This window comes from Candidimonas humi, assembly GCF_019166065.1.
GTDB classification, from domain to species: domain Bacteria; phylum Pseudomonadota; class Gammaproteobacteria; order Burkholderiales; family Burkholderiaceae_B; genus Candidimonas; species Candidimonas humi.
Map to the genome: position 1 here is coordinate 1 of NZ_JAHTBN010000017.1, position 57,671 is coordinate 57,671.

50 protein-coding genes, 1 tRNA gene and 1 pseudogene (1 of these 52 running past the window's edge) are annotated in these 57,671 nt (G+C 64.1%); 28 read left to right on the top strand and 24 right to left on the bottom strand.

Annotated elements, in window-relative coordinates:
* Positions 1-181: 181 nt before the first annotated feature.
* The 3 genes from KVP10_RS20495 to KVP10_RS20505 form a co-directional block, all read right to left on the bottom strand.
* A tRNA-Met gene (locus tag KVP10_RS20495) sits at positions 182-258 on the bottom strand.
* 92 nt (positions 259-350) lie between these two features.
* A complete protein-coding gene (locus tag KVP10_RS20500; protein WP_217966617.1) occupies positions 351-1,349 on the bottom strand; it encodes a Bug family tripartite tricarboxylate transporter substrate binding protein in 999 nt (332 codons plus the stop codon).
* A gap of 103 nt (positions 1,350-1,452) precedes the next feature.
* On the bottom strand, positions 1,453-1,656 hold the full coding sequence (locus KVP10_RS20505) for a ribbon-helix-helix domain-containing protein (protein WP_217966618.1): 204 nt from the start codon (positions 1,654-1,656) through the stop codon (positions 1,453-1,455).
* Positions 1,657-2,085: 429 nt separating this feature from the next.
* On the opposite strand from KVP10_RS20505, the gene hyfB reads away from it, so the two are divergent.
* From hyfB to KVP10_RS20540, 7 genes are all read left to right on the top strand, one after another.
* Positions 2,086-4,077 (top strand): hydrogenase 4 subunit B, encoded by a 1,992-nt coding sequence (hyfB, locus tag KVP10_RS20510; protein WP_376811004.1) that lies wholly within the window; start codon positions 2,086-2,088, stop codon positions 4,075-4,077.
* 267 nt (positions 4,078-4,344) lie between these two features.
* Complete coding sequence (locus tag KVP10_RS20515; protein WP_217966620.1) at positions 4,345-5,295, top strand: respiratory chain complex I subunit 1 family protein; 951 nt, start codon at positions 4,345-4,347, stop codon at positions 5,293-5,295.
* Positions 5,296-5,955, top strand: a complete 660-nt coding sequence (locus KVP10_RS20520) for a formate hydrogenlyase (RefSeq protein ID WP_217966621.1) — start codon at positions 5,296-5,298, stop codon at positions 5,953-5,955. It begins immediately after the preceding gene.
* Positions 5,948-7,414: a hydrogenase 4 subunit F gene (locus KVP10_RS20525; protein WP_217966622.1), complete on the top strand. Its 1,467-nt coding sequence runs from the start codon at positions 5,948-5,950 to the stop codon at positions 7,412-7,414. The genes KVP10_RS20520 and KVP10_RS20525 overlap by 8 nt, the downstream gene beginning before the upstream one ends.
* Before the next feature lie 12 nt (positions 7,415-7,426).
* The gene (locus KVP10_RS20530; RefSeq protein WP_217966623.1) at positions 7,427-8,974 is read left to right on the top strand and encodes a hydrogenase large subunit; all 1,548 of its coding nucleotides are present in this window, start codon (positions 7,427-7,429) and stop codon (positions 8,972-8,974) included.
* Positions 8,974-9,588 carry an NADH-quinone oxidoreductase subunit B family protein gene (locus tag KVP10_RS20535; RefSeq protein WP_246600891.1) on the top strand — a complete coding sequence of 205 codons (615 nt, stop codon included), beginning with the start codon at positions 8,974-8,976 and terminating at the stop codon, positions 9,586-9,588. Before KVP10_RS20530 ends, KVP10_RS20535 begins: the two co-directional genes overlap by 1 nt.
* A 350-nt stretch (positions 9,589-9,938) precedes the next feature.
* Positions 9,939-10,121: a hypothetical protein gene (locus KVP10_RS20540; protein ID WP_217966624.1), complete on the top strand. Its 183-nt coding sequence runs from the start codon at positions 9,939-9,941 to the stop codon at positions 10,119-10,121.
* A 59-nt stretch (positions 10,122-10,180) separates the two neighbouring features.
* On the opposite strand, the gene KVP10_RS20545 is transcribed toward KVP10_RS20540, so the two are convergent.
* The 4 genes from KVP10_RS20545 to KVP10_RS20560 form a co-directional block, all read right to left on the bottom strand.
* Entirely contained in the window at positions 10,181-10,885 is a 705-nt protein-coding gene (locus tag KVP10_RS20545; RefSeq protein ID WP_217966625.1) for an ABC transporter ATP-binding protein, read from the bottom strand.
* A complete protein-coding gene (locus KVP10_RS20550) occupies positions 10,872-12,713 on the bottom strand; it encodes a branched-chain amino acid ABC transporter ATP-binding protein/permease (RefSeq protein WP_217966626.1) in 1,842 nt (613 codons plus the stop codon). Before KVP10_RS20550 ends, KVP10_RS20545 begins: the two co-directional genes overlap by 14 nt.
* Positions 12,710-13,576: a branched-chain amino acid ABC transporter permease gene (locus KVP10_RS20555; protein WP_246600892.1), complete on the bottom strand. Its 867-nt coding sequence runs from the start codon at positions 13,574-13,576 to the stop codon at positions 12,710-12,712. The genes KVP10_RS20550 and KVP10_RS20555 overlap by 4 nt, the downstream gene beginning before the upstream one ends.
* A gap of 120 nt (positions 13,577-13,696) precedes the next feature.
* Complete coding sequence (locus KVP10_RS20560; protein ID WP_217966628.1) at positions 13,697-15,055, bottom strand: substrate-binding protein; 1,359 nt, start codon at positions 15,053-15,055, stop codon at positions 13,697-13,699.
* Between the two features lie 808 nt (positions 15,056-15,863).
* On the opposite strand from KVP10_RS20560, the gene KVP10_RS20565 reads away from it, so the two are divergent.
* The 5 genes from KVP10_RS20565 (at position 15,864) to KVP10_RS20585 (ending at position 20,749) form a co-directional block, all read left to right on the top strand.
* Positions 15,864-16,145, top strand: coding sequence for a hypothetical protein (locus KVP10_RS20565; RefSeq protein WP_217966629.1), 282 nt, complete (start codon positions 15,864-15,866; stop codon positions 16,143-16,145).
* A gap of 330 nt (positions 16,146-16,475) precedes the next feature.
* The gene (locus KVP10_RS20570) at positions 16,476-17,456 is read left to right on the top strand and encodes a Bug family tripartite tricarboxylate transporter substrate binding protein (protein ID WP_217966630.1); all 981 of its coding nucleotides are present in this window, start codon (positions 16,476-16,478) and stop codon (positions 17,454-17,456) included.
* Positions 17,457-17,539: 83 nt separating this feature from the next.
* Entirely contained in the window at positions 17,540-18,469 is a 930-nt protein-coding gene (locus KVP10_RS20575) for a LysR family transcriptional regulator (RefSeq protein WP_217966631.1), read from the top strand.
* 140 nt (positions 18,470-18,609) lie between these two features.
* Positions 18,610-19,533 (top strand): hydroxymethylglutaryl-CoA lyase, encoded by a 924-nt coding sequence (locus KVP10_RS20580; RefSeq protein ID WP_217966632.1) that lies wholly within the window; start codon positions 18,610-18,612, stop codon positions 19,531-19,533.
* A 16-nt stretch (positions 19,534-19,549) separates the two neighbouring features.
* Positions 19,550-20,749, top strand: coding sequence for a CaiB/BaiF CoA transferase family protein (locus tag KVP10_RS20585; protein WP_217966633.1), 1,200 nt, complete (start codon positions 19,550-19,552; stop codon positions 20,747-20,749).
* A gap of 274 nt (positions 20,750-21,023) precedes the next feature.
* On the opposite strand, the gene KVP10_RS20590 is transcribed toward KVP10_RS20585, so the two are convergent.
* Together KVP10_RS20590 and KVP10_RS20595 are read right to left on the bottom strand one after the other, a co-directional pair.
* Entirely contained in the window at positions 21,024-22,640 is a 1,617-nt protein-coding gene (locus KVP10_RS20590) for a phospholipase D family protein (RefSeq protein ID WP_217966634.1), read from the bottom strand.
* Between the two features lie 77 nt (positions 22,641-22,717).
* Entirely contained in the window at positions 22,718-22,990 is a 273-nt protein-coding gene (locus tag KVP10_RS20595; protein ID WP_217966635.1) for a hypothetical protein, read from the bottom strand.
* A 251-nt stretch (positions 22,991-23,241) separates the two neighbouring features.
* Between KVP10_RS20595 and KVP10_RS20600 the strand changes: the two genes are divergently transcribed.
* The 3 genes from KVP10_RS20600 to KVP10_RS20610 all read left to right on the top strand — a co-directional run bounded on the left by KVP10_RS20600 (position 23,242) and on the right by KVP10_RS20610 (position 24,881).
* Entirely contained in the window at positions 23,242-23,433 is a 192-nt protein-coding gene (locus KVP10_RS20600; protein ID WP_217966636.1) for a hypothetical protein, read from the top strand.
* A gap of 209 nt (positions 23,434-23,642) precedes the next feature.
* Positions 23,643-24,137 (top strand): hypothetical protein, encoded by a 495-nt coding sequence (locus KVP10_RS20605; protein ID WP_217966637.1) that lies wholly within the window; start codon positions 23,643-23,645, stop codon positions 24,135-24,137.
* A gap of 51 nt (positions 24,138-24,188) precedes the next feature.
* Positions 24,189-24,881: a cytochrome b/b6 domain-containing protein gene (locus KVP10_RS20610; protein WP_217966638.1), complete on the top strand. Its 693-nt coding sequence runs from the start codon at positions 24,189-24,191 to the stop codon at positions 24,879-24,881.
* 181 nt (positions 24,882-25,062) lie between these two features.
* Here the strand turns inward: KVP10_RS20610 and KVP10_RS20615 are convergent, their stop codons facing one another.
* Entirely contained in the window at positions 25,063-25,965 is a 903-nt protein-coding gene (locus tag KVP10_RS20615; protein WP_217966639.1) for a LysR family transcriptional regulator, read from the bottom strand.
* Positions 25,966-26,073: 108 nt separating this feature from the next.
* On the opposite strand from KVP10_RS20615, the gene KVP10_RS20620 reads away from it, so the two are divergent.
* Genes KVP10_RS20620 through KVP10_RS20630 form a run of 3 tightly spaced genes read left to right on the top strand, consistent with a single transcriptional unit; the run spans position 26,074 to position 29,604 of the window.
* Positions 26,074-27,123: a Bug family tripartite tricarboxylate transporter substrate binding protein gene (locus KVP10_RS20620; RefSeq protein ID WP_217966640.1), complete on the top strand. Its 1,050-nt coding sequence runs from the start codon at positions 26,074-26,076 to the stop codon at positions 27,121-27,123.
* A gap of 4 nt (positions 27,124-27,127) precedes the next feature.
* Positions 27,128-28,570: an MmgE/PrpD family protein gene (locus KVP10_RS20625; RefSeq protein WP_217966641.1), complete on the top strand. Its 1,443-nt coding sequence runs from the start codon at positions 27,128-27,130 to the stop codon at positions 28,568-28,570.
* A 44-nt stretch (positions 28,571-28,614) separates the two neighbouring features.
* Positions 28,615-29,604 (top strand): quinone oxidoreductase family protein, encoded by a 990-nt coding sequence (locus tag KVP10_RS20630; protein ID WP_217966673.1) that lies wholly within the window; start codon positions 28,615-28,617, stop codon positions 29,602-29,604.
* A gap of 8 nt (positions 29,605-29,612) precedes the next feature.
* Here the strand turns inward: KVP10_RS20630 and KVP10_RS20635 are convergent, their stop codons facing one another.
* On the bottom strand, positions 29,613-30,323 hold the full coding sequence (locus KVP10_RS20635) for an ArsR/SmtB family transcription factor (RefSeq protein ID WP_217966642.1): 711 nt from the start codon (positions 30,321-30,323) through the stop codon (positions 29,613-29,615).
* 116 nt (positions 30,324-30,439) lie between these two features.
* On the opposite strand from KVP10_RS20635, the gene KVP10_RS20640 reads away from it, so the two are divergent.
* Positions 30,440-31,879: an MFS transporter gene (locus KVP10_RS20640; protein WP_217966643.1), complete on the top strand. Its 1,440-nt coding sequence runs from the start codon at positions 30,440-30,442 to the stop codon at positions 31,877-31,879.
* Positions 31,880-32,174: 295 nt separating this feature from the next.
* On the opposite strand, the gene KVP10_RS20645 is transcribed toward KVP10_RS20640, so the two are convergent.
* Together KVP10_RS20645 and KVP10_RS20650 are read right to left on the bottom strand one after the other, a co-directional pair.
* On the bottom strand, positions 32,175-32,414 hold the full coding sequence (locus KVP10_RS20645; protein WP_217966644.1) for a hypothetical protein: 240 nt from the start codon (positions 32,412-32,414) through the stop codon (positions 32,175-32,177).
* Positions 32,415-32,729: 315 nt separating this feature from the next.
* Positions 32,730-33,125, bottom strand: coding sequence for a SecDF P1 head subdomain-containing protein (locus KVP10_RS20650; RefSeq protein WP_217966645.1), 396 nt, complete (start codon positions 33,123-33,125; stop codon positions 32,730-32,732).
* 253 nt (positions 33,126-33,378) lie between these two features.
* On the opposite strand from KVP10_RS20650, the gene KVP10_RS20655 reads away from it, so the two are divergent.
* The gene (locus KVP10_RS20655; protein ID WP_217966646.1) at positions 33,379-34,266 is read left to right on the top strand and encodes a serine-rich family protein; all 888 of its coding nucleotides are present in this window, start codon (positions 33,379-33,381) and stop codon (positions 34,264-34,266) included.
* A 431-nt stretch (positions 34,267-34,697) separates the two neighbouring features.
* Here KVP10_RS20655 and KVP10_RS20660 read toward each other — a convergent pair whose 3' ends face one another.
* From KVP10_RS20660 to KVP10_RS20690, 7 genes and pseudogenes are all read right to left on the bottom strand, one after another.
* Positions 34,698-35,249, bottom strand: coding sequence for a SecDF P1 head subdomain-containing protein (locus KVP10_RS20660; protein ID WP_217966647.1), 552 nt, complete (start codon positions 35,247-35,249; stop codon positions 34,698-34,700).
* A gap of 19 nt (positions 35,250-35,268) precedes the next feature.
* Positions 35,269-36,054 (bottom strand): OmpA family protein, encoded by a 786-nt coding sequence (locus KVP10_RS20665; RefSeq protein WP_217966648.1) that lies wholly within the window; start codon positions 36,052-36,054, stop codon positions 35,269-35,271.
* Between the two features lie 32 nt (positions 36,055-36,086).
* Positions 36,087-41,264: a YadA-like family protein gene (locus tag KVP10_RS20670; protein WP_376811005.1), complete on the bottom strand. Its 5,178-nt coding sequence runs from the start codon at positions 41,262-41,264 to the stop codon at positions 36,087-36,089.
* Positions 41,265-41,276: 12 nt separating this feature from the next.
* Positions 41,277-41,651, bottom strand: a pseudogene (locus KVP10_RS21620) (hypothetical protein); the annotation flags it as partial.
* 12 nt (positions 41,652-41,663) lie between these two features.
* Positions 41,664-42,554: an ESPR domain-containing protein gene (locus KVP10_RS20680; RefSeq protein ID WP_217966650.1), complete on the bottom strand. Its 891-nt coding sequence runs from the start codon at positions 42,552-42,554 to the stop codon at positions 41,664-41,666.
* Positions 42,555-42,772: 218 nt separating this feature from the next.
* Positions 42,773-43,801, bottom strand: coding sequence for a helix-turn-helix transcriptional regulator (locus tag KVP10_RS20685; protein ID WP_217966651.1), 1,029 nt, complete (start codon positions 43,799-43,801; stop codon positions 42,773-42,775).
* 487 nt (positions 43,802-44,288) lie between these two features.
* The gene (locus tag KVP10_RS20690) at positions 44,289-45,269 is read right to left on the bottom strand and encodes an ATP-grasp domain-containing protein (RefSeq protein ID WP_217966652.1); all 981 of its coding nucleotides are present in this window, start codon (positions 45,267-45,269) and stop codon (positions 44,289-44,291) included.
* Between the two features lie 378 nt (positions 45,270-45,647).
* Here KVP10_RS20690 and KVP10_RS20695 point away from each other — a divergent pair, with 378 nt between their 5' ends.
* From KVP10_RS20695 to KVP10_RS20725, 7 genes are all read left to right on the top strand, one after another.
* Entirely contained in the window at positions 45,648-46,415 is a 768-nt protein-coding gene (locus tag KVP10_RS20695; RefSeq protein ID WP_217966653.1) for an SDR family NAD(P)-dependent oxidoreductase, read from the top strand.
* A gap of 57 nt (positions 46,416-46,472) precedes the next feature.
* Positions 46,473-47,669: an acyl-CoA dehydrogenase family protein gene (locus tag KVP10_RS20700; protein WP_217966654.1), complete on the top strand. Its 1,197-nt coding sequence runs from the start codon at positions 46,473-46,475 to the stop codon at positions 47,667-47,669.
* A 4-nt stretch (positions 47,670-47,673) separates the two neighbouring features.
* Positions 47,674-48,747, top strand: a complete 1,074-nt coding sequence (locus KVP10_RS20705; protein ID WP_217966655.1) for a phosphotransferase family protein — start codon at positions 47,674-47,676, stop codon at positions 48,745-48,747.
* Positions 48,722-49,144 carry a DUF6285 domain-containing protein gene (locus KVP10_RS20710; RefSeq protein WP_217966656.1) on the top strand — a complete coding sequence of 141 codons (423 nt, stop codon included), beginning with the start codon at positions 48,722-48,724 and terminating at the stop codon, positions 49,142-49,144. Before KVP10_RS20705 ends, KVP10_RS20710 begins: the two co-directional genes overlap by 26 nt.
* Positions 49,145-49,235: 91 nt before the next feature.
* Complete coding sequence (locus KVP10_RS20715) at positions 49,236-50,858, top strand: AMP-binding protein (RefSeq protein ID WP_217966657.1); 1,623 nt, start codon at positions 49,236-49,238, stop codon at positions 50,856-50,858.
* A 90-nt stretch (positions 50,859-50,948) separates the two neighbouring features.
* Entirely contained in the window at positions 50,949-51,674 is a 726-nt protein-coding gene (locus KVP10_RS20720; RefSeq protein WP_217966658.1) for a 2-phosphosulfolactate phosphatase, read from the top strand.
* The gene (locus KVP10_RS20725; RefSeq protein ID WP_343218785.1) at positions 51,667-52,500 is read left to right on the top strand and encodes a TetR/AcrR family transcriptional regulator; all 834 of its coding nucleotides are present in this window, start codon (positions 51,667-51,669) and stop codon (positions 52,498-52,500) included. The genes KVP10_RS20720 and KVP10_RS20725 overlap by 8 nt, the downstream gene beginning before the upstream one ends.
* Before the next feature lie 30 nt (positions 52,501-52,530).
* On the opposite strand, the gene KVP10_RS20730 is transcribed toward KVP10_RS20725, so the two are convergent.
* From KVP10_RS20730 to KVP10_RS20740, 3 genes are read right to left on the bottom strand one after another with little or no spacing between them, the layout of a single operon-like run.
* A complete protein-coding gene (locus KVP10_RS20730; protein ID WP_246600893.1) occupies positions 52,531-54,222 on the bottom strand; it encodes a gamma-glutamyltransferase family protein in 1,692 nt (563 codons plus the stop codon).
* Positions 54,219-55,202 (bottom strand): Bug family tripartite tricarboxylate transporter substrate binding protein, encoded by a 984-nt coding sequence (locus KVP10_RS20735; protein ID WP_217966660.1) that lies wholly within the window; start codon positions 55,200-55,202, stop codon positions 54,219-54,221. The genes KVP10_RS20730 and KVP10_RS20735 overlap by 4 nt, the downstream gene beginning before the upstream one ends.
* Positions 55,203-55,253: 51 nt before the next feature.
* The gene (locus KVP10_RS20740) at positions 55,254-56,168 is read right to left on the bottom strand and encodes a diiron oxygenase (RefSeq protein ID WP_217966661.1); all 915 of its coding nucleotides are present in this window, start codon (positions 56,166-56,168) and stop codon (positions 55,254-55,256) included.
* Between the two features lie 226 nt (positions 56,169-56,394).
* Between KVP10_RS20740 and KVP10_RS20745 the strand changes: the two genes are divergently transcribed.
* On the top strand, positions 56,395-57,285 hold the full coding sequence (locus tag KVP10_RS20745; protein ID WP_217966662.1) for a LysR substrate-binding domain-containing protein: 891 nt from the start codon (positions 56,395-56,397) through the stop codon (positions 57,283-57,285).
* Between the two features lie 100 nt (positions 57,286-57,385).
* Here the strand turns inward: KVP10_RS20745 and KVP10_RS20750 are convergent, their stop codons facing one another.
* Positions 57,386-57,671: the final stretch of an isocitrate/isopropylmalate dehydrogenase family protein gene (locus KVP10_RS20750; protein ID WP_217966663.1), read on the bottom strand. 776 nt of this gene lie beyond the right edge of the window; the window shows 286 of its 1,062 coding nt (coding positions 777-1,062); the start codon falls outside the window, past its right edge — the gene reads right to left on this strand; it ends in the stop codon at positions 57,386-57,388.

The window sequence follows — 57,671 nt, forward strand, 5'->3', positions numbered from 1 at the left end:
GCGCCGGGCGTATGGCTTCAGGAATTTTGAGAATTACCGCATGCGGGTCTTGGCCCAGTGCGGTTGGAACGGGGTGATTAACCGAGTGTGATGAATGCCCGTATCCCCCGATTATGGGGTAGAGCCATGAATGCCCGTATCCCCCGATTATGGGGTAGAGCCGATATCTCTTAGGAATTCTTGGTGGCGCATCCCTGATTCGAACAGGGGACCTGCGGATTATGATTCCGTCGCTCTAACCGGCTGAGCTAATGCGCCAAAGCGCGACACTATAGCATAATTTGGCCGCGCTGTGCCGCGCCTGCATGGGACCGCGCTCTCGGGCGATCAATGCTTGATTCTCAAGCAGCTTACACACTCACGCCGGCGGTCTTGATCACCCGGCCCCACTTGACGCTTTCCTCTTGTATTCTCCGGCCATAGCTGGCCGAGCCTCCCATCAGGGCCTCGGCGCCCTCGACCACCAGCCTGGACTGGAATTCGGGCGTGGCGGCCACATCCAGGATTTTCCGCTCGAGGTCGGCAACCACATCGGCCCCTACGGATTTCGGGGCGAGGATGCCGTAAGTCAGCGTGCTCTCGAAACCCTTGAGCTCGGGCACTCCCGATTCACCCATGGTCGGAACGTCCGGCAGCAAGTTCATGCGCTTCGGACTGGTCACGGCCAGCGCACGCAGCTTTCCGCCCTTGACCATGGCCATGGCCGCGGGGATGACGCTGAAGCAGAAATCCACCTGCCCGCCGGCGACATCCGTCAAGGCGGGCGCGGTTCCTTTATACGGGACATGTAGCGCCTTGGCGCCCAGGACCTGGAGCAGCATCTCTCCGGTCAGGTGGCCGCCCGTACCGGTGCCGCTGGAAGCAAAATTCATATCGCCCCCTTTGCGGCGCAGGGTATCGGACAGTTGCTGGACGCTGCGGATGGGGGATTTTTCCGGCACGACCAGAAGCAAGGATGAAGACGCAAACATGGCCACAGGCTGCAAATCGGTAGAGGCATCGAACTTCAGGTTCTTGTACAGCACGGGGTTGATCGACACGGTGCCGGTGTGCCCCAGCAGGAACATATTGCTTCGGGCCGATGCATGCACCACTTGCTCGGTGCCCAGGTTGCCGCCAGCCCCCGGCTTGTTTTCGACAATCACGTCCATCTTGAACATCTCGCCCAGGCTGTGCGCCATTTGCCGGCCCAGGACGTCATTGCCGCCCCCCGGAGCGAAAGGCACGATGAGGCGCATGACGGGGTTGCCGCGCTGTGCCCAGGCCGGGGCAGCCGCCACAGCGGCGAGGCCCAGCGCGGCAGCCAGCGCGCGGCGGCGGGACGGAAACGGGACGGCGGAACGAGCCATAGGGTCACCTCTGAGCTGTATCAGCTATATACGTTGTCGACATCGAGGCATTATCACCCAATCCGAAGCAGCGGCCGCCGCCCGGGCACGCATGCAGGAGCCCCTATTTCGCGGGATCCTTGCTGCGCTTGCGCGCGCCGATGCTGCTTTGCGTTTTATAAGTGACGCCGTGCTGCGCCAGGTATTCGCGTATCAACTGCCGCACTACTTGCGACGGCGTCAGGTCTTGCGCCTGGCACAGTTTTTCGAATACTTCTTTTTTTACGGGATCTACCAGAACCGTCAATCGGGCGCTCTTTGTTTCCATGGCTTTATCGGGCTATATGTTAATAGAATTATAATGATCGAATCGCCCGGCGCAAGTCTTCGTGCCGGCAGACTCGCGCCGCAGGCCCGCGCGGCCTGATACCCGCTACGCACTCCCCGCTCTCCAATATTCCCCCCAACCGACTCCCACGCCGGCACGGCAGCACTCGCGCCCGAGAGTTGCAGCCCCGTCAATAATCCACTCCAGGTCCGTGTACGGGACGCCTGCCGGCATGCACAAAAAATATAATGATATGATAATGTTCTTATCATATTCCACCCATACTCTACCAATCTCATGCACCTATGAAGCCGCGCATGTCCAAGGGACTCATCGGCGGGCGATTGGAGCGGATCCACTCGTGCCCTAAGCGTGGGCAAGGGGAAACACCGCGATGAGGAAGCCGCCGCGATGACGCACTTTCCGGTCATGCAAGCCGTGCTGCTCGCGGTCGCGGGCTGGCTCGTCGTCGCGTTGCTGGGACTGGCGGCGCTGCGCCGCACGCGCCTGGTGGCGCACGTGCTGTTTCCACTGGGTGCGGCCTGCGGGCTGGCGCTGTGCGTGCTGGGCCTGGCCGGAATATTCGGCCCCACGCAGCGCATGGTGCTGCCGCTGGGCCTGCCGGGGCTGCCATTCCACCTGCGCCTCGACAGCCTGTCGGCCTACTTTCTCGCGGTGCTAGGCATGGTCGGCACCGGCGTCAGCATTTTCTCGGCGGGCTATTTCCGCAAAGGCGAGGGCACGCCCGCGGGGCTGCTGTGCTTCGAATACCATGTCTGCCTGGCCAGCATGGCCCTGGTGCTGCTGGCCGACGATGCATACAGCTTCATGGTCTGCTGGGAAACCATGACGATATCGGCGGTCTTCCTGGTAATGGCCAATCATCGCAGCGCCGAGACTCGCCGTGCCGCCTTCCTGTATTTCCTGATCTCGCATGTCGGCGCGCTGGCGCTGCTATTGTGCTTCGGCCTGCTGCAGGCGCATTCGGGCGATTACACCTTCGACGCCTTGCGCGCGCAGCACTTGCAAGCCTCGTGGGCCTCGGCCGCGTTCCTGCTGGCTCTGTTCGGCTTCGGCACCAAGGCGGGCCTGTTTCCCCTGCACGTCTGGCTGCCCGAAGCGCATCCCGCCGCCCCCTCGCCGGTATCGGCGGTGCTCAGCGGCTTCGTCCTGAAGACCGCGCTGTACGGCATGCTGCGCGTGGCGTTCGACCTGCTGCACGTGCAACTGTGGTGGTGGGGCGTGGTCGCGCTGGTGCTGGGGCTGGCCACCGCCCTGCTGGGGGTCGTGTTCAGCACCATCCAGACGGACATGAAGCGGCTGCTGGCCTATTCGTCGGTCGACAATATCGGGCTGATGTTCGTCAGCCTCGGGCTGGCGCTGCTGTTTCGCGCCTACGGCATGAACACCTTGTCGGCCCTGGCCATGACAGTGCTGCTTTACCAAGTGGCCAGCCACGCGGCCTTCAAGAGCCTGCTGTTCATTGCCACCGGCTCGGTGCTGCACGCCACGGGCGAGCGCAACCTGGGGCGCCTGGGCGGCTTGATCCGCTACATGCCATGGGTCGCCTGGGCCGCGCTGGTCGGGGCGCTGGCCAGCGCCGGACTGCCGCCGCTCAGCGGCTTCGTATCCGAATGGCTGCTGCTGCAAAGCTTCCTGTTCACCACCGGCCTGCCGAATACTTTCCTGAACATGGCGGTGCCGCTGGTGGCCGCGGTGATCGCGCTGGTGGCGGCCCTGGCGGGCTATGCCATGGTCAAGTTCTTCGGCATCGTGTTCCTGGGCCAGCCGCGCGAGGCCCGGCTTGCACAGGCCCGCGACGCGGGCCGCTGGGAACGCGCCGGCTTCGCCTGGTTCGCGGCCTTGTGCGCACTGCTCGGCCTGCTGCCCGCGACTTTCATCGGCCTGCTGGACCGCGTGACGCATTTGCTGGTAGGTGCAGGCATGGGCCAGACAGCGGCCGAACGCGGCTGGCTGATGCTGGCGCCGCTGAATCCCGGGCGGGCCAGCTATATGCCGACGGTATTCTTGCTGTTCTTGCTGGCCTGCGCCGCGCTCACCTGGGCGGTCATGCACCGCAAGGGCCATGCGGCGCAACGCCGTGCAGCGCCCTGGGCCTGCGGCTATCCGGATTTCAACGCACGCATGCAAGACACGGCCGAAGGTTTCGGCCAACCGATACGCCGGGTATTCGAGCCGCTGTTCGGCATCCGTCGCCACCTGCCCTCCCCGTTCGACACGCAGCCCGAATACCGTGTCGAAGTGACCGACCGCAGCTGGCCGCTGTTCTATGACCCGATCGTGCGGCTGACGGCGCGCGCGGCGGCCTGGGTAGGCAAGCTGCAGGCCGGCCGCATCGCCGTGTATCTTGCCTATAGTTTCGCGGTCCTGGTCGCGCTGTTGCTGTGGGTGCGGCACTAGGGCCTGTTCACACTAAAAGGGGTACCACATGGTCACAAAACAAGCTGTCCATCAAGGCGCGAAGCGCAGCCGTGGTGGTTCCACGGCGAGCATGAGCAACGCCGAGGGGCGGGTTGTTTTGTGGCCACCCTGCGGGCTGGCGGGCAGAAGCACGCCATGCGTCGTTGCGGACTCGTTGCGTGGGGCGGCCACGCGGCCTCGCCCGCGCCTAGCCTGGCGGGCTTCTGCCCGCCAGTGTGGCACCCCTTTTAGTGTGAACAGGCCCTAATGGCCTCCGTCTACGCCTGGGTCTCGCAGGCCCTGGAGATCCTGCTGGCGCTGGCCGCGGCGCCGCTATTGACCGGCTGGGTCAACATCTGCCGCGCGCGCCTGCAGAATCGAGGCGCGCCCAGCATCTGGCAGCCCTACCGCATGCTGCGCAAGCTGTTCCGCAAGGAATCGGTGCTGGCCGAACACGCCAGTCCGATCTTCCGCGCCGTCCCTTATGTCGTGTGGTCGTGCATGCTGCTGGCGTGCGCGATCATACCCATGCTGTCGACCGACCTACCGCTGTCGCCCGCCGCCGACACCATTGCGCTGGTGGGCCTGTTCGCCGTGGCTCGCGTGGCCATTTCTCTGGCGGCCATGGACGTAGGCACGGCCTTCGGCATGCTGGGCGCCAGGCGCGAGATGCTGGTCGGCTTCCTGGCCGAGCCGGCGCTGCTGATGGTGCTGTTCTCGGCATCGCTGATCACGCAATCGACGCAACTGGCGCACATCGTCGCAGCGTTGAGCCATAGCGAACTGGCCATCTACCCCAGCCTGGCCTTCGCCGGCATCGCCTTCACCATGGTGTCGCTGGCCGAGAACGCGCGCATGCCGGTCGACAACCCGTCCACGCATCTCGAACTGACCATGATCCACGAAGCGCTGCTGCTCGAATATTCGGGCAGGCACCTGGCTCTGCTGGAATGGGCCGCCAGCCTGAAGCTCTATGCGTATTCCTGCATAGGCCTGGCGCTGTTCGTGCCCTGGGGCATCGCCCAGGCCCGCGACCCGTCCGCCATGCTGATGGCGCTGCCGCTGCTGTGCCTGAAGCTGCTGGCGGGCGGAGCCGCGCTGGCCCTGATCGAAACGCTGAACGCGAAGTTGCGGCTGTTCCGCGTCCCCGAGTTTCTCACCACGGCGTTCCTGCTGGCGGTGATCGGCATGCTCACCCACTTCCTGCTGGGGGCCTGAATGCACGGCTATACGACCCAGATCATCAACCTGCTGGCCGCCATCCTGCTGATGCTGTCGTTCGCAATGCTGGGACAGCGCCGCACTTTGTCCTTGATCCATCTCTATACCCTGCAAGGCCTGGCCTTGGCCGGTGCCAGCCTGGTGCTGGGCCATGCCTCGGGCGATCCGCAGCTGTACCTGTCGGCGCTGCTGACCCTGGCGCTCAAGGTCGGCTTGATTCCCTGGATCCTCTATAAGCTGGTGCGCCGGCTCGATTTGCGCGGCGACGTCGAGCCGCTGCTGAACATTCCGGCCACGCTGCTGCTGGGCATCGTGCTGGTGATCGTGGCGTTCAACGTCGCCGCGCCGGTCAGCGAGCTGTCTACGTCCGTGGCGCGCGCCGCGCTGGGCATCGCGCTCGCCTGCGTGCTGCTGTCGTTCATGATGATGATCACGCGCTCCCGCGCAGTGCCGCAGGTGATCGGCTTCCTGTCCATGGAAAATGGGCTGCTGTTCGCCGCCTCGGCCGCCACCAACGGCATGCCCATGGCCGTCGAGCTCGGCATAGGCCTGGATGTGCTGGTCGGCATCCTGATATTGGGCGTGTTCATGTTCCAGATCCGCGAACAATTCGACAGCCTGGATATCCGCCATCTCGAGAAGCTCAAAGATGATTGAAGCAAGCGCCCTGCTCCTGGTCCTGGGCGTCCCGCTGGCTGCGGGCGCATGCCTCGCGCTGGCGGGCCATCGCCGCCGCGCGCCGGAATTCAATATCGCATGCAGCTTCCTGACCCTGTGCGCGGCGCTGCTGCTGGCGGCGCAGACCGCGCGGCACGGCCCCGCGCTCGCGCTGGACGGGCTGTTCTTCATCGATCCGCTCAATGTGTTCCTGGTCTGCCTGACCGCCTTCGTGGGCTGGACCACCGCGCTCTTCTCGCGGCCCTACATGCGCATCGAACACGATCGCGGCCGCATGACCCTGCCGCGCATGCGCCTGTACCACAGCATGTACCAGTTGTTCCTCTTCGCCATGCTGCTGGCCCTGCTCACCAACAACCTGGGCATACTCTGGGTGGCGATGGAAGCGGCCACCCTGGCCACCGTGCTGCTGGTAAGCGTGTATCGCAGCCCCGCCAGCCTGGAAGCCGCCTGGAAGTACTTCATACTGTGCGGGGTCGGCATCGCGCAGGCGTTGTTCGGCACCATCCTGCTGTACCTGGCGGCGGGCAAGCAGCTCTCGGGCGCGGACGCGCTGCTGTGGACCAGCCTGGACGCCGTCAAGATCCATCTGGATCCGACGATCATGTCGCTGGCCTTCGTGTTCCTGCTGGTGGGCTACGGCACCAAGGTGGGCCTGGTGCCCCTGCACAACTGGCTGCCCGACGCCCACGCCGAGGGCCCCACGCCCATCTCGGCCGTGCTGTCCGGCCTGCTGCTCAATGTCGCCCTGTATGCGGTGCTGCGCTGCAAGGTCCTGGCCGACGGCGCCCTGGGCAACGGCCTGCCGGGCCGCTTGCTGATAGGCTTCGGGCTGCTGTCGGTGCTGGTCGCCACCTTGTCGCTGTTCCGCCAGAAGGACGTCAAGCGCCTCTTCTCGTACTCGTCGATCGAACACATGGGCCTCATCACCTTCGCCTTCGGGCTGGGCGGCCCTGCCGCGACCTTTGCCGGACTGCTGCACATGACCGTGCACTCCCTGGTCAAGTCGGCCATCTTCTTCACCGTCGGCCACGCCGCCCAGAAAGCGGGCAGCCAGGCCATCGCCCACATACGCGGCCTGCTGCGCATAAGCCCCACGGTCGGCTGGGGCATGGTACTGGGCACGCTGGCTATCCTGGGCCTGCCGCCCTTCGGCGTGTTCGCCAGCGAATTCCTGATCCTGACCACGACCATGAACACCCTGCCATGGGTCACGCCATTGCTGCTGTGCGCACTGGCGGTGGCCTTCGCCGCGATTTTCCTGCCCGTGCAGGCCATGGTCTTCGGCGACACGACACTCAAGCCCCTGGAGCACAGGCCGGCGCTGCTGCCGGTGTTCATCCACCTGGGCCTGGGCCTGGTGTTGGGGCTTTATATCCCGCCCCAATTGGCGGCATGGTATACGCAGGCCGCGGCCATGGTCGCGGGCGGCAATTAGGAGTCCGGCAGCATGCGCATCGCAGCCCTCGACCTATCCGGCAACACTCCCCTGGCGGCCGGCAGCGGCAACGCCGCGGTCGTGGCGCAGGTCGACGACGAGCGCTGGCTGGAAATAGCACGCGTAGCCCGCGCCGCGGACGACCGCCTGCTGTCGCTATGGGGCGCCGAATCGGCCGAGGGCGCATGCACGATACATGCCGCCTACGCCATGGAAGACGGGTTGCTCTGGCTGCAGTTGCCTACGGCCCGCGAGACCGGCTATCCCGATTTGTCGGCCGTATTTCCCTGCGCGGCGCGCATGCAGCGCGCCGTCGCCGACCTGCTGGGCCTGCCGGCCGCCGGCGCGGCCGACACGCGGCCGTGGTTGAATCACGGCGGCTGGCCCGCGCACTACCATCCGCTGGGCCGGGCCGCGAGCGGCACCGAGCGCTTCGGCCGCGGCACGGGCGATTACCCCTTCGTGCGCGTGGCTGGTGAAGGCGTGCACGAGGTCGCCGTGGGGCCGATACACGCGGGCATCATCGAGCCCGGCCATTTCCGTTTTTCGGTCGTCGGCGAGAAGGTCTTGCGCCTGGAAAAGCGGCTGGGCTATGCGCACCGCGGCATCGAAAAGCTCTACGCCGGCATGCCGCTGCAGCAAGGCCAGCGCCTGGCCGGCCGCAGCGCCGGCGACAGCACCGTGGCCTACACCTGGGCCTATTGCATGGCCGCCGAGCAGGCGCTCGGCGTGACAGTGCCGCCCCGGGCGCTATGGCTGCGCGCGCTGCTGCTGGAGCGCGAGCGCGTGGCCAACCATCTCGGAGACCTGGGCGCCCTGGGCAACGACGCAGGCCTGGGCTACGGGCTGGCACGCTTCTCGCGCCTGAAGGAAGACTGGCTGCGCCTGCACGACCGGATATTCGGCCACCGCTACCTGATGGACCTGGTAGTGGCCGGCGGCGTGGCTGCCGATATCAACGGCGAGCATGCCGGCGCGCTACGCGAACAATGCAGGCGGATCGTCAAGCAGGTGCGCGAGCTGCACAAGCTGTATGACGAACATCCCGGCCTGCAGGATCGCTACGGCGGCACGGGCATACTGACGCCCGAGGTCGCGGCGTACTTCAGCGTCTGCGGCCTGGCTGCCCGGGCCTGCGGCCGGCCCGTCGACATCCGCATCGACCACCCCTGCCCGCCCTACCGCGACCTGGCCGTGCCGGCCGTAACCGATACGCGCGGCGACGTGGCCGCGCGCGTCGCCGTGCGCTTTGGCGAAATCTATGCCAGCCTGGACCTGATCGTATCCATGCTGGATGCCTTGCCCGACGGCGCGCTCGCCGCCCCGCTGCCGGCCGCCGGGGCTCCCGCCCGAGGGCTCGGCTGGATAGAGGGCTGGCGCGGCGACGTGCTGGTGGCGCTGCAGCTAGGCGCCGACGGGCGCATCGAGCGCTGCCACTGCCATGATCCGTCCTGGCAGAACTGGCCCGCGGTGGAACATGCGGCCATCGGCAACATCATTGCCGACTTTCCGCTGATCAATAAATCGTTCAACCTGAATTACGCGGGGCATGATCTCTGATGTGGCAGATGCTGAAACAACTCGTGACCACGGACACGCCCAGGGAGGTGCCGCACCGGCCCACCCAAGCCGATATACCTGGCGTGGCGCAGGGGCCGGCGAAGCAAATCGGCCCGGGCGCAGCGGCTCCGGCGCAGGCACCCAAGGCCGAAACCAAGTCCGAAGGCATCCGGCGCGACACGGGCCACGGCATCCGCCAGGAAATACTCGACACCCTGGGCCGCGCCCTGTGCATACGCGTGATCGACTCGGGCTCGTGCAACGGCTGCGAACTGGAGATCAACGCGCTCAGCAACCCCTACTACAACATCGAGGGCCTGGGCATAAAGCTGGTCGCCAGCCCGCGCCACGCCGACATGCTGCTGATCACCGGGCCGCTGACAGTCAATATGCGAGACGCCGTGCTGCGCGCCTACGAGGCGGCCCCGCACCCCAAGCTGGTGGTCGCCGCGGGCGCCTGCGCCTGCACAGGAAGCATGTTCAAGGACAGCTACGCAGTATGCGGCCCCTTGTCGAAACTGCTGCCGGTGGACGTGACCATACCCGGCTGCCCGCCGCGCCCGGCCGAGCTGCTGCAAGGCATATTGACGGCGCTGCAGGGCGGACGCCTGTAAGCAGGCATTTCGGAATGAGGGCCACAGCTTGCCGGCCCATAAACGCGAAGGCCCCGCCTTTTGGCGGGGCCCTACTGCCGGTGTGGCAGTAACACCGCAGGACGCGGTGCCAGAGGAGCCGCTCCTCGGGAGCGGCTGAGCTGCCACTGTGGGGCAGTGAGGTTAAGATAACGCCAACAAGCCCGGCTCGCAACTCCGGACAAACACTAGTATCAATGTCCTGTGCGCTTGTGAAAATTACACTGGGCTTGCACAGGGCCGGCCCGGCGGCACATCGCCACGCGAGCAGGAAAAACGTCGAAAGATAAAATTTTCCAAGCCAATTGAAAGAAGATAAGCCAATATTTCCCATGAAAACATGGCTGCGCCGCGCAGCGGCGGCACTGTGCGGGCTCGCGCTTGCGGCCATGGCCTTGTCGCTGGCGGCCTGCTCCGGCCCGTCGGCCGGCGGCCCCGACTCGGCCTCGCGGTCGGGCGTGCAATTCTACGGAACCATAGATACCGGCGTCGGCTACGAGAAGACCACGAACTGAGAGAACCCGGCCATGCCCCGCAAGCGTATCGCTCGCGGGACACAGCCAGGCCCGGACGCTCAGACCTTCACGCCCAGGTATTTCTCGATCACGCTGCTTTCCTGCTGCAGTTGATCGGGAGTCCCCTCGTACACCATATGGCCGTTATTGATGATGTAGCAGCGATGGGCGAAGGACAAGGCGGCGCGCACGTTCTGCTCGACGATGACGATGGTGTGGCCATCGTCGGCCAGCTTGCGGCAGACCTGCATCAAGTCGCGCACGATCAGCGGCGCCAGGCCTTCGAAGGGCTCGTCCAGCAGGATGATGCCGGCATTGCGGATCATCGCCCGGGCGATGGCCACCATCTGCTGCTCGCCCCCCGAAAGCTGCTTGCCCCGATGGCGCCGGCGTTCGCCCAGCCGCGGGAAAGCCTCGTATACGGCGTCGATCGGCATAGGGTTCTCGGCCGACATTGCCGCCAGCAGCAGGTTCTCGTGCACCGAAATCGAACCGAAGACGCGCCGTTCCTCGGGAACCAGCTGTATGCCTCGGCGCGCCAGTTCGTGCGGCGCAAGATTCTGTACCTCGACCCCTTTGTGGCGAATGATGCCGGTCTTGGGCTTGACGACCCCCATCAAGGATTTCAGGGTCGTGCTCTTGCCCGCGCCATTGCGGCCCAACAGGGCGACCACCTCTTTTTCCTCGACGCGCATGGACACATCGAAGAGGATGTGGGAATCCCCGTAGTAACTGTTGATTTTCTCGACCTCAAGCAGACTCATGCTCGTCCATTCCTCCGAGGTATGCTGCCTGAACTGCGGGATCGGCGCGGATTTCGTCCGGAGTGCCTTCCGCCAGCTTGCGGCCTTCATATAGTACGGTTATGCGTTCGGCCAGCTCGAACATTGCGTCCATGTCGTGCTCGACAATGACCATGCTGCGGCCCTTGCGTATCGACTTGAGCAGCGCCACCACGTGCACGCGCTCTTCGGGCCCGAGGCCAGCCAGCGGTTCGTCGAACAGCAGCACATTGGCGCCGGTGGCCAGGGCCAGCCCGATTTCCAGCCGGCGCTTCTCGCCGTAGGGCAGTTCGGACACCAGCGCGTCGGCGCGGTGCGTGAGCCCCACCAGATCGATGGCGGCGTCGACCTGCTCGTCGAGTTCGGGCACGCGATGCAGGCCGCGCAGCATGTCGGACTTGAAATTGCCGCGGCTGCGCGCCAGTACCGGGATGATGGTGTTCTGCCGCACCGTCAGGTGTTCGAACAACTGGTTGATCTGATAGCTCTTGCTCATGCCCATCTGGCACACGGCCGTCACGCCGATGCCGGTGATCTCGTCGCCGCGCAGGAATACCTGGCCGCGCGTGGTGGGCAGTTCGCCGGCCAGCATGCCGAAGAACGTCGACTTGCCGGCGCCGTTGGGGCCGATCACGCCGCGCATTTCGCCTTCGGACAGCGAGAAGTCGACATCGCTGACGGCGGTCAGGCCGCCGTACTGCTTGGTGATGCCGCGCGCCTCGAGCACTGCCTTGCCCTCGCCCACCGGCTTGGCCGGCACCAGCTTCAGGTTGGCGCGGGCGTCGCCGTGCAGCTCGGGCTGTTCATCGTGGCTGCGCGACTTCTTGAACCACTGCACCCAGCCGGCGATGATCGCGCCGGCCACGCCGTGCCGGAACAAGGTGATGAGCAGCACGAATATCACGCCCAGGATCAGCTTCCAGTAGGCGCCTATGCCGGCGATATTCTGCAGGCCCTGGTACAGGCCCAGCCAGATGCCCGCGCCCAGCAAGGGCCCCAGCAGCGTGCCGGCCCCGCCTATCACCGTTTGGATCACCAGCTGCGCCGAAGTATCCAGCGCGAAGGCGTCGGGCGGCATATAGGCCTGGAAAATGCCCAGCAGGCCGCCGGCCAGGCCGCCGTATGCCGCGGCAATGACGAAGACGCACAGCTTGTAGTGGTGGGCCGAATGGCCCAGCGCCACCGTGCGCCGGGGATTGCCCCGGATGGCTTTGAGCACCGCGCCGAAAGGCGAGCGCACGATACGCCGCGCCACGAGGTAGCCCACGTAGAAGAACACCGCCACGAAGCAGTACATGGGCCAGCCGCTGGATATATGCAGCGTGATGAAGCCCAGGTTGATGACCGGAGGCGGCACGCCTGCGATGCCGTTCTCGCCGCCCGTGTAGGCCTTGAAGGAAGAGTTCTCGAGGAAATAGAACATCTCGCCGAAGGCCAGGGTGCTCATGGCGAAGTAGATGCCGGTGCGGCGCAGGGTCAGGTAGCCGATGACCAGGCCGGCCACGGTGGCGACCAGGGTGCCCACCAGCAGCGCCAGCAGAATATGCGAAGTGGTGCTGGTAAGCATGTAGGCGGTGACGAAACCGCCCGTGCCGTAGAAGGCCGCCTGGCCGAAGGACAGCAGGCCGGTATAGCCGAACAGCAGGTCGAAGCCCAGGCCGAACAGGCCCCAGATCAGCACCCGTGTCAGAAGATCGGCATCTATGTGCAGGGCCGGGGCCACGAAGGGGGCCACGATCAGGCACAGGCCCACCACCATTTCGGGCACTTGCCTGCGCAGCACCCCGCCGGGACGATTGTGCGCGCTCATTCGCGGCCCTCCTGTCCCATGATGCCTTGGGGCCGGAAGATCAGCACCAGGGCCATTGCAACGAACAGCATCACATCTGAATATGCGGGATCGAACATGGAGGTAAGGCTGAGGATTTCGCCCGCGATGATGCCGCCGATGATGGCGCCGGGAAAGGACCCGACCCCGCCGAGGACCACCACGACGAATGAATCTACCAGCACCCGGAAGCCCATGTCGGGCGCCAGGGTGACAATGGGCGCATCGATCACGCCCGCGTATCCGGCGGCCATCGCGCCGATGCCGAATACCAGGAGGAAGATGCGCTTGACGTTGATGCCCAGTATGTTGACCATGAGGGAATCTTCGATCCCCGCGCGCACGATCAGCCCCAGGCTAGTGCGGTACAGCACGAGATACAGCACCACCAGGGTGCCCGCCGAAATCAGCAGCGCCTGCAGGCGGTACAGCGGATAGATCAGCGAACCTATGTGCACGATGCCCTGGCCCCAGGCGGGCGTCGGCACCGACAGGCTGACGCCGCCGAAGATGCCGCGCACGATCTCGACCAGGATGATGCCTATGCCGAACGTGACGAGGATCTGGTCTTCGGGCGGGCGGGAATAATACAAACGCACCAGGCCGCGCTCGACGACCAGTCCGATGACCAGCGCGACGAGGGCGCCCACCACGATGGCCAGCACGAACGAATTGCTGGCGCCGTACACGACATAGCCGGCATACGCCCCCACCACGAAAAATGCCCCGTGAGCAAAATTGACTACGCCAAGCGTGCCGTAGATGATGGTCAAGCCAGTACTGATAAGCGCCAGCAACAGGCCCGCGGCGAGCCCATTGAATAGCTGCGATAAAAACAACGACATGCTTGGCATGCAGTTCCCCCTTCTTCCTTCTTGTATCTTGCGAGATTTCTCAGGCCGGGGCCCGGCCGTGCACGCAGGGTTGCCCCTGGGCGCACGAACGGGCCCCGCGGGCCCGGGGCGTCAGGCCGGACCCATCTTGCAACCCAGCAAGCCGACCGGGGGCAGATAGTCGGCGCCATTGATGACGTCGACGATATCGAACAGATCGGCCTTGTTCTTCATGTCGGCCGGCTTCTTGCCGCGCACAATGGGGAAATTCACCACGCCCTGGTGGTCTGCGCCGCGGAACCACACATCGCCCACCGGCCCCTGGCGTTTTTCACCCTTCTCGTAGGCCTTGATGACCTCGGGCGTGTAGAAGGTTCCGGCGCGTTCGATGGCGTCGGCCCACAGCGCAGTGTTGAGGTACGCGATATAGGCGGAGTCGTGCGGCTTCTCGTTGAATTTCTTCTCGAAGGCAGCGACGAAGTCCTTGGCGATCGGGTAGCGGTCTTCCAGCGTCCACCAGAAGCCCATCGAGCCGTACACGCCCTGCATCACCTCGGCGCCCACTTCTTCGCCCAGGAACGGGGACATATAGGGCACCACCAGCTTCATCTTGTCGAGAATGCCGAACTGCTTGGCCTGCTTGACCGAGTTGGCGGCGTCCGCGCCGTAGTCGATCACCACCAGGGTGTCGGCGCCGCTGTTGGCGATGTTGATCAGGTACGAGCTGTAGTCCTTGGCGCCCAGCGGATGGACCTGCTGGCCGACGGTCGTCCAGCCTTCCTTCTCGGTGAATTCCTTCATCGAGTCGTAGGTGGTGTGGCCGTAGGTATAGTCGGGCACCAGGTAGACCGCCTTGCGGTTCTTGCCCAGCGACTTGGCCAGCACCGGCGAGATCGCCTTGGCCGCCATGTAGGCGAAATAGCACAGGCGGAAGCCGTAGCGCTGGCAATCGACGCCGGTGGTTTCGTTCGAGCCGCTGATGGCCGCCAGGTACAGGGTTTTTTCGCGGTTGCAGACCTTTTGCAGGGCGATGGCCACGGCGCTGCTGACGCTGCCCGAGATCATCATGGCCTTGTTTTCGTGGATGAAGCGGGTGGCCGCCTGCACCGCCGAGTTGGGCTTGGTCTCGGCGTCGATGACGCCGACTTTCACGGTCTTGCCCAGAATGCCCTTCTTGGTCAGAGGGGAGATCTTCTTGATTTCGGCAGCGCCGGCATTGAGTTGCTCGACGGCCAGTTCATAGCCCTTGCGTTCGTCCGCGCCTTCGGCCGAATACGGGCCGGTCAGGTCGACGGTGAGACCGATGAACACAGAGTCGCCGCTGACGCCCGCGGGATAATTACCCACGGCCGGATATTTATCGGCCGCCATGGCCACGCCCGACAGCCCCGGCAGCAGCGCGCCGCCCGCGGCGGCGCCCAACCCTACCTTGAGTACTGTACGGCGGTCTACGCCGGCCGCTTGCTTGGTCCCCTCGTTACTGTCAGCCATCCTTTTCTCCTTTGGGTGTGAATACACGATTCAATTGCTCTTGGCAGAATGCGGGCGCGAAGGCCGGCACAGGGACGGTGCCGCCCTGCCGCGCTACGCTTACGCCCGCCAGGACGGCTCGCCCGATCGGCCCGATCAGGACCGTCCATCAAGCGCATTTCCGTCCGGCGTATATGTACACAGAGCGTCTTACGTGAATCTTACATATGGTCGCAATCTCGGCGCGCCGGAAGCCCCGGCGGGCCGCCACCCCGCAAGGCGCTTGACGGGCGGGCGCTTGCCCGCACCCCGTAGGGGATTTCCCTGAAATACGGGATTGATAACGCTTCGGGCCGCATATTGCGGGCCTGCTGCGCCGCGGCACATGCGTCCAGATCCACGCCCCGCAGCGGCCGCCGCAGCCGCATATTTCAGGTAGGAAATCGAGGGCAGATCAAAGTTCAATTTGTCACATCAAGGCGTGAAATTGTCTGCTACCCTAACCTTACTTCGCGCATGCGGCGGCACCTTGAAACAGCCCCGCCGCGGCGTGGTCCCGGGATGCGCATCAAGCCCCCCCCGCAAGCCGAATAAGCATAGAACGGATCGCCATTTAGGCAAGCCGCCATCCCAATATAAACTGGCTGGACACATCCGCCCGCATACTTTCGAAGCGGGCAGCAATTCGCATCATGCCGCCGCCAGCGGCATCTCTCGACAGGCCCGAAACGGGCCTCAATGGACGACCCCGTGCGACGACGCAGCGGGATCTCGTCCGACCACCCGCCAAGCCGTCCCAAGACCGGCACGATACATAAGGAGAACTGCCATGAACGACATCGTCGATACCTTTTCGGCCCAGGCGCTGAAAATCGCGGCTCAATACGAAGGCGGCCAGGTTGCCTTCGCCGACCTGACCGGGCTCGCGGACGAATTTGCCGCGAAGCTTACCGAACAGCTCTCGGATCTGCCGGAATCGCAACGCCCGCCCGTCACCGCAGCACTGGAAAGCCGGCTCGACGAGCGCGTCAAGGAACTGGACCCGGACAGCCGCGGCGCCCAGGCCCTGGGCGAGCTCTTGCAGTCGCTGAACCGCACGCCCATATATTGATTGAAGCGTCGCCCTCGGGCGCCTGAAACCCAGGCGCCCGTCACCCCACCGGCGCTGCGGCCGCAGCGCCTTTCTGCGCCTCGCCCTGCGCATTCCCTCTCCCCTCCTACCGCACCGTCCGCCCGCCGCGGCAAATAAGCCGGCGCCGCTCCCGCCATCGCGAACGGCGATGGACTCCATCGCGGAAATGCCCTTATGAGGCGCCGACGATCCCGCTAGACTTTTCCATGTGCCTCGCCACGCTTGCCGCTGCGGCTTTCCCGGCGGGACGAGGTTCAATTGCTGCGCCCCCGAGTCCGAAGAACGGCAGCACACAACGGAGACAAACCCATGAGCCAGTCCATACGCCGCCGCCTGCTCGGCGCGGCCCTTGCCATCGCCTGCGCAGGCGGCATCGGCCAGGCGCGCGCCGCATATCCCGACCACCCCATACGCCTGATCGTGCCCAGTTCGCCCGGTTCCACGCTCGACCTGGTGGCGCGCACCTACGCGCCCACCCTGAGCGCCGGACTCGGGCAGCCCATCGTCATCGAGAACAAAGCGGGGGCCTCGGGCATTACCGGCACGCGCGAGGTGGCGACCGCCAGCCCCGACGGCTACACCCTGGGCATGGTGTCATCCAACCATGCGGTCAATCCCAGCCTGCACAAGCACCTGCCCTATGATTCGATCAAGGGCATCACACCCATCAGCATCATCGGCTCTACGCCGCTGGTACTGGTCGTGCCCGGCAAGTCCCCGTACAAGACCGTAGACGATCTGATCGCCGCCGTCCGGGCGCATCCCGGCAAGATCAACTACGGCTCGGCGGGCACCGGCACCGCCCTGCACCTGGCCGCCCTGCTGTTCGCCTCGAAGGCCGATCTGGACATGGTGCATATCCCGTACAAGGGCGGCAATCCCCTGATCACCGACCTGATCTCGGGCCAGATCGATTTCGCCTTCCTGGGCACACCTTCAGTCATCGCCCAGGTCAAGGCCGGGACGCTGCGGGCGCTGGCCGTGACCACGCTGCATCGCTCGGAGCTCCTGCCCGGGGTTCCTACTTTGAACGAGTCGGGCCTGAAAGGCTACGACTACGATCCATGGATCGCGCTGATCGGGCCGCCCGGACTCGCACCCGCCCTGACCCACAAGCTGCAGCAACACCTGCACCAGGCCTTGAGCCGCAAGGATGTGCAGAAACAATTCGACGTCCAGGGCTTCGTCGCCACGGGCGGCACGCCAGGCCAGGCCCTGGCGACGTTCAAGCGGGACATCGAATCCAGCGCCGCCTTGCTGAAAGCCGCCCACGTCAAGACACTGGACTGAGCCGACACCCCCACGCCAGGCGCCTATACTGGCGGCTTGTCCCGCTAGATCCGGCCCATGGATGGCCGCAGAGGAAAGCCACGGTGTGGAAAGTCGACCCCATGTCGCTGCGCCTGTTCGTCGCCGTATGCGAACAGGGCAGCATCGCCCAGGCCGCGCAGCGCGAGGCCATGTCGGCCGCGGCCATCAGCAAGCGCATTGCCGACATCGAGAAAGACATAGGCACCCCGCTGCTGTCGCGCAGCCAGCGCGGCGTGACGCCCACCGCCGCGGGACAGGTGCTGCTGCGCAGCGCCCGCAGCCTGATCAGCCAGATCAACAAGCTGCAATGCGAATTGAGCGAATATGCCAGCGGCATCCAGGGCCATGTCCGGCTGCTGGCCAATGTATCGGCCATCAGCGAATTCGTGCCCGAAGAGCTGACCGCTTTCTTCAAGAAATACGAACGCATCCGGGTCGACCTCGAAGAACGCGTGAGCCCCGAAATCGCCCAGGGAGTGGCGGACGGCGCCGCGGATCTGGGCATCTGCCGGGATTTCGTACCCACGGAAGGCCTGCAGGTGATTCCCTATCGTACGGATCACTTCGCAGTCGTGGTGCACGATACCCATCCGCTGGCCGGACGCGCCTGCCTGCGCTTCGACGAAACCTTGCACTATGACCAGATAGGCCTGTCGCCCAATGCCTCGATCAATGTGCTGATGACGCGGATCGCGGCGGAAAAAGGCGTGGAATTGCGCTACCGCACCCACATCACAACCTTCGACGCGGCCTGCCGCTTCGTGCAGGCGGGCCTGGCCGTAGCCGTACTGCCTATCGAGGTGGCATGCCGCTACACCACAAGCTACGGGCTGAAAGCCATACCGCTGGAAGATGCCTGGGCGACGCGCCGCTTCATCATCTGCTGCCGCCAATCCGACAGCCTGTCGATCCCGGCGCAACGCCTGCTCGACCACCTGATCGAACGCATGCCTGCCACGCCGGCCGCCCGGCCCGCCCACACAAAGAAATAGCCTCGGCAGACTGGCTCACGTGCCAAGACGGCCCGGCGCCATCGCCGATCGCGATGGACTCCATCGCCGGCAAACGCTTATGCCCGGCCTCGCGCGCCGCTAGACTGTATGCCATACCCGATACACCGAGGAGCGCCACCATGGCCCAGAACAGACCTTGCGTCGTCGTCCAGGAAGTAGGATTGCGCGACGGCCTGCAAAGCATTGCACAGACGCTGCCCACGGCAGACAAGCTGCGCTGGATCGACGCGGCCTATGCAGCCGGCGTGCGCCACATGGAGGTAGCCTCGTTCGTGCCCGCCCGCCTGCTGCCCCAGATGGCCGACGCCGTCCCCGTCGTGGCCCACGCGAAAACCCTGCCCGGGCTCGTCGTAACCGCGCTCGCGCCCAATCTGCGCGGAGCTGCCGATGCCCTGCAAGCGGGCGCCGACCGCATCGTGGCCCCGATCTCCGTCAGCCGCGCGCACAGCCAGGCCAACGTGCGCCGCGCGCCCGAAGAAATGGTTGCCGAATTCGGCAGGATGCGCGCGCACCTTGCGGGCAGCCCGACGCAACTGATCGCGGGACTGTCGACCGTATTCGGTTGCACACTGCAAGGCGCGGTGCCGCAGGCCGACGTATGCCGCATCGTGGCCGCTTGCCTGGACGCCGGGGCTGACACCATCGCCCTGGCCGACACCACGGGGCACGCCACACCGCTGCAAGTGGGCCGGGTCATCGAAGCCGTGCGCGAAATCGCCGGCGAGCGGCTCACGGCCATGCATTTTCACGACACTCGCGGCATGGGCCTGGCCAACACGGTCGTGGCGCTGGAGCACGGCATCCGCGAATTCGACGCCACCCTGGCCGGCCTGGGAGGCTGCCCGCACGCTCCGGGCGCCACCGGCAACGTCGCGGCCGAAGACCTGGTCTTCATGCTCGAGAACATGGGCTACGATACCGGTATCGACCTGGCCCGGCTCGTGGCCGTGCGCGACATCCCGGCCCGCGCCCTGCCGCAAGAACCCCTGTACGGCAGCATCGCGCGCGCCGGCATACCCGCAACCTATCCCTACCAGCCCTGAGGCTGCCGCATACATCATGGAATACGCTTCCCCGCAAGACGACACCCCCGACGACCTTCCCCTGCAAGGCATACGCGTAGTGGAAATGACCCACATGGTCATGGGCCCGACCTGCGGCATGATATTGGGCGACCTGGGCGCCGAGGTCATCAAGGTCGAGCCCCCGGGCGGCGATCGCACACGCACGCTGCTGGGCGCGGGCTCGGGTTTTTTCCGCACCTTCAATCGCAACAAGAAAAGCGTCGCCCTCGACCTCGAAAAGCCCGCGGGCATCGAGGCGCTGAACAAGCTCATCGAGACCGCCGACGTCTTCGTCGAGAACTTCAAGCCGGGGCGCATGGCCTCGCTGGGGCTGGATTACGCGACGCTCAAGCAGCGCAACCCGGGCCTTATCTATGTGTCACACAAAGGCTTCCTGCAAGGCCCGTACGAAAAGCGCCTGGCGCTGGACGAGGTGGTGCAGATGATGGCCGGCCTGGCCTACATGACGGGCCCGGTGGGCCGGCCGCTGCGCGCAGGCAGTTCGGTCAACGACATCATGGGCGGCATGTTCGGCGCCCTGGGCGTAATCGCCGCGCTATTCCAGCGCACCCGCAGCCACAAAGGGCGCGAAGTGCAAAGCGCGCTGTTCGAGAACTGCGTGCTGCTGTCGGCCCAGCATATGCAGCAGTACGTCGTCACCGGGCAGGCGGCGCGGCCCATGCCCGAGCGCATCAGCGCCTGGGGCATCTACGACATCTTCGAGCTGGCCGGCGGCGAGCAAATGTTCATTGCCGCTACGGGCGATGCGCAATGGCGCACCCTGTGCGACATCATCGGCCGCGCCGATCTGCTCGCCGACCCGCGGCTGGCCAGCAATAACGACCGGGTGCTGGCGCGCGACTGGCTCATACCGGAATTGCGCAACACTTTGCAGGGTTTCGACGCGGCCGCGCTGGCCCGGGTCTTCGAGGAAAAAAGCATCCCCTTCGCGCCCATCACCCGGCCCGAGCAACTGTTCGACGACCCGCACCTGATCGCCAGCGGCGGGCTGGGCCGGCAGGAACTCGAAGACGGCACCGACACCCCCATTCCCCTGCTGCCGATTTCGCTGGACGGGACGCGCCTGCAGCCGCGCATGCCTATCCCGCACATCGGCGAGCATACGGCCGAAGTCCTGCGCGAGCTGGGCTACACCGAAGCGCAGATACACGAACTGGAGCCGGCGGCCGGCTAGCGCATTTTCGGTCCAGATAGTTACAGTCTTCGAAGCACTGCATGTGGCGGAGCGGCGGGAAGGCGGTAAATATTTGCTTCAGACTTGCTTCAACCCGACGCCAGTGAGGGCGCGGACCGCGCCGGAGTCGGCCTGCGCCGGCAACACGGAAAAGGCCCGGTCACGGGCAAGCGCGGTTCGGCCCCTCAGACAGCAGGCCCTTCGGACTCTGCAACATCCAGTCTATGGGCAACACCGAGACGACCGTGGGCCGCGCGCTGCTGCCCCTCGATCGCTACAGCATCCAGTCTATGGGCAACACGGAAAGCGTGGACACGCCCAGCCGCAGCCAGAAGCTCGTGCCTGGCTCGGTGTCGTAGACAATGATCTTCTTGCCTTTGTGTTCGACCCATTGCAGCTTGCCCTGGGGGCTGAGCCGCACCCGGTAGGCGCGCACCAGGACGCTGCCGCCCAGCGCTTCCGGAATGGCGCGCGCCATGTCGGCGCTGTCGATTACGAAACCCATTTCCGTATTCAGCTTGGCCGAACGCGGATCGAAATTGAACGACCCTATGAATATGCGCGAGCGATCGACGGATATGGTCTTGGCATGCAGGCTGGAGGCCGACCGGCCGGTCAAGTTCCGGTAGCGCGGCTGCGGGCCCGAGAACTCGCGCTTCATTTCGTATATCTTCACCCCGGCGCGCAATAGCGGCTTGCGCCACTTGGCATAGCCGGCATGGACCACCGCCACGTCGGTGGCTTCCAGGGAATTGGTCAGGATCGTGACCTTCACTCCCTTGCGCGCCAGATCCTCGAAATAGCGCGCGCCTCCGGCCGTAGGCACGAAATACGGCGATACGAGCTGCATTTCGTGTTTCGGCGTACCCAGGATGCTGTCGAGCTTGGCCGGCATCATTTCGTCGGCGGGAGCCTGCCCCAGGCCCTTGGCCGGATCGTCGCTGACCATGTGCGTTACCGCCCATTCGAAAGGCGGATGGTGGCTGCGCAACTCTTCGGGCAAGGGCAGATGCGCCAAGGTCCTCAGATATGCGCGCCCCACCGGCTCCTTGCGCAACTGCGCGGCATGGGCCGCCAGCACCGCCGCCGCGCCCGGCGCCGCCGGAGGCAAGATGCGGCCGACCGGATAGGCCGACGCGCTGGCCCAGTACCGATCGAAATCATGCGACACCGCCTTGACCACCGGCCCTATGGCCATGACATCCAGGTCGACGAACAGGAAATCCTGCCCGGCGCCGAAATATTCGTCGCCGATATTGCGCCCGCCTATGATGGTGGCCTGGTTGTCAGCCGTGAACGACTTGTTGTGCATGCGCCGGTTCAGGCGGCTGAAATCGGTCAGGTAATCCAGGAAACGCCAATGGCGATGCAGGAAAGGATTGAACAGCCGTACCTGGATATTGGGCTGGGCGGCCAACGCCGCCAGGATGCCGTCGAGATTGCCGGCCTCGTTGTCGTCCAGCAGCAGCCGTACCCGCACCCCGCGCTGCGCAGCGCGGCGCAGGGCGTCGAACAGCATGATGCCGGCAATATCGTCGTGCCAGATGTAATACTGCACGTCCAGCGAACGTTGCGCCATTTGCGCCAGCCACAGGCGCGTGGCGAATGCGGCCGGCCCGTCGGCCAGCGCGATTACCCCCGACTTGCCGGGATGCTGCCGTGCCAGCGGAACGAATTCCCGGCCCAGGGCCGTGTCCTGGGTGTGCTGCAGCGCCACCGACTGGCTGCGGCCCTGCAGAGTGGGCAACTGGGCGCAACCGGCCAACAAAAACACCCACAACAGGCAAGCCCCGCGCACGGTCCGCAGCAGGAGCCCCGCCCAGGCCAAGCCGGTTGCCCCGCGCGGCACTGCCGGACGGCAAAGATCCGCAGCCGGAGATATCCCGCTCATGCTCTTACACGCTCATGCGGCCACACCCTATGCAATCTGCGCGTCCGCCACCCTGGAGCAGGCGGCGTCCGTGCGGCTCAGCCTCGATCCGCCTTGCGTGTGCCCACCGCGACGGGATCGCTGGCCGGAAAGGTTTCTTCCAGCCCTTCGTCCAGACTACCCTGCTCGCCGCCGGTGGCCGGTGGGGCGTAGCCTGCCTTGGCATCGCGCCTGGCTTGCCTGGTGACGATCTGCACGGGATCGCTGGCGGGAAACGTATCGTCCAGCGCTTCGTCGAGACGATCCTCGAGCCCGTCTTCATGGGCCGGGAAAGGAGTGCTGTTCGCTGCATCCTCGGCTTTTCGATTCATGTTTCGTTCCTCCGTTAGTTGGCCGGCGCAAGCACAGGCCCGCACACGGGCCCGCAATATGCTGCACGCCAGCGGGGCTCGGCCCCGCGACGGGCTCACGCTTGCACACATTAGCTACTATATCCGCATCTACCGGCTTGTATCACCTTATCCCGCCCCGGCCACGCCTCTCTCCTGCAATAGCAACAGGATGTTCTGCCCGAAAATGGCGCGCGCCGTCGCGGCCCTGCCGGCGCCGCTACAATGCCCGCATGAAAATGCGCCTCCTGCTGCTGAGCCTCCTGGCCATGATCGCCTACTGGTACTGGGTCGGCCGCAGGGCCCGGCCCGCCACCTGGCGCGACTACCTGCATCGCGCCTATCGCAGCGTGGCGGTGGGTATCGGCGCCTATTTCCTGTTGCTTCTGGTCATGCTGCTTTACCTGTTTGCAAGCGGCTCCTGACCTGGTCCGTACCCCCGCCCCGGACGCCTCGTCCCAGGCCCGCCCCAGGGGCCGTATCACGTTCGAAATCCTGCCGCCGCATGGTCGCCAAGGGGCGCTTGCGCGAAGCAGAAAAATGAAATGTAATACCCTTTACATGTACTTGCGAGAAATGCAAGTGCAGCGTAACAATACAGTTGCTTGTCGACGCAATATTTCAGCTGAGCAAAATGCGCTGTCATCTCTTCTTTGGCATCAAATTGCTGGCCACAGGCGCATTGCTGGCCTGGTGCCAGAGCACGGTGGCATCTCCGGCCGAATGGCCGGTATCCCCATCGCGGCTGGTACTGTCATCGTCCTACGGGACACTGCGCGTCAAGACCACCGATTACATCTACGAATCGCACCTGCTGCTCGACGGCAAAGAAGTGCAGCCGAACATGGTGGGCTTGCTGAACATCCCCTATGCCTTTGCGCTGCCGGGCAAGCTTTCGGCCCTGATATCCGTGAACACCGGCAGCAGCCTCTGCCCCGTGCAGTATCGCTGGGTGACGCTATACAAGGGGGGCTATAACGTTTCCAAGCCCTTCGGCTCTTGTTCCAGCCAGATCAGGGTATCGGCGATCGGCCGCAGGTTCGAGCTTGCCACGCCCAGCAACGTCACGCCCAACAAGGTCGACGTCTACGTCTACGACGGCCGCAACATCAAGCAGCGCGTGCGCTGAGGCCGGCCGCTACAATACCGGGGTCTGCTCCTTCCCCGGCCGCGCATACCCATGGAAAAACACGGCATCGCCACAATACGCGTATGGGACCTGCCTACACGCCTGTTCCATTGGGCCCTGGTGGCCTGCGTGCTGGGCTCTTTCATAACCGTCAAGCTGGGCGGCCTGTGGATGACCTGGCACGTGCGTTTCGGCCTGACCATACTGGGGCTCATTGTTTTCCGCATCATCTGGGGGTTCTGCGGGCCGCGCTACGCAAGGTTCGCGCAATTCGTCCGCGGCCCGCGCTACGTACTGGATTATCTGCGCGGACGCCGCCTGCATTACGCGGGCCATAATCCCCTGGGCGCCCTGTCGGTGCTGGCCCTGCTGGCATCCTTCGGCTTCCAGGCGTTCAGCGGCCTGTTCGCCAACGACGACGTGATGACGACCGGGCCCCTGGCCTACCTGAGCGATTCGCTGTCCGACACCATGACCGGCCTGCACGACATCAACCAATGGATCATGGTCGCCCTGGTATGCGTGCATGTGGGCGCCATAATCTGGTATCGCCGCGTGCGCGGCATAAGGCTGGTCGGGCCCATGCTCAGCGGCGATGCGCCGATCGCAGCCTACGCCCTGGCCGAACACCCCGCGGCGGACGACTCCTGGCGCTACAGGCTGAGCGCGCTGCTGCTTTGCGCAGCCATCGCCGCGCTCATCTGGTGGCTGCAAGGCCTGGCTCCCGTTGCGGATTTTTCCTAGATAGCGACAGCGTTGCGGTTCCGCGAGGCAACGACAGGCATGGACGGGCAGCGGATATTCAAATAGCCCCAGCTGCGGCCATGGCTAGTGCTGCCGTCGCTAGCGTTCCAAGGCATCCGGCCCGCGACCGGGCCAAGTACCCCCGAAACGGCTATCCGCCAGATTCGTTGGCTATCGGCTGCTAAGCCGGCGTGCCGCTGTATGGCTCAGTCGGCACGAGCGCCAGCAGATTCTCCACTGCGGGTGCCAGTGGGCCGGACCGGTAAGCGACGCCCAAGGTGGCCCGCAAGTCCGTCTCTTTCAGCGGTACATAGCGCACATCGTCTATGCGCGCATGCTGCATGCAGGCCGGAACAATAGTTACGCCCAACGAACTGGCGACCAAATTGATGGTGGACGAAATTTGCGGTGCGTGCTGAACGACTCTGGGGCTGAATCCCAGCGTTTCGCAGGCGGTAACTATCATGTCCGACAAACCGAAGCGCGTGGCGCGCGGGTAGAGCACAAAAGGCTCGTCCTTGAGCTGTTCCAGCCCCAGGGACTTGCGCCGCGCCAGCCTATGCTTGCGCGGCAATGCCACGACCATAGGCTCGGTGGAAATGAGGCTGAAGTGCACGTCCTCGTCCATGCCGATCGGAAGCCTGACGAACGCGATGTCTATGCGCCCCTGGCGCAGCAACTGCACGAGATGCACGGACCGATGTTCCTCCAGCGTAATGTCGACGCGGGGATAGCGGTCGCGATAACGCCGCAACGCCGTGGTGACTTCTGTACAGAACGAGGCCGACTCGGTGAACCCTACCCCGACGCGCCCCACCAGCCCTTGCGCGCTTTGCCGACATCGCGTTGCAGCCTTGCCCACGCGGTCCAGAATTTCCCTGGCGTCTTCCAGAAGCACACTACCCGCCTCGGTCAAGCGTACGTTGCCGGGCAGCCGATCGAACAGGCGCACGCCCAGTTCGCGCTCCAGCATTTTTATTTGATAGGTCAGCGGCGGCTGCGCGATGCCGATACGCTGTGCCGCTCTCGTGAAATGCAGTTCTTCCGCTGTCACGACGAAGTATCGAAGATGGCGTAAATCCATAGGGTTGCCCCGCCATACAAATTATGTATTGTGAATGAGCTGTCAATATATTAGACAGGCAAAAACTTTGTGTCTAGACTGCGTTTCCATCACAAGAGGAGACATCAAATGAAAAACCGATCGATCGACGCAGCAGGCCGGAACCCCGTCATCGCGCAGGGCGTCGTGCCACGCCGACGGGCCATCCTGCAAGCGGCAGCCGCGGCGCTGACACTACCCGTGCAACCCCTGCTGTGGCAGCAAGCCGTCGCGGCGGAAACCTATCCGTCCCGACCCATACGCTTCGTCGTCGGTTTTCCCCCGGGGCAGACGACCGACATCATCGCTCGCGCTTATGCCGCAGCCATGAGCGGTATCCTGAAGACCCCCATCATCGTCGACAACAAAGCCGGTGCCAATGGGATATTGGCGGCACAAGTCGTGAAAGCGGCCGATCCGGACGGCTACACGCTGTTGTTCGGGACATCCGGCCAGATGGTGATCAATCCGGCGCTGTATGCCCATTTGAGCTACGACACGGCAAAAGACTTCGTGCCGGTAGCGCCGATCGCGCGCGGCCGCCTGTTCCTCGTAGTCAATAACGACTTGCCGGTACACTCGCTGCGTGATCTGCTGGCTTATGCCAAGGCGCACCCCGGAAAGCTGCGTTTCGGGTCCGGCGGAGTCGGGATCACATCGCACCTGGCGATGGAAATGCTGAAATCCGCCACCGGCCTGGATGCTTCCCACATTCCCTACAAAGGCTCGCCCGCAGCTCTGAATGCGCTGATCCGTGGAGATGTGCAGACCATGTTCGACTCGGGCGGATCGCTGCTGCCCCTGGTCAACTCAGGCAAGATACGCGCCATTGCCGTCTCGACCCTGGATCGATATCCGGGGCTTCCGAAACTGCCCACCGTGGCCGAACAAGGCGAGGCCGGCTTCCAGGTATACGCCTGGAATGCCGTGCTCGCCCCGCGTGGAACGTCCCCAGCGGTCGTGGACAAACTGCGCGGCGCATTCGCAGAAGCGGGCAAGGCCGGCGTGGTGCAAGCATCGCTGAAAGCTGCCGCGCACGACCTGCTCCCGGTGAATGCCGCCGACTTGGGCAAGTTCATCCAAACCGAAATCGCTCGCTGGCACCAGGCGGTAGCCGCGGCGGGCATCAAACCCGAATAAATCCATGAACCCAGTTGCTCATTCATCCATTGCTTCAAAACCTTACGACCAGGGCCAGCCCTGCGCGGAGGGCGACGCAGAGCCCACGCGCCGCCTGGCCACATTCGCCGCAGGCTTGAACTTCGAAGATATTCCGGCCTGGCTGGTAGAACGCATTCGCCTGCATGTCCTGGACGGCATCGGCGTATGCCTGCATGGCGCCCGCCTGCCCTGGACGAGATACGTTGCGGACATGGTCCTCGGCGAAGGCGGAAACCCGGTGGCCTCCCTATGGGGATACGGTGGCGAAACGCGCGCACGAACCTCGGTGACCCAGGCAGTGCTGGTCAATTGCACCGCTGGCCATGCATTCGAGATGGACGATATCCACAAAGAATCTGTTCTTCATCCAAACTCATTGGCCGTGCCGGTAGCCTTCGCATTGGCGCAGGCCTTGCCGGGCATAACCGGGCGCGATATCACGACCGCCATCGTCTCCGGTTATGAAGTCGGCGCCCGGGTGGGCAACGCCGCTACGACAGCCCTGTTCCTGAACGGCTTTCATCCGCAAGGCGTCACAGGCACATTCGTCGCCGCCGCGACGGCGGGACGCTTGCTGGGGCTGGATCCACAGGCCATGCAGCATGCGCTGGGCATCGCCGGCTCCATGGGGGCCGGCCTGATGGCCGCCCAGGAGGGCGCCATGGTCAAGCGCCTGCACGCGGGCCGTGCCGGACAGAGCGGCGTCTATGCGGCTTTACTGGCAAAGCGAGGATTCACCGGCATTGAAAACATTCTGGAAGCCGACTATGGCGGCTTCCTCAGCGCCTTCGCGCGCACCCCGCATATGGAGCGCCTGCTCGAGGGCCTGGGCACGCAATGGGAGGCCGGCAAGGTCGGCTTCAAGATGTACCCCAATGTCACGAGCATGCACGCGGCGCTGGATGCCTTTCGCCAGCTCCAACTGGAACACGGGCTGCAAGCCGCAGATATCGACCGTATTGCGGTAGGATGCGGACATATGACCTATGTGCACGTTGCATGGCCTTACCGGCCCACCAGCGTCACGGCGGCTCAAATGAATCTGTTTTACGGGCTCGCGGTCATGGCGTTGCGCGGCAGCTTGACGGTCGACGACTATGATGCGGATCACATAGACGCCCCGGACGTGATGGAGTTCATGCAGCGCATTCACCCTTTCGAAGACGAACGCATCGAGAATCGCGGCCCTGCCTTCCGCCACGCCGCCACGGTGCGCGTCCACACGCGTTCGGGTATGGTGTTGTCCAAAGATGTCTGGGAACGCCGCGGCAGCCCGGAAAATCCGGTGAGCAGCCAGGAAGTAGAGGAAAAATTCTTCGCCAACGTGGCACATCGAATTCCCGACGGCGCGGCGCGACGCATTACTGCCCTTGCCGGACGGCTCGACTCGCTGGCGGCGATCGACGAGCTCACCTCTCTGCTATAAGTTCTCCCGGGAATGACGATATGACACGAAATCCGGCACGGACCATGCGGGCCATCACCATCGAAGGCTACGGCGGTCCCGAAGCCGTCCGGCTGCGCCGCGACGCCCCGGTCCCCGTGGCCCGCGCCGGAGAGGTGCTGGTAAAAGTGGCCTGCGCCGGGATCAATTTCATGGACATCCATACCCGGCAGGGGAAATATATCGACTCGCGCATCTATGCGGTGCGGGCGCCCTGCACGCTGGGCATGGAAGGCGCGGGAGTGATCGTGGAAACCGGGCCCGGCGTGACGCGCCTGGCCGTCGGGCAACGGGTCGCCTGGTGCATCGCTTGGGGCGGCTTCGCCGAATATGTCGCCATCCCCGCGCGCCTGGCCGCCAGCATTCCGGACGAGATCGGCTTCGACACTGCGGCTTCGGCGATGTTCCCGGGATGCACGGCGCATTACCTGATCCATGACGTTGCCGAACTGACAGCCGACAGCACCTGCCTGATTCATGCGGCCTCGGGCGGCATCGGGCAGATCCTGATCCAGATGGCCAGACGTATCGGTGCCACCGTCTACGCCACGGCCAGCACCGGGGAAAAGCGCGCCATCGCGCTGCGGCGCGGCGCGCACGCCGCCCTGCCCTATGACGACGGGGGCTTTGCCGAAAAAGTGCGAGCGCTTACCGGCGGCAAAGGCGTCGATGTCGTGTTCGACTCATTGGGCAAGGCTACCCTGCGCGACAGCATGCGCGCCACCCGCACCCGCGGCCTGCTGATCAACTACGGCAACGTGTCGGGCTCGGTCAAGGATCTCGATCCGTACGAACTGGGCGAAGCGGGCTCGCTGTTCCTGACGCGGCCGCGCCTGGCCGATCACATGGCCGATGCCGAGTCCGTGCAAAGACGCGCGGACGCAGTGTTCGGCGCGATTCTCGACGGCAGCCTGGAAATCGAAATCGCGGAACGCTGCGCCCTCGAGGATATCGCCGCGGTTCATGCGCGCATCGAGGCGCGAGAACAAATCGGCAAGGCCGTGGCCTGGCTTTGATCCCCGATTCAAGCCTCGGATACAGACTGCACGGCCCGTTCGTCCACCCCCAGCTGTTGCCGCAGGCCTTCCCACCCCGCCGGGGTCACCTGCACCAAGCGCGAAGAGCGCGAGCGGCGTAGCCAGCCGCTGCGGCACATGGCAGCCATGAATTGCACCCCGAGCGGGCCGGCCAGGTGATGCGAGCGTTCGGTCCAATCCAGGCACTGCCGGGCAATGCCGCGCCGTGTCGGTTTCAGGCTGGACACATCCACGCCCACGGAGCCGAACCAGGCGCGGCCTCGGTCGGTCACCTCGTACAGCTTGTCCTCGCCCGGAACCAGGTAGCGATGCTCGACCAGGGCGCGCGTCACCGCCACGCCCAGGCGCCCCGCCAGATGGTCGTAGCAGCAGCGCGCCTCGTGTAGTTCCCGTGCCTGGCGGCTCAGGGGCTTGCGGCGCACGGCGGGCCTGATCGAGGCCAGTTGCTCCAGGGCCTGAGCGATCTGCGGGCCCGCCAGCCGGTAATAGCGGTGACGCCCTTCTTTTTCGCAAAGGACCATGCCGCCGTCCATGAGCTTGGACAGATGCGCGCTGGCAGTCTGCGCCGTGACGCCGGCCGAGTAGGCCAGCTCGCCCGCCGGGCGCGCGCGGCCGTCCATCAGGGACAGCAGCATCGCTGCGCGGGTGGGGTCGGCGATCAGGAACGCCACGGAAGATATATTGGGCAGGCTGTCCATGTTCTGGGCTCCGTATCGGCTGTAAATCAGCCATCTGTATCTTACGCCGCGGTGGGCGCCGAATGCTTCGACACGCGGCGAAGCATCGCCGCGGCAAGCCGGCATACAGTGGCGCCATGAACTCGCAAGACACCTGTACGCCCGACACCCCCGCCGCCACGCTCGGCACACCTTCCGGCCGGGAGCCGGGCTCCGGCATCCACCCCGTCCACCCGGCGCGAGAATCTCGAATCCTGGTGCTCGCGGCACTCTGCCTGGCCGTGCTGGTCGCCCAGATCGACACCGCGGTCGTCAACCTGGGGATGAACCCCATGGCGGTGTATTTCAAGGTCGACGTGCGAGCCATGCAGTGGGTGGCCGACGCCTACAACCTGGTCTATGCCGTGATGCTGCTGACGGGCGGCCTGCTGGCCGACCTGTATGGCCGCAGGAAGGTATTCGTGGCGGGCGCAGCCCTGTTCACGGCGGCATCGGTGCTGTGCGGCTGCGCCACAAGCATGGCTCCGCTCGTGGCCGGCCGGGCCCTGGCCGGCATGGGGGCGGCGCTGATGATTCCAGCCTCGCTGGCCATCTTGCGCGTCGTATGGCACGACGAAACCGAACGGGCGCGGGCGCTGGGCATCTGGTCGGGATGCAACGGGCTGGCTTTCGCGATAGCGCCCGCGCTGGGCGGCCTGGCGATCGCCTGGATGGGATGGCGCAGCATCTTTTTTCTGGTCGTTCCGGTGGGCACCGGCGCCATTGCATTGGCGCTGCGCGCCGTGCCCGAGTCATCCGCTCCGCAGGGCCGGCGTTTCGACCTTGCCGCACAGATGCTAAGTGCGGCAGCGCTCGGCATGCTGGCCCTGTCCGCCATCGAGGCTAGCCACAACCGTGCGCTGGCCTGGGGCTCATTGGCAATATCGGTGCTGGCCGGCGCATGCTTCATCCGCGTCGAGGCCACGCGCGGCGCGTCGGCCATGGTGCCGCTGCGCATATTCCGCCAACCGGTATTTCGCGGCGCGATCGCGGCGACCTCGGGCATGACATTCGGCATGTATGGCTTGCTGTTCCTGCTGCCCATGACCTGGCAGGCCACGCACACGCTGGACGCCATGCAGGCCGGGCTGGCGTTGATGCCCATGGCCCTGGCTTTCGTGCTGGTCTCTTCCTGGACGGGGAGACTGGCGGAAATCATAGGCACACATATTCTTACCTGCGGCGGAGTAGCGATCATCGGTGCCGGGCTGTTGGCCGTCGGAGCCAGCGCGGGCAGCTCGTCCGTGCTGCTTGCCCAGGCCGGCCTGCTGATGGCCGGCATAGGCATGGGGCTGGCGACCGGCCCGCTGATGGGCGCGGCCATCGGCGCAGTTCCGGCCGCGCAATCCGGGATTGCCTCGGCGCTGATCAATGTGGCCAGGATGGCTGGCGCCACGCTAGGCGTGGCCGTGCTGGGCGCGATCTATGCGGCCGCGGCCGATGCGACACAAGGGCTGCGGCTGGCGATGTATGTGGGCGGCTGCGCACAGCTCGCCTGCGCCCTGGCGGCATGGCCGGCCATCCGCGCCGGCCGCTAGTGCCGTGTCTCAGAAGTTCGCACCCATGAAATTGCGCCTTCGCGCGCAGGCCGGCGTTGCAAGCCTTGCAGGCCGCGCTGGGCCAGAGGCCCAGCCCTGCGCCAGGCACGGGCAGTCCGCAGGGACTGTCCGTGTCCGGGCTCAGCCTCGCGATAGTTACGACTATCGCTGTGGTTTGCGCCTTGCCCTGCACACGAATCCGTCAATTTCATTATGAGCACGAACTTCTGAGACACGACACTGCCCGGGGAAAGGATTTCCCGGCCTCGGGCGCCCCCGAGGAGCCCTTGCAACGTCACAGGGCCTGCAAAAACTGCGGCATCCAGTGCACGATCAGGGACAAAACGCCGCCGGCGATGGCCGCTGCGGCGTCCAGCAGGTCGACCTTGCGATGCATCACCCCATCGTGAACTTCTTTCAGGATGGCCGCCATCACTACGACACCAAAGGCCACGGCCGGGCCTTCCGGCATGAGGTAAGCGGACAACAGGGCGCCGGCCAGGAAATGCGCGAGCTTGACGATATGGGTAGCCAAGAAGCTACGAACGCGAGCGAGCCAAACCATGAGTATGCTGATTCCTTCTGCGCAATTCGACTGGTTGTTCGCCCGGGCGTCTGCAAGCAGAGATAAAAAGTCTCGAAACTGAGTGGAAAATGAGTCAGTCCAGCACTAAAAATATCTAAATATTACAGCACCGGGAGACTCGATTATAAGGGCGGAGTCCCGCCCTGCATCCACCGCCAGTGCCGGTATCAGTATGGGGGCCGGTCCATGACCGGTTTGAAGTAGCGGCCCCGATGAACACCGATGGCCGCCCCGCCATCGAAAACGGCGTAGGCCGCAGGCGCGCTATTTGGGGTTTCCTTCGTGACCTATTGCGCCGATTAACCCGTTGACAATGCGTGCGGCCTCGATGTCAGTGCCGGTTGTCATATTGATGATTCCATCAGAGATAGGGGCGCCGATACGCGGCTCCGCTACCAGCTTGCCATCTACAGTTATCAACAGCCAGCGCCCACCGTTGAACTGCGTAAGTTGGGCCAACCGCTGCGTACCCTGCCGGTTGAACTCGATGTGGACATATGCTTGCCCCTCGGAGGTCTTCATGGATTCGGCCAGAGCAAGATCGGCCCCAGTCAATACGGGGGGCGGGAAATAATACAAGACATACTTGCCTATGGGCAGCGGCAGCAGATTTTGTCCCGGCTGGGACTGCGCCAGGCGAAACTCCACTATCGTGGGCACTGTTGGCTTGGAGGCTGGCGCAGGCACAGGAGCTTGCGTCGGAGCCTGCATTGGTGGTGGCACTGGAGTCGGTGTCAAGGCCGCCCCTGGCGTCAGGGTCTGGACTGGTGCCAGGGCTAGAGTCGGCGCCGGCACCAATGTAGGCACCGATGCCGGTACCGGTGCTACTGGGGGTGCCGGTGCCGGCGTCGTAGTCAATGCCGGCTCCAAAGTTGAGGCCGACGTCACAGCCAGTGTCGGTGCCGGCACCAATGTGGTCGTCAATGCCGGCACCGGTACTACTGTAGGTGCCGATGCCGGCGTCATAGCCAATGCCGGCTCCAAAGTCGAAGCCGGCGTCACAGCCAGTGTCGGCGCCGGCACCAATGTAGGCGTCGATGCCGGCACCGGTGCTACTGTGGGTGACGGTGGCGGCGTCATAGCCAATGCCGGCTCCAAAGTCGAGGCCGGCGTCACAGCCAGTGTCGGCGCCGGCATCAATGTAGGCGTCGATGCCGGCACCGGTGCTACTGGGGGTGCCGGTGCCTGCGTCGTAGTCAATGCCGGCTCCAAGGTTGGGGTCGGCGTCACAGCCAGCGTCGGCGCCGGCACCAATGTCGGTGTCGAAGCCGGCAACGGTGCCAGTGGGGATGCCGGTGCCGGTGTCATGGCCAATACCGGCTCCAAAGTTGAGGCCGACGTCAAAGCCAGTGTCGGTGCCGGCACCAATGTGGGGGTCGGCGTTGATGCCGGTGTCGAGGCTGGCGTGGGCGCTGGGGCGGGGGCGGATGCTGAGGTCAAGTCCGATGCCGGCTCCAAGACTGGAGTCGGCGTCACAGCCAATGTCGGTGCCGGCACCAATGTTGGTGCAGATGCAGGAACTGGTGCAAATGTAGGAGCCAAGGTCGATGCTGACTCCGTAGTAGGAGTCGACGTCAGGGCCGATGCCGGCGCAGGCACCGGTGTTTGCCCCGGCGCCGATTCCGGTGTCGGCACAGGCGCCGATGCCAGCGCTGGAGTCGCAGTGGAACTCGATGCCGGCGCCGAAGCTTGGGTCGGAATCCCGGCAGTGGTTGACGCGGAATTTTGGGCCGAGGCCACAGCGGAGGCCGGCGTGGAATTTTGGGCCGGGACCATGGCGGAGGCTGATGCGGGATTTTGAACCGGGACCGTCACTGGCTCAGGCTTTTGGATCGACGCCGCGGCGTCGGCTGGCGCAGGCTTTTGGATCGGCGCCATGGCGGCGGGCGGCGCAGCGTTTTTGACCGGTGCCGCAGCGGCATTCGATTCAGGGGTTCGACCCGAAACCACCGTGGCGGCAGCCGGTACCGGGCTACCGATCATTGTCGAATCGGCCGAGGATATATCGGTCGGCACGTTCTGACACGCCGCCAGCAGGACGGCAGGCAGAGCGACGAGCAATATTCGCCTCATGTCAGACCCCTTTTCGAATGATCCTCCGCGAGAGAATAAACCGAATGAGGGAGATCATGAGCATCTGTCGACAGCTACAAGCGCAATCGATGCTTCCCAGCCACACCAGCGATACCCAAGTCGGGGCGCCCAGGCTTCCTGCCTGGGCAATCCTCCGGACTACTTTCCAGCGATCGTCTTGACGGCCCGTACAGCTTCCTGATCGGATTTGACGCCGATATCCAGCACACCCGACTGGATCGGCTGACTGATCGCATAAACCGATTCCAGCGAATTGTTCAGCGTCAGCACCAGCAGCCTGCCACGATACTGCTTGGTCAGGGCCGCCAGCTTCTGCGCCCCCAGAGCTGAAAACGTGAAACGGAGATAAGGGTGGCCGTCAGCCGTGCGCCGAGGCTCGACACCGGACAGATCGGCCCGGGTCAGCACCGGCTGCGGGTTGTACCAGAGCGAGCCATCGGGGAACTTGAGCTCGGACAGGCCGGCGGCCTTGGCCCGCTGGGCCAGCCGGAAATCCACGCGGGTCTGCTGAGCAGCGGGCGCGGCCGCTTGTTGCTGCACGGATTTCTGCGCCATTGCAGGCGGCTGCGTCAGTTGCTGCGACACTGGCGGCGGCGGCGTCAACGCAGAAGACTGGGTAGGCATCTGCTGGCAGCCCGCCAGGAAGGCAGCTCCAGCCATCATCCCCGAAACAACATAAATACGCTTCATACCACTAGTCTCCAAAACGTCAATGAGATCCCGAGGCGACAATTTCAACGCGCCTGTTGGGAGCCAGGCAGGCAATCAGCTCGCTCTGCTTACCGTTATTGCATTGCACCAGCGGGGCGCTCTCGCCCTTGCCGACAGCGCTCACACGGCCGGGCTCAACACCGTCGTTCACCAATGTCAGACGAACCGTATCGGCGCGCCGTTGCGACAGCGCCTGGTTGTATGGCTCGGAGCCCAGCCGGTCCGTATAGCCTACAACCGTCACCGAGGCATCGTTCCGCTGCCTGAGCTGGTTGGCAATCCGATCGACCGCCACGCGTCCCTTCGTCGTGAGCACGGCGCTGTCAAAGCCGAACAACACATCGCTGCTCAAGGCAAACGTTGCCGGTGCAGCAGGCTTCTGGCCGTTCAGAACGTCCGCGCAAGCGGCCGGCTTCCATAGAAAACTGCGTGCCAGCATGTCTTTGTCATACAAGATCTTGTATTGGCAAGTCTCATCGCCGTTGGAAGTCCTGAAGTGAAACAGATAGTCCCATTCACGCACGCCCGCAAAGCCCTCGCTGAAATGCGGACGCCCCAGCAGGCTGTAGATCTGGTCCTTGGTCATGCCGTTGCCTACGAGGCGCAGGCTGTCCAGATTGGGATAGGACCCATTGGTAAACGATGCATGGGCCGGGTCGGGCCAGACGGGTTTGTCCGTTGTGCCCTGGCCGGTAACCTGGCTCAGATTGCCGCAGGCGGACAGAGCCAGAATGGCCAGCAGGCTCCCGGCGCGCAGGGAGAAATCTTTCAAGGTATGTAACATGGAATTCATCCTAGGTTCGAGATATTGCGGCCTTACCATTGATAGCCCACGCCAACAGAACCGCCGTAGTCGCCGCGGGACGAGCCGCTGGCGGTTGCCTTGAGCACCCAATTGCCGTTATCGGTTACCCGCGACAAGCCCATGGCATAGCCGCTCTCGCCGCGCCACGTGCCGCCGGCAATACTGAACATGCTCTTGCCAGGCAGGTAGGCTTGAGGCAGGCCTGCCGTGGCAATGGCGGCGGCAATACCGGCGCTGGCCACGCGATCATTCCTGTTGATCTCGTTCTGCATGGTGTTCATGCCATTGGCTACGTTGGTGGCCAGATTGTTCAACTGGTTCACATTGACCGCGTCCGTGCCATTGACCCCGGGAGCCACATTCGTGATCGGCTGGTTGTTCATGTCAATGCCATTCTGGTTGATCGTCGGACCATCCTGAATGATCACCGCATTGGCATTGAGCGTGTCGGTTTTCACATTGTTGGCGGTGACGTTGGTCGCCGTGACGTTGGTTGCCGTCACATTGGTCGCTGTGACGCTATTGACGCTGATGTCCTGGGCCAGGCCGATAGTGATGCTGGCGTCGCCCGACCCCGATGCCGCAGGCGCCTTGTCGACGGTAATGTTGTTGCCCGCGACGAAAGTGACGGTATTGCCGTTATGAATCTCGGTCGCGCCTGTGGATCCGCCGCTGCCGCCGGAGCTCCCACTGCCGCTCGAGCCTCCCGTGCCCCCAGTACCGCCCGTGCCGGAGGTCGGGCCGGAGGCATCGACATTCCAGTGCAGGCTGTCGAGCACGTCGGACAAGCTGGCATACTGGTTGCCGCCATAGTTGATGACATTGCTCTTGCCATCGCTGGACAGCCCGATGTTCAGGGTATTGCCCATCATGCCCAACTGGTCTTCCGTCGCGGCCTGGCCCGACACGATGTTACTAGGATCGAAGACCTTGTTCTGCAGGCCACCGATCGTGCCCGTCGACCCGTTGACGATCACCGGATAAGCGCCGCCCACCGACACCTGGGTCGGCGCGATGCTGGTGGTATATGTGCCATCGGTCACTCCGACATTGCCCGCCGCTACCGTCGTGGTATTCGTACCATCCGTCACTACCGTGCCCGCCGCAGTAGTCGCCGTCGTGTTGCCCGCGCCGTCATCGATCGTCAACCCATTGTTGTCGATCGTGCTGTTGCCTATGGCCAGGCTGCCATCGGGCCCCAGATTCAGATTCTGCGCCAGCTTGATCGCCAAGGTGTCGGTTCCATCGGCCACCACGCCGATATTGTTGTCACTCAGCTTGCTGGTGTCGGCCCCGCCCTTCACATTGAGCGTCTGGCCCAGGTCCCGATGCACATTCGTGCCGCTGTCCCCGGCAAAGCCCAGGCCCTTGGTCGTGATATCGCTGCTGACCTGGCCCAACTGGTCTTCCGTAGCCGCCTGCCCGCTGGTGAAGTTGTCGGGATCGAAAGTCTTGTTGGTCAGCCCATTGACCGTGCCGGTAGCTCCATTGACGGTTACAGGGTGAGCTCCACCTACCGCTACCTGCGTCGGCGCGATGGTAGTGGTATTCGTGCCATCGCTCACGCCTACATTGCCCGCCGTCACCGTCGTGGTGCCGGCAGAGCCCGTCACCGTCGTGCCTGTCGCCGTAGTCGTCGTCTTGTTGCCCGACCCGTCGGTCATCGTTGTGCCTGTCGCCGTGGTCATCGTCGTATTGCCCGATCCGTCAGCCACTGTCGTGCCCATGGCCGTAGTCGTCGTCTTGTTGCCCGACCCGTCGGCGACCGACAGCCCGGTATTGTCGATCGTGCTGTTGCCTACGGCCAGGCTGCCGTCAGCCCCCAGATTCAGGTTCTGCGCCAACTTGATCGACAGCGTGCCGGTGGTGTTGTCGGCCACCACTCCGATATTGCCATCTGTCAGCTTGCTCGGGTCGGCCCCGCCCTTCACATTGAGCGTCTGGCCCAGATCCCGATGCACATTCGCGCCGCTATCCCCGGCAAAGTCCAGCCCCTTGGTCGAGATACCGCTGCTGACCTGGCTCAGTTGATCTTCCGTGGCCGCCTGCCCACTGGTGAAGTTGTCGGGATCGAAGGTCTTGTTGGTCAGCCCGTTGATCGTGCCGGAGGTCCCGTTGACGACTATGGGATTAGCGCCACCCACCGCCACCTGCGTGGGCAGGATGTTGGTGGTGTACGTACCATCGCCCACACCCACATTACCCGCCGCCACGGTCGTAGTGCCGGCAGCGCCCGTCACCGTCGTGCCAGTTGCCGTGGTCGTCGTCTTGTTGCCCGATCCGTCGACGACAGACAGCCCGGTGTTATTCACCGTCGTGTCTCCCATGGCGACGCTGCCCGATGCCCCCAGGTCCAGGTTGTTGGCCATCATGATCTCCATGTCGCCATCGCCGACGACATCGGTGCGGATATTGCCCGAGGACGCCGACGCGCCACTGGCCAATGAGCCGTGGATGCTCATCGTATCGCCCAGTGTGCGGGTGGTCTGTCCCACATCGCCCTTGAACGTGAGCGGCTTGCTGGCCAGTGAGTTCAACTGGCTAACATTCACCGCGTCGGTATCGGCCGAGCCCGCCGCAACGTTCGTAATCTTGTTGCCGCCGAAGTTCACGGCGGTGTTCGGGTTGACGACCAAGCTATTGCTGATGGCCGCGCCGCCATTCAGATTCGACATACCGGTAACGGTCGTACTGCCGCCCACCGTCAGGTTATTGGCGATGTTTACATTGTTGGCCAGGCCGAATTTGACCTGTTGCGAATTGGTCCCGCTGGTCTTGGTGACCACGATGTTATTGTCCGTGGCCGGCGACATATCCACCGAGCCGCCCGGCGCCACGGTCGCGCTATTCGTGCCATTGGCGGTCAGGTTCCAGCCCTGGCCTACATAGCTCAGAGCATCCTGAACATTGTTGTAGGTGTTGCTGTTGACGGTCAGGCTGGCCGTCACCTTGTGGGTGCCGGGGTCGTATGCCGAAGCCCCGCCCAAAGCCGTCGCTACGCTCTGGCCCGCGGTATCCAGGTCATTGCCCAGCGCAGTCACCGCGGCATTGGTGCCGAAAAGCTGGCTGCCGTTGATGGCATCGGTGCTGGCGGCGCTGACCCGCCCGGCCGCGACGTTGGTTATGGTGCGCTTGTCGCTGTCTGTTCCGACACTGACAGTGCCGACCGGGCTTGTGCCCGCAAAGTTGTACGTCACCTTGTCGACAGTGGCGCTGCTCGTGCCGACGGCCGCAGCCGTCAACGCGCCGTCGCCCAGCGCGACGGAACGTGCATTCAAGGCCTGAGCCCCCGTGCCGAACGCTGCCGCATTGACAGCCGTTGCGCTGGCCCCCGAACCTACCGCCAGGGACTGCACGGCCGTGGCCTGGGACCCGTCGCCAAATGCCGCGGCAGATTGCGCGTGGGCCGCGGCCCCTACGCCAACCGCCATGGCATTGACATCATCCGCCACCGCAGAATTGCCGATGGCGATACCGTTGACATTCTTTGCCTTTTCTTCATCGCTTTGGGGATTGGCAATCCCCGATCTGGCATTGGTGCCCAGGGCTATCCCGTCCGAGCCATAGCTGCCTGCACCTGTGCCGCTGGCCTGCGCATTAACGCCTGCAGCATTTGCGTTGGTGCCGCGTGCCTGAGAGCTCACACCCGAAGCATAGGCTCCAGTGCCGCTGGCTTGTGCATTCGTGGCGCTGGCCGTGCTGTCCGTTCCGGAGGCCTGAGAGCTTGCACCGATCGCCAGCGCCTCGAAGCCCTGCGCCACCGACTTGACCCCTCCCGCACGCGACGACGGTCCGATCGCAACCGCGTCGTCGGCCGTCGCCGCGGCCCCCGTCCCGATGGCAATGGCATTATCGACGGATGCACCCACGGCTTGCGCCTCCGTCAAGGCGCCGGACCCCATCGCAATGGAGTTATCGCCGTTGCTGTTCGCATTTTGTCCTATGGCGACCCCAGCCTGGCCATATGCGTTGCTATTGCTGCCCAACACCGTGGCGCTATCCGCATAGGCACGTGACTTGTATCCGATCGCAAGCGCCTGGTCCGCGTTCACCACGGCGGCGGAATTTCCAAGGGCCAATGCAGACTGGCCCTGCGCCGAAGCAGCCGGGCCAATAGCGAGCGCATTCGCACCGGAAGCACCGTCATTGCCCTTATTGGCCGGATCGCTGGCCGGGTCGACGCTGAAGTATTTCACTCCATTCGCAACGATCGCCGCATTCATTTGCTGCAGATTGACTGCGTCGGTGGCCAATACGGCATTGTCGACGTTGCTGATTCCCCCATGAGCGTTGTATGTGACGGCGTCGGCCGGCAATATATCAACCGTGCCGCTGGAAATGGCGCCTATGGCTTCCGCCACGGTACCGAAACTGTGTGAAGTTCCACCGCTGTCCTTGAGCGTGATCGCGCTATAGCTGCCATCGGGGTTCAGCGCCACCCCGCCGCCAATCAAAGTGGCGACACTCGTCTGCGCGCCTTGCAATTGCCGGACGTTGACGGCATCGTAGGGGTTCGAACCATCTGCTACATTCACGACCCGCCGCCGCACGCCCGCCGAGGTAGACCCCACCGACACCACGCCGGACGTCTGCGGCGCACTCCCGGTCAGATATCCCGAACCGTCCGCGTCGCTGCTTACGGCCGCGGAATTCAAGCCCAGCGCAATATTGCCGGCATCTGCCGCTGCGCCCATCCCGATAGCGACGCCATTCGTGGCAGCCTGCGCACTCGTACCCATCGCTACGGCAGAATCGGCGGCGCTGGCTTGATAACCCACCGCGGCGGCATCCTTGCCAGCCTTGGTCAAACCGCCAAGGGCAACGGCATGGGCCACTTCGCCCGCTCCCTGATTGGCCTCATAGCCCATGGAGACGTTGTATGCGCCGCTCAGGTCCGCCCCCGCCGAGGTCCCGATCGCAATGCTGCCGGTACTGGGGACCGCAGAGTTCACCGTAGCGTTCGAGCCGGCGCCCACGCCGATCGCGACCGTCTCGTTGCCGTACACGTTCTGGCCCGAATTCTGGCCGATGGCGATCTGGGAATGCCGGTTGCCACCCGGGTCTGCGGCCGTGCCGACGCCTGCTCCACTGCCCAGGGAAATACTGTCCGTCGGAGCAGCGCTGGCGCCGGTCCCCATCGCGATGGCAGAGTTGCCCGCCGAAGAGGATCCAATTGCGATGCCCGCCATATTCGCGGAAGACTGGCCGATTGCCACGGCTCCTGTTCCGGCTGCGTTTGCCTGCGCCCCCAGAGCCGTGGCCTGGGCGGCGCTCGCGGTAGCGTCCGTACCCAATGCCACAGCATCACTGCTGTAGTTGCCGGTAACCAGCGCCCCCTGGCCGATCGCTTGCGAACCCGACACCAAATCGGAATCCACCTGCGCCCCGTCACCGATCGCGGTAGTTTGCTTGCCCAAGGCCTGGGCATTTCGCCCTATGGCGATCGAAGCCTCGCCTTGTGCAGCGGCGCTCGACCCCAAGGCCGTGGCAGCGTCGCCCTGTGCAGCGGCGTTCAAGCCGATAGCTGCAGAATCGTCGCCCTGCGCAATCGCATTGGGGCCAATGGCCGTCGAGTCGGTTCCGTTCGCCTATGAATCCGCCTGAGTGGATTTCACATGGAAGTACTTGATGCCTGTCCCTTGCGTGTATAGATTGTTCTGGAGCGTGCTCAGATTGTCTTGGAGCGTGTACAACTGGCCGCCGTTGACGGCATCCGTGCTGCTCGAGGACACCGTTCCAGCCGCGACGTTCGTGACCTTCTGTCCGGCCATGCTGGCACCCTGGAAGGTGGGCGTACTCACCGTCGAGATGGTCAGGTCGGTGCCGCTACGTGTAATGGCGATGTTCTGGCCATTCTTGAACTGCACAGTCCCATTGGACGCGACCGGCGTGGCGGCATCCCCATTTGCCTGGACGCTCCAGCCCTTATAAGTCCCGCCGATGGCAGTATCGAGCTGAGATTTATTGACAGCGTCCGTCCCGGCGGACCCTGCCGCCACATTCGTGATTGGCTTGCCGGCGGCGTCGATTCCATCGGCCGTGACACTCGGGCCGCCCGTGATGGCCAGCCCGTTGCTGGTCAGCGCGCTGCTGCCAACCGTGAGCCCGCTGTTGTTCAGCATGCTGTTGCCGATCGTCAGGCTGCCGGCCGAGCCCAGGTCTATATCCTGTGCCAGCGTGATCTGTACGGTATTGCCCGTAATAGCCGTCACTACATTGTTCGGTGTACCGCTTATAGTTACGGCCTGACCAAGGCTGACGTCCGTACTTCCGGTATCGGCGTTGAATGTAATGGCATCGTCGGCAGCGGTCGAAGTCACGCTGAAACCAGCCAGGCCGACCCCTGCAAGCACAATGCTCGCAATCGCCAAGCGCCCCGTCGACTGCCCAGAACGCTTGCCGCGCGCCTTGGTGTTTTCCGAAACTGCAACAAACGTCCGCGACTGCTCATTCCAAACAGTCTTGTAAATCCGATTCATCACATCTCCCAGCAAACCTGTTAATTCGCATTGCCTCCTGCCACCGTTTCTCATAAGGGAAAAAGGTGTTCAGGAATAAGAAAATTCGCTAGGGCAATATAGGTTGATGGGGTTTGAAACAGATAGACGAAAAGCGATAACAATCAGTGCAAAAAATGCACAGCATGCCGAATTGACAGTGCTTGACGCGAACGCGTCGTCGGCACACCGTATATCGCCTATTGCGAATCCGTGGATTGAAGATCGGCGCTCAGCTGCAGTGTGCGATAAGCGCCCGGCGTGATGCCATAGTTGCGCTTGAACAGGCGGCCGAAAGAACTGGTATCGGCGAAACCACAGCGCCATGAAATATCCGAAATCGATGCACTGACTTCGGCTCTGCTGCCAAGCAGCCGAACCGCATGCTCCAGGCGCGTATGCTGAAGATAAGCCAGGAATTTGCGCCCTTCGGAATAGGTGGAAAAAAGTTTATGCACATAGCGCAGCGACACCCCGAAAGCCTGGGCCATGTGAGCAGCAGTCAACTGCGGATCATCATGATGATCACGTATCCACAGCAGCATGAGGTTGTAGAGGTTTATCCGGGCCTGCTCCGTATGCGTACCGGCCTCCATGTCGCTCTCCCCGCCTGCAGACTCGTGCAGCAACATCTGCACCAGCATGAAGACCAGGTTCCTGGTGAACATGGCACGCAACACCGGGTGCTTGCCGATAGAACACATCAGTTTCGAGCTGACTCCGGCCAAGAGCCCGGAAAGCGGCTTGGCCCACTCCTTTTCGGAAGAAAAGCAATGTCCCGCATGGGCCTCGAACACCGTGCGCCAGTCGCGCAGCAGGAAATCCGACATGGCCAGAATCGTGAAATCCACGCGCGAGTCGGACCGTTCGTACGGCTGGCGGGTATCGATAAGTATGAGGTCGCCCGGTTTCAAATCCGAGTGATAACGGCAATGCTCGATATGCGTCGCTACATTTGCCCGCATCAACAACCAGTCGGGGGTCTCACCGGTGTCGCAGGCAAGCTCTTGCACGCCCCTGGCCGAGCCGCAACTGTCGCCATTGGCAAACACCATGCAGGCATTGTCGAGCCCATGAAGTTCGATGCGCCCGATATAATCCGATTGATGAGTAGACCACATGGCCATGGCCATGAGCCGGCGTGCGAGGAAATCGCGCCAGAACTGAAACCGCCTTGTTGATACGACATCCCGGGTATCAAGAATTATCGGCTCATCTGGGACTCTCAAAAACCGCTCTCCTTGCCCTGTTCACCCACCCATAAGTGCTTCGCAACTTCGAAAGTCCCGCCCGAGGCAGATCGGACATAGATAGATGGGCCAGGAACCAAGTAGCGGCATAAGCACTGCCATTGTCTTTACGACGGCCCCATTCCTATAGACAATTCATGCAATTGAACCATGCAAAAAATGCACAATGTAATGAATTGACATTACTTGATGTTCAACCGTTCGTGACGCGCCGCGACCCGGCCGCCTTGCCAGAGACAGGAAACTTTATTAATAGAGAGCGGCTGCCATGCCCCCAATGAAACAGCCGGGGAGGCGCTGCAAAATGACAGCGCATTCATGCAAGCGGAAGCGCCGGCTGCATGGGGTGATGCAGCGGCGTGCGCCGCCCAAATACTAACGGCCGGGCGGAGCCGCCATAACTTATGGCAGCTCCGCCCGGCCGTTTGCGCGCGCTTGCTGCCGCCTGGCAGCAACGGCAATCAGGTCAAGCGATTGCGGACAATGCCGGACGGCGCGTAACCTTGCGCAATTCGCTGCCCAAGTACAAGGCAATGGCCCGCATCCCTGAAACGCCGGCCTCTTCTTCGGCGGCGCTGTTGTAGTTGGTATTGGTATTTACATCGTAGGTATAGAGCTCGCCGCGCTCGTCGGTGATGAACTCGATGCCCGAAATGCCTATGCCGTTGGCACGGATGAAGCGGCTGTAGGCATCAATGATGGGATGCTTGAAGTCTTCGATGATGCGAAAGCGCGGTGCGGGGCTGGCCGGTGCGGGCGTTTCCCCCACGGGGCAGAACTGGTCGCCCACCTGGCAGACATCCGCGGGGCAAAGCTCGAAACCCAGCGATGTGTCGACCCGCACTGCATACAGGAAATCGCCGCCTATGAATTCGACCCGGGTAATGAAGGGTTCGGGGGCACGGATGTATTCCTGCACCAGCGTGATGCCGTCCACGGAATCGTCGAACTCCGTGCCGCGCACATAGTCTTCCAGGGCCTGCACATTATGGAACAGGCGCACGCCCAGCCCTTTGCCGGCGCGGTTGTGCTTGGTGATAAAAGAACCGACGGAGCCGGACAGCTTGCGCGCGGCCGCGACGATGTTGTCGGCGCCTATGGCGGCTATGCTGCGGGGCGTGCGGATGCCGAAGTTCGACAAGGCGGCGTATTGCGCGATCTTGCTGACTTCCAGTTGCAGCGCCCGGCTATTGTTGATGACGCGCCGGTCGTGGGCTTCGAGCCAGGACAGCACGCCCGCGGTGTATTCCGGGGCATAGCGGTGGCCGCGCGTATGCGAAGATGCGCTCATGCGGTTGTAGAACACGCCCTCGGGCGGTTCGCTGTCCAGATCCAGCAGGCCTTCGTGCAGAAACCATTCTTCGTAGGGAAGATCGAATTCGGCAAAAGCCTCGCGCAGGGGTTCGACCCAGGCGTCGTTTTCGTGGATGACATGGATTTTCGACATGGCGACTTGCTCCGGATGGCGGGTCCCTGCGGGCACAGCCGCCCTTCGGTCACGCCATTGTTTTCAGCTTAACGGCCCAATGACGGACTGGGAACGAATCAATATGCATATTCTTATCAAGAATGGTTCTATGGGCCGCACCCGCTGGCGGCCTGTCGATATATAGCCGCCCGCCTCCCCTGCCGGGCGGGCAGCGGCGTGGCGGATCGGCCACACCCTATGTCGCCCGGCTCGTCTGCCCATCGGTTTCTCTTGCCATGTCAGTACCCTTGCGGAGAATCTTGCCGATAGCATTGATAATATCGAACGATCGCTCTAAAATCTGGCGAACAAGCACTATCCATGCAGCACAACAAATAGAAAAGCGAAGGACGAGACATGTCTGATTTATTCAGCCTGGCCGGCAAGACTGCCTTGGTGACCGGCGCCTCGGGCGGCCTCGGCGCCCATTTCTGCCGCACACTGGGCAAGGCCGGCGCCGCAGTGGTGCTTGCGGGCCGGCGCATCGAGCCGCTGCAGCGGCTGGCCGACGAACTGCGGGAATCGGGGGTGGCCGCGCATCCGCTCAGCCTGGATGTCACCGACCCCGAATCGGTACGGGCCGGCTTCGAACAGGCCCAGACCCTGTGCGGCCCGATCGATATAGCGATCTGCAATGCGGGCATCACCGTCACCAAGGACGCCCTCGCCCTTGCCTCCTCGGAATGGGACCAGGTTCTCGACGTCAACCTGAAAGGCTGCTGGCTGGTGGCCAGCGAAGCAGCGCGGCGCCTGATCGCGGCCGGCCGGCCCGGTTCCATCATCAATGTCTCTTCCATATTGGGCCACAGGGTCGCCGGCAAGGTGCTGCCTTATACCGTGTCGAAGGCCGGGCTCGAACAAATGACCCGCGCCCTGGGGCTAGAGTGGGCGCGCCATGGCATCCGCGTCAATGCGATCGCGCCGGGCTATGTAGAAACGGACCTGAACCGCGAGTTCTTCGCTTCCGAGGCGGGGGCCGCCATGATCCGCCGCATTCCGCAGCGCCGGCTGGGCCGCGCGTCCGACCTGGACGGCGCGCTGCTGCTGCTGGCTTCGGACGCCTCGGCCTACATGACCGGCAGCTCCATCGTCGTCGATGGCGGCCATCTGCAGTCCACGCTCTGACGGCGCGCCACTCGCCGCAACCTCACCCACCACCATTACGCACGGGAACACCGGAACATGGATTTCACACTATCCGAGCAAGGCGAATCGTACCGCCGGCGCATTCGAGAATTCGTAGAAGCCGAGCTCATCGGGCTGGAAAACGATCCGGCTTCCTACGACGAGCACGAGAATATTGCCGAGCCGCTGCTGCAGGCGCTGCGCGAGAAAGCCCGGGCGCAGGGGCTATGGTGCCTGCAGATGCCGCGCGAACGCGGCGGCCAGGGTCTGCGCATCAGCGAGATGGCGGCCTGCTACGAAGAAATGAACCGTTCCATCTTTGGACCGGTGGTCTTCAATTCCGCCGCGCCCGACGACGGCAATATGATGGTGCTGGAAAAAGTCGCCACCTCCGCCCAGAAAGAGCGCTGGCTGCAGCCCATCATCGACGGCAAGGTGCGTTCGTCCTTCGCCATGACCGAGCCCGCCCCGGGATCTGGATCCGACCCGTCCATGATGCTCACCCGCGCGCAACGCCAAGGCGGCGACTGGGTGGTAAGCGGAACCAAGCATTTCATTACCGGCGCAGGCGTGGCCGCGCACTTCATACTGATCGCCCGCACCTCGGACGACAGCCGCAAGGGGCTTACGGCTTTTCTGTTCCACCGCGACGACCCCGGTTGGGAGATCGTGCGCCGCATTCCCATCATGGGCCCCGAAGAGCACGGCGGGCACTGCGAACTGCGCTTCGACGGCCTGCGCATCCCCGACGAGAACCGCCTGATGGAAGTGGGCGACGGCCTGAAGCTGACCCAGATCCGCCTGGGGCCCGCGCGGCTCACCCACTGCATGCGCTGGCTCGGCCTGGCCAAGCGCTCGCTGGAAATCGCCGGCGAATACGTATCGCGGCGCGAATCCTTCGGGCAGCGCCTGGCCGAGCGCGAGGGCGTGCAATGGCTGCTGGGCGAAGCGGCGATGGCCATACAAGTCGGGCGCCTGCTGACCATGCACGCCGCCTGGCAACTGGACCAGGGCAGCTACGCGCGCAAGGAAGTCTCCATGGCCAAGGTCGCGGTTTCCGAGACGCTGCACAAGGCAGTGGATACCGCCATCCAGCTATGCGGCGCGCGCGGCTATTCCAAGGACACGCGGCTGGAATGGATCTATCGCTACGCCCGCCAGGCGCGGCTGGTCGACGGCGCTTCCGAAGTCCACAAGATGGTGCTGTCGCGCAATCTGCTGGCCGAAGGAAGCGACTTCTGGCATTGGGGGTAGAAACATGTCGGCACCAGCCAGCCACCCCGCGCCGCAAGAGGCTCCCGAGACCGCCCTGGCGGAATTCATCAGGCAGCGCACCGGCGCGCGCCGGGCCAGCGTACTGGAATTCCGGCGCCTGTCGGGCGGCGCCATACAGGACAATCATGCTCTGGCCCTGTCGCTGGAAGGCGGCGACAGCCCGGGGCGGCTGGAAGTCGTGGTGCGCAGCGACGCCCCTTCGCGCATCGCCGCCAGCCTCGACCGTGCCCAGGAATTCCATGTGCTCGCCGCCGCCTTCGAGGCGGGAGTCACCGTGCCGCGGCCGCTGTGGCTATGCACCGATACATCAGTGATCGGCCGGGTCTTCAGCGTCATGAGCCTGATGCCCGGCTCGGCCTCGCCGGCGCGGCTGCTGCGCGGCGCCATAGGCCCCGACCGGGCGCGCGCCCTGACCCGCCGCCTCGGCGCGGAACTGGCGCGACTGCACACGATCCGCCCGCCGCGCGCCGATCTCGGTTTCCTGCCGGTGCCGGACGGCCCCGCCGCCCATAGCCGGCTGCGCGGCTATCGCGAGGCGCTGGCGCAAATTCCCGATTCGCGCCCCGTGCTCGAATGGGCCTTGAACTGGCTCGAGGACCACGCGCCGGCCGATGCGGGCCTGGCATTGTGCCACTGCGATTTCCGCACCGGCAATTACCTGGTTCAGGATGGACGGCTCACCGCCGTGCTGGATTGGGAATTCGCCGCCTGGAGCGACCCTTATGAAGACCTGGGATGGCTGTGTTCGCGCAGCTGGCGCTTCGGCGTCGCCGAAAAAGAGGTCGGAGGCCTGGGCGACAAACAAGACCTGTACGCAGGTTACGCCGAACACGCGGGCACGGAAGTCGATCCGGCCAAGGTGCTGTACTGGGAAATCATGGCCATGGTGCGCTGGGCGATCATCGCCCTGCAACAGGCGCAGCGCCATTTGTCGGGAGAACAGCATTCGCTCGAGCTGGCACTGACCGGGCGCATGCTGCCGGAAATCGAATTCGACCTGCTGCGGCAGGTCTGCGACATGGAGAACGACGATGCTCGATCTGCCCCGCGGCCCTGAACTGCTGGACACGGCCAGGCGCGGCCTGCTGGAGGAAATCCTGCCCGCCCTGCCGCCCGAACAGGCTTATACCGTGCGCATGATCGCCAAGGCCATGGCCATCGCCGCACGCGAACTGGAACTCGGCGCCGGCGCCGCAAGAGACGGCGCGCGCTCGATTGCAGAATTCCTGGGCGAAGAAGGCGCTACGCGGATCGGCGCTGCTACGTCCCCGGCGGGCGCCGAGACGGCCGCCGGCGACCGCGCCGACCGGGCGCAAGCCCTGCTCGCCGAATGCATACGCAAGCGCGCCATCGCGCCCGAACGCGAAGGCCAATTACGCGCATTGCTGCTGCAGCTTACTCGTGCCAAACTGGCAGTCAGCAACCCGAAATATCTGTCCCGCGAACGAGCTTGAAAGCCATCCGGCAGCGCAAGCCCAAGGCCGGGTACGGGCACAAGAACACACGAGACATACATAAACAACGCAGACAAAGGCAGGCATAGAAATGGCGAACCAATTCCAGCACGGGCTCGGCAAGCGGCCCGCCAATTACTCCGCCCTGACGCCGACCAGCTTCCTGAAGCGCTCGGCCTGGATCTTCCCCGACAAGATCGCGGTAATCGATGACGACACCAGCCTTAGCTACCGCCAATTCTACGAGCGCTGCCGCCGCATGGCCTGCACCCTGGAAGAAATCGGCATCGGCGCGGGCAACACGGTTTCCATACTGTGCCAGAACAGCCATGAACTGCTGGAAAGCCATTACTCCGTCCCCATGACGGGTGCGGTGCTCAACGCCCTGAACACGCGCCTGGACGCGGCCACGCTGCGCTTCATACTGCAGCACGGCGAGGCGCGCCTGCTGTTCTACGACACCGAATTCGAACAGCTCGTGGCGGAAGTCGTGGCAGGCATGGATACGCCGCCGCTGCTGGCCTGCATAGAACACGTCGCGCCATCGCGTCCGGGTTTCGCCGCCCTTTCCTACGAAGACATGATAGAAGCCGGAGACCCGGGCTACGAATGGAAAAAGGTCGATGACGAATGGGACGCCATCAGCCTGAACTACACCTCGGGCACCACCGGCAACCCCAAGGGGGTCGTGTACCATCATCGCGGCGCCTACCTGGCGGCCATGAGCAACGCCATGGCCTTCAATATGAATCCCGACACCGTATACCTGTGGACGCTGCCCATGTTCCATTGCAACGGCTGGGGTTATACCTGGGCGATCACCGCCATCGGCGGCACGCATGTGTGCCTGCGCAAGGTCCAGCCCGACGCGGTACTGGAACGCATCCGCAACCATGGCGTCAGCCACATGTGCGGTGCGCCCGTTGTGCTGAACATGCTGCTCAACGACTTCGAGACCCGCGGCATCGAACTGGATCGCCCGGTGCAATTCGCCCTGGGCGGCGCCGCGCCTCCAAGCCCCGTGGTCAGGCGTGCGCAAAAAACAGGTTTCGACATCACGCACCTGTATGGCCTTACCGAAACCTACGGGCCCGCGGCGCTGTGCGTGCGCCAGGATGCGTGGCGCGATCTCGACCCCGACGCCCTGGCGCAAAAGATGGCGCGCCAGGGCGTAGCCAGCTTCGCCATCGACGAGATGCAGGTGCTGGCCATGGACGGCAGCGCCGTCGTGCCGGCCGACGGCAGCACACTGGGCGAACTGGTGCTGCGCGGCAACACGCTGATGAAGGGCTACTTGAAGAACGAAAAAAGCACCGAAGAAGCCTTCAGGGACGGCTGGTTCCACAGCGGCGACCTGGCCGTGATGCATCCGGACGGCTATGCGGAAATCAAAGACCGCGCCAAGGACATCATCATCTCGGGCGGCGAGAACATCTCGAGCCAGGAAGTCGAAGAAGTCCTGTATCGCCACCCCATGGTCTACGAAGCCGCCGTCGTGGCGCTGTCCGATGCGCACTGGGGAGAAGTCCCCTGCGCTTTCGTATGCCTCAAGCCCAATGCAGGGCCGATCAGCGAACAGGACATCATCGACTTTTGCCGGGCCGGCATGGCCGCATTCAAGATACCCAAGAAAGTGGTGTTCGGCGAACTGCCCAAGACATCCACCGGAAAAATACGCAAGAACCTGCTGCGCGACCAACTGAAGCCGTCCTGAATGAAGCCGTCCTGAAACCCGAAGGCATCGCGCCGGCCGCGGGCGGCGCCCGCGGCACACCAATTATTTTCGAACTCTCTTACTTCATACATGCAAAAAATCCACGTCATCGCCCGCAAGGAAGACTTCGATGCCGCCCGGGCGCCCGGCAAGATCGCCGTGGTGCTGGACATCATCTTCGCCACCACCACCATCATCACTGCCTTGCAGCACGGCGCGCGCGCCGTCATCCCCGCCGGCAACCAGGACCAGGCTTGCGAACTCGCCGCCGCCAGACCCGACGGCAGTTATGTACTGGCCGGCGAATACCGGGCCGAGACGCTGGCCGGCTTCCAGCCCTACAACCCTCTTGCCATGCAAGGCCTGGACCTGAAGGGCCGTGATCTCATCTATTCCACCACCAACGGCACGGTGGCCCTGCGTGCGGCCAGCGCCTGCCAGCGCGTGTTCGCGGGCGCCTTGCTCAATGCCAGCGCCGTGGCCCGCCACGTGGCGCAGAACTACACCGAACAAACCATCTTGCTGGTATGCGCCGGCTCGCGCGGCATGTATTCGCTGGAAGACCATTACGGCGCGGGCTGCTTTGTGCAACTGCTGCGCGAATACGCCGGCGCCGAACGCGTCGCCCTGACCGATGCGGCCATTGCAGCCTTGCGCCTGTTCGAGCAGAACGATGCGGTCGAAACGCTGGCCGCGTCGCGCATCGGCCGGCGCATGGTCGCCAAATCCATGCTGGCCGATGTCCGGTACAGCGCCGGCATAGACACCTGCCCTTTCGTGGCCGAACTGGTCGATGGCAAGGTGGTCCGTGCCTGAATCATCCGCCTCTTCGACGAGCGGCCCGGCGCGCGCGGCGGCCCCGGGCGCCGTGGCCGAACCGCCACGGGGTAGCGCGGGCTCGGCGAAGCCCAGCCACCCGGGGCCCAGCCTGGTCGGCCATGGTCCCGCCGACCCTGCCGAGTTCGACGCATTCAAGCTCGAACTAAGCTTGTCCCGGCAGGAGATCTACCGCGAACTGTACCTGCAGAACAAAGACCTGGTCCGCATCAAGAAAGAGCACGTGGCCGTCAAGAACCTGGCGCGCATCATAGAATCCACGCTGCGGCTGGCCAATTCCAAGGGCTTTCACGCCATGTCCCTGCGCGACCTGTGCGCCGATTCGGGCATGAGCGTGGGAGGCCTGTATGCCTACATCAAGAACAAGGACGACCTGATCCACCTGATCCAGAGCCACGGCTTCATACTCACGCGGCGCACGCTGCTGGCCCATACCGAAGGCATAGCGTCCCCGCGGGAAAAACTGTACGCAGCGATCAAGTCCCACATCTACCTGAGCGAACTGATGCAGTCCTGGTTCAGTTTTTCGTTCATGGAAGCCAAGAGCCTGCCCAAAAAAGAAAAACAGGAAGCCATCGCCGCCGAGCTCGAGATCGAGAACATCATTTGCGGCATCATCGAACAAGGCATCGCGTCCGGCACCTTCCGCCCCGCCAACGCGCGGCTGCTGTCCTCCGCCACCAAGGCCCTGATGCAGGACTGGTACCTGAAACGGCGCAAGTACCGCAACCAGAACATACACGTAAGCCAATACGCCGCATTCGTACGCGACATGCTGGAAAGCTGCCTGCTGCCGGAAAGCTGAACTTGGCTTGCGGCGGCGCGCTGCAGCAGTTCAGCAAACCGCCACATGGCTGTCGCGGCGCACATCGCGTGCTCCGACATAACAGCCGTCACTGCGGCGCAGCAGTATCTGCATGCCGCCGAAATCCCAGGTGCTGGTCTGCTGCTCCGTAATCTCGTGGCCGAGGTCGGCCAATGCACGCGCGGTGTCCTGGCGAAAGCCCGGCTCCAGCACAACCCGCCGTCCATTGCCTACTTTGAATCGCGGCGCATCGACCACGGCTTGCGGATGCTGGCCATAGGCGGCCAGTCTGACCGCCAACTGGACATGCCCCTGTGGTTGGAAGATGCCGCCGGTCGCCCCGAAAGCGGCCGCGGACCCGTCCGCGAGCTCGAGAAACCCAGGCAATATGGTGTGCAAGGGCCGGACTCCGGGCGCCAGCCGCGCGGGCGAACGGGGGTCCAGGGAAAAACAGGCGCCGCGATTCTGCAGGGCAATCCCCGTGCCCGGCACCACCACTCCGGATCCGAAGCCCATGTAATTGGACTGGATGAAAGACACCATCATGCCCGATGCATCGCCCGCAGCCAGATATACGGTGCCCGACATGGCCGGCAAGATCCTGCCCGGATCCGCCGCAACTAGCGGGTCTATACGTCCGGCGTCCTCTTCGACGTATTCCTGCGACATGAGCGCATCGACACCCATATCCATATTGCGCGGGTCGCCCACGCGATTTCCCAGGCGGGCGAATGCCCGCTTCAGGGCTTCGATCTGCAAGTGCAGGCTCGGCGCCGAATCGGCCGGATGACGGTCCACGTCCAGCCGATCCAGGATCGCCAGCGCATACAGGGCGACCACGCCCAGGCCATTGGGCGGCATTTCATACAGCGTCGCGTCCCGATAAGGCCCGCGCAGCACGTCGGTCCAGTCGGCCCGGTGGGCGGCCAGATCGTCTTGCGAGAGCGTGGCGCCGCAAGCCGCGGCGTGGGCGGCCAATAACTGTGCGCTGCGTCCGGTATAGAGGTCCGCGCCGCCGCTGGCGGCGATCCGCTGCAAGGTCTCGGCCAATTCGGGCTGTGCGAACAAGGCGCCGGCCTGCGGCGCGGCACCGCCGGGCAGGAATACGCGGCGAAACTCCGCTTCCCCGCCCAATACCTTTGCCTGCTCGGCCCATTTGCGGGCCACGCCCGGCGTGACGCGGAACCCGTGCTGGGCATAATGCAGGGCCGGCCCCAGCAGTTCGGCGAAAGGCAGCGAGCCATGGCGGGCCGACAAGGCCGCCCAGGCGGACACGGCGCCCGGCGTAGTCACGCTGTCCCATCCCCGTTGCGGCATGTTCTCGCCGTGCCTGGCGCGCATCTCGGCGAGATCGGCGCGCAGACTGGCGCGGCCAGTGGCATTCAGGCCATATAGCCGGTCGCCTCGCCGGACAATGGCATAGGCGTCGCCACCGATCCCGTTATTGGTTGGCTCGACGACGGCAATAGTTGCGGCGGCCGCGATCGCGGCATCCACTGCGTTGCCGCCCTGCTCCAACATGCGCAGGCCCGCCTGTGCGGCCAGCGGCTGCGAAGCAATCACCATGCGCTCGCCGAGCACGGGCTTGAGCGCGACGGGATACGGGCACGTGTCGTACTGCTGCCGGGCCGCAGCTTTTGCGCCGATTTCGTTCAACCGCGACATACCCATGCCGGCCGCGGCCGCGCCAACATCCGACACTTCGAAGCTTGCCGCGCTCATGGTTTTTGCGCCAGACCCGCCTGCTGCACTACCCGGCGCCACTTGCCTACTTCCTGGTTCACGAAAGCGGCAAAACGGGGCGCGGGCTGGGGTTCGGGCGTGATACCCAAGCGTTCGAACTGCTGCTTGACATCGGGCATGGCCAGGATCGCCTCGATCTTCCGGCTGAGCAAGGCCGTCACGTCCGCGGGCATGCCGGCCGGCCCGAAAATTCCGAACCATGCGGTGACTTGGTAGTCGTGCACGCCCAGCTCGGCCAGCGTAGGCAGTTTGGGCAAGAATGGGCTGCGCCGCGCGCCGGTGGTGGCCAGTGCGTCGACCGTGCCGGCATGTATGTGGGCGATCGAGGTCGGCACCAGGTCGAACATGGCGTCCACCTGCCCGCCCAGCAAGGCATTCATGGCCGGTGCGCTGCCGCGAAAGGGTATATGAGTCAGCCGTATCCCGGCTTGCTGGCTCAACAGCACGCCGGCCAAGTGATTCGACGTCCCCAGGCCGGCCGAGCCGTACGAGATCGAGCCCGGTTTGGATTTGGCCAATTTCAGGAATTGGGCGAAATCCTTGATGTGCAGCGTGGGCCGAGTAAGCAATACGAACGGCATGGAGGCCAGCCGCGCCACCGGGGTGAAACTCTTGACAGGATCGTAGCCCGCCTGGGGATTGACCGCGGGAGTCATGGCATTGGAGCTGACGGTTCCCATCAGCAGCGTATAGCCGTCCGGCGGCGCATTGGCCACATAGCGCGCGCCTATGAGCGTGCCCGCGCCAGGCCGATTGTCGACGATCACGGCTTGGCCGAGCTGCTCTTGCAAGGCCTTGCCCATCACTCTGCCCAGTATGTCGGCCGAGCCGCCGGGCGGATAGGGAACCACCAGATGCACGGGATGCGAGGGATAGCCCGCCGCCCATGCGCCACCCATGGGCGCCACACACAGCATCACCGTACAGGCCCAAAAACACACTGCTAGCCGCTTGATCATGGCACGTCTCCTCGCCTTGGCAGCAAGTAAAAAACCAGACCGGAGCCGGAGTCAGGCCGACGCCATCGTATTCTTGTCGAGCTCGGGAATCGCCGGAATCTCTATGTCGTAGACGGAAACGTCGGCGCGGATCTCGTCCAGCGAACGCCGGATGATGCCGATTTCTTCGTCGGGATGCGTGGCTCCCAGGCCATAGTCGGCTGCGAGCGCGCGGTTGCGGCCGGCGCGGCGGCGCTCGTCATCGGGAAGATTCACGACCGAATACACGCCGTTGAGCAGCGAGCCCTGGAGTTTTTTCGCGAACTGCCGCCCCAGCAGCGCCTTCTCGTCGGCGCCCAGGGTTTCGAAGAAATGCCGCATGATGATGCGGCCGAACTGTATGTGCCTGGCCTCGTCGCGCAGGATGAGCTTGCAGGCAAGCTGGATCGACGCATACCGGGCATTCTCGTAGCGTGCCTGCAATAGTTCGCCCGACAGCTTCTCGAATAGCGTGTTGACCGCGAGACTGCCGAAAAACGACATGGCCTTCTCGGCGCCCTCTTCGTGAAAGCGGGGGATGATGGACTTGAAGTATTCTGCGCGCGGCGTGGGCTGGTAGCCGCCCAGCGCCTGGGCGACATGAAAGGATGCCTCGTGATGGCGCAGCTCTTCGGCGATGAAGTTCACGACATGCTGCTTCACCTCGAAGGGTTGATGGCCGAAGATCGCCTCGCGCAGCCGCTCGGCCCCGTAGGGAATGGCGCCATGCTCCATCCACGCGCGCAGGCTCCACCATTCCGCGCCTGCTGCGCGCACTTCGGCGGGAATCTCGGCCTGCTCGATGTCGGAATGATCGATGCTGCGCGGATCCCAAGCCAATTCACGCGCCTGCTCGCACAGCTTCCAGATGTCCGGGAATTCCAATTCCGAGACGACCGGATAAGGGTTGGGAACTGGGGTCAATTCTTCCAGCAAGGATGGCTGCATTGCTGTCTCCTGTCGAATTGTCGTCGCCATGGCCGCAAAACCTGCGGGACTGCGGGACTGCGGGACTGCGGGACTGCGAATTCAGTATAGGAAGTGCCGCGCAATATTTCCAATACTATTCATGCGACTTCGTAATACTATTAATGAATCAAGAATCGGCGCCCGGCGCGTGGCCCATCGATCCGGCTATTCCCGGACAAACGCAATCGGCACGGAGCCCAACGGCATGATCGACATCAGGCAACTGCAGCAATTCGTGATGGTCGCCACCGAACTGAATTTCGGCCGGGCCGCGCGCCGGCTGCATATGTCCCAGCCGCCGCTGAGCATGGCCATACGCCGGCTGGAGCAAAGCGTGGGCGCGAAGCTGCTGGATCGCACTCGCCACTATGTGCGCCTGACTCCGGCGGGGGAAATATTTCTCGAAGAAGCGCGGCGCACCATCGCACAGGCGCAATTCGCGATCGAAGCGGCCCAGGGCGTAGAGCGCGGCCTGACCGGGGTGCTGCGCCTGTCCTTTGTGCCCAGCGCCGCGCTGGATTTCCTGCCCGGCGTATTGCAGCGCTTCCAGGCGGCCTATCCCAGCTTGCGCCTGGTGCTCACGGCCGAAACCACTCGCAAGGAAATCGAAGCGCTGCATGCCCAGTCGGTGGATGCGGCGATCATCGTGCCGCCGCTGGCGGACACGACCGGCCTGGACATCACGGTGCTGCGTACGGCGACCATGGTATTGGCGGTCCCGGGCAACCATCGCCTGGCGGGCCGCAAGAGCATTGCGCTCTCCGCCCTGCCGCGCGAAGCCTTCATTTCCTTTCCCTTCGCCGAAGGCCGCGGGTTCGCCGGCGCCGTGCTGGCCGCCTGCCACGCGGCCGGTTTCACCCCACGCATCGTGCAGGAAGCCTCGCAAATGCTGACCGTGCTCACGCTGGTGGCCAGCGGGCTGGGCGTGGCCGTGGTGCCCGGAGCCATGAAAACCATACACCTGAACAACGTCAGCTTCGTGGAAATTTCCAATGCGCGCAAACTGCTGCGCTACGACCTGGCCCTGGCATCGTCCAGCAACCGGCGCAACGCCATGATCCAGGCTTTCGTGGACGTGGCCAGGCGAGGCCGGTAAAGCAGACGACACGGGCGCCGGGTACGGACAAGGCAGCCGCCGCGCACCCGGCCACGACACAAGCAGCCGCGGGCTCCCCGAGTCAGCGCCGAGGCGCTGCCTATACGCCCGCCACTCGACGCGCCAGCTCGAGCCCGGTGGCCCGGGTTCCAAGGCGGCCGCAAACGTCGCGCGTGGCCTCCCCCGCTTCGATGGCCTGGGCCACGCCCTCGGATATGGCCTTGCCGGCCTCCAGGAAGCGCGAATCGCCCACGCGCTGGCCATGCCAGCCCAGCAGCATCGCGGCCGACAGCACCAGGGAAAACGGATTGGCAATGTCCTGCCCCGCGATATCGGGGGCCGATCCATGCGCGGCCTGGGCCATCGCATAGCGCGAGCCCGCATTC

Bases quoted from the DNA above. Each gene is read 5' to 3' on its own strand.
- KVP10_RS20525 (WP_217966622.1), top strand. From the start codon at position 5,948: ATGATTGAAGCAAGCGCCCTGCTCCTGGTCCTGGGCGTCCCGCTGGCT.
- KVP10_RS20670 (WP_376811005.1), bottom strand. From the start codon at position 41,264: ATGGCGGGCATCGCAATTGGATCCTCTTCGGCGGGCAACTCTGCCATC.
- KVP10_RS20625 (WP_217966641.1), top strand. From the start codon at position 27,128: ATGAACCCAGTTGCTCATTCATCCATTGCTTCAAAACCTTACGACCAG.
- KVP10_RS20610 (WP_217966638.1), top strand. From the start codon at position 24,189: ATGGAAAAACACGGCATCGCCACAATACGCGTATGGGACCTGCCTACA.
- KVP10_RS20690 (WP_217966652.1), bottom strand. From the start codon at position 45,269: ATGTCGAAAATCCATGTCATCCACGAAAACGACGCCTGGGTCGAACCC.
- KVP10_RS20580 (WP_217966632.1), top strand. From the start codon at position 18,610: ATGGCCCAGAACAGACCTTGCGTCGTCGTCCAGGAAGTAGGATTGCGC.
- KVP10_RS20635 (WP_217966642.1), bottom strand. From the start codon at position 30,323: ATGGACAGCCTGCCCAATATATCTTCCGTGGCGTTCCTGATCGCCGAC.
- KVP10_RS20735 (WP_217966660.1), bottom strand. From the start codon at position 55,202: ATGATCAAGCGGCTAGCAGTGTGTTTTTGGGCCTGTACGGTGATGCTG.
- KVP10_RS20715 (WP_217966657.1), top strand. From the start codon at position 49,236: ATGGCGAACCAATTCCAGCACGGGCTCGGCAAGCGGCCCGCCAATTAC.
- KVP10_RS20585 (WP_217966633.1), top strand. From the start codon at position 19,550: ATGGAATACGCTTCCCCGCAAGACGACACCCCCGACGACCTTCCCCTG.
- KVP10_RS20570 (WP_217966630.1), top strand. From the start codon at position 16,476: ATGAGCCAGTCCATACGCCGCCGCCTGCTCGGCGCGGCCCTTGCCATC.
- KVP10_RS20680 (WP_217966650.1), bottom strand. From the start codon at position 42,554: ATGAATCGGATTTACAAGACTGTTTGGAATGAGCAGTCGCGGACGTTT.
- KVP10_RS20505 (WP_217966618.1), bottom strand. From the start codon at position 1,656: ATGGAAACAAAGAGCGCCCGATTGACGGTTCTGGTAGATCCCGTAAAA.
- KVP10_RS20700 (WP_217966654.1), top strand. From the start codon at position 46,473: ATGGATTTCACACTATCCGAGCAAGGCGAATCGTACCGCCGGCGCATT.
- KVP10_RS20530 (WP_217966623.1), top strand. From the start codon at position 7,427: ATGCGCATCGCAGCCCTCGACCTATCCGGCAACACTCCCCTGGCGGCC.
- KVP10_RS20595 (WP_217966635.1), bottom strand. From the start codon at position 22,990: ATGAATCGAAAAGCCGAGGATGCAGCGAACAGCACTCCTTTCCCGGCC.
- KVP10_RS20515 (WP_217966620.1), top strand. From the start codon at position 4,345: ATGGCCTCCGTCTACGCCTGGGTCTCGCAGGCCCTGGAGATCCTGCTG.
- KVP10_RS20605 (WP_217966637.1), top strand. From the start codon at position 23,643: ATGCGCTGTCATCTCTTCTTTGGCATCAAATTGCTGGCCACAGGCGCA.
- KVP10_RS20640 (WP_217966643.1), top strand. From the start codon at position 30,440: ATGAACTCGCAAGACACCTGTACGCCCGACACCCCCGCCGCCACGCTC.
- KVP10_RS20540 (WP_217966624.1), top strand. From the start codon at position 9,939: ATGAAAACATGGCTGCGCCGCGCAGCGGCGGCACTGTGCGGGCTCGCG.
- KVP10_RS20565 (WP_217966629.1), top strand. From the start codon at position 15,864: ATGAACGACATCGTCGATACCTTTTCGGCCCAGGCGCTGAAAATCGCG.
- KVP10_RS20620 (WP_217966640.1), top strand. From the start codon at position 26,074: ATGAAAAACCGATCGATCGACGCAGCAGGCCGGAACCCCGTCATCGCG.
- KVP10_RS20695 (WP_217966653.1), top strand. From the start codon at position 45,648: ATGTCTGATTTATTCAGCCTGGCCGGCAAGACTGCCTTGGTGACCGGC.
- KVP10_RS20555 (WP_246600892.1), bottom strand. From the start codon at position 13,576: ATGTCGTTGTTTTTATCGCAGCTATTCAATGGGCTCGCCGCGGGCCTG.
- KVP10_RS20590 (WP_217966634.1), bottom strand. From the start codon at position 22,640: ATGAGCGGGATATCTCCGGCTGCGGATCTTTGCCGTCCGGCAGTGCCG.
- KVP10_RS20535 (WP_246600891.1), top strand. From the start codon at position 8,974: ATGTGGCAGATGCTGAAACAACTCGTGACCACGGACACGCCCAGGGAG.
- hyfB (WP_376811004.1), top strand. From the start codon at position 2,086: ATGCAAGCCGTGCTGCTCGCGGTCGCGGGCTGGCTCGTCGTCGCGTTG.
- KVP10_RS20520 (WP_217966621.1), top strand. From the start codon at position 5,296: ATGCACGGCTATACGACCCAGATCATCAACCTGCTGGCCGCCATCCTG.
- KVP10_RS20550 (WP_217966626.1), bottom strand. From the start codon at position 12,713: ATGAGCGCGCACAATCGTCCCGGCGGGGTGCTGCGCAGGCAAGTGCCC.
- KVP10_RS20740 (WP_217966661.1), bottom strand. From the start codon at position 56,168: ATGCAGCCATCCTTGCTGGAAGAATTGACCCCAGTTCCCAACCCTTAT.
- KVP10_RS20710 (WP_217966656.1), top strand. From the start codon at position 48,722: ATGCTCGATCTGCCCCGCGGCCCTGAACTGCTGGACACGGCCAGGCGC.
- KVP10_RS20730 (WP_246600893.1), bottom strand. From the start codon at position 54,222: ATGAGCGCGGCAAGCTTCGAAGTGTCGGATGTTGGCGCGGCCGCGGCC.
- KVP10_RS20500 (WP_217966617.1), bottom strand. From the start codon at position 1,349: ATGGCTCGTTCCGCCGTCCCGTTTCCGTCCCGCCGCCGCGCGCTGGCT.
- KVP10_RS20545 (WP_217966625.1), bottom strand. From the start codon at position 10,885: ATGAGTCTGCTTGAGGTCGAGAAAATCAACAGTTACTACGGGGATTCC.
- KVP10_RS20745 (WP_217966662.1), top strand. From the start codon at position 56,395: ATGATCGACATCAGGCAACTGCAGCAATTCGTGATGGTCGCCACCGAA.
- KVP10_RS20560 (WP_217966628.1), bottom strand. From the start codon at position 15,055: ATGGCTGACAGTAACGAGGGGACCAAGCAAGCGGCCGGCGTAGACCGC.
- KVP10_RS20705 (WP_217966655.1), top strand. From the start codon at position 47,674: ATGTCGGCACCAGCCAGCCACCCCGCGCCGCAAGAGGCTCCCGAGACC.
- KVP10_RS20615 (WP_217966639.1), bottom strand. From the start codon at position 25,965: ATGGATTTACGCCATCTTCGATACTTCGTCGTGACAGCGGAAGAACTG.
- KVP10_RS20600 (WP_217966636.1), top strand. From the start codon at position 23,242: ATGAAAATGCGCCTCCTGCTGCTGAGCCTCCTGGCCATGATCGCCTAC.
- KVP10_RS20630 (WP_217966673.1), top strand. From the start codon at position 28,615: ATGCGGGCCATCACCATCGAAGGCTACGGCGGTCCCGAAGCCGTCCGG.
- KVP10_RS20720 (WP_217966658.1), top strand. From the start codon at position 50,949: ATGCAAAAAATCCACGTCATCGCCCGCAAGGAAGACTTCGATGCCGCC.
- KVP10_RS20665 (WP_217966648.1), bottom strand. From the start codon at position 36,054: ATGTTACATACCTTGAAAGATTTCTCCCTGCGCGCCGGGAGCCTGCTG.
- KVP10_RS20660 (WP_217966647.1), bottom strand. From the start codon at position 35,249: ATGAAGCGTATTTATGTTGTTTCGGGGATGATGGCTGGAGCTGCCTTC.